We start from the raw sequence: 54,539 nt of genomic DNA, 5'->3' as shown, positions 1-54,539 counted from the left end.
CTGTTCATTTATAGGGTTTACTGATTATTCTTCAGCCAGTCTTTTTTTCCCTTCAAGCCCTTTTATACACAGCGTATTTTATAATTATTTTTACCGCCATCACTTAAATAATTATCACGATTTAGAAAATAATAACGTTTAGAATAAGCCGCGAGGGGTATTTATGCTACATCTGAGTTTTCGCATTACATACAGCGCACTTACTACTTATAAGAGGTGAAACAGAGCAATGAAAAAGAAAAAGAAGATGAATAGAGGAATCATTACAGCTATAAGTGCAATTGCCATTGCACAGGGCCTTAAAGTATTTACATATAAGAGGCTATCGGGAAAATGGGATATAAAACAAGTAGTGACCACAGGAGGAATGCCAAGCTCGCATTCAGCAGGCGTTGCAGCCCTTTCCTCTTATGTTGCAGCGAAAAATGGAACATCTTCTATTGAAACAGCGATTGCCGTAATCTTCGGAATCATCGTGATGTATGATGCACAGGGAATCAGACGCCACACCGGTGAAATTGCCAAGCTGATCAACGATATTGACGGCGAAATGGCGGTTATTTCAGAACACCTTCCAGGTCTCGGTCATATTAAACGAACAGAAGAATTAAAAGAAGTTCTTGGCCATCAGCCTTTAGAAGTAGTAGGCGGTGCCATTTTAGGGGTTTTACTTGGACTGGCAAGCGCTAAGCTTGAAGATGCTTAATTAAGAAGAAACACACCAATTGGACATATGGTGTGTTTTTTTTATTGAATGATATAGGAAAAACCAAGATTATTCATCAGCATATGCGATGTTGTAATCTCTCATCTTCTGAGTAAACAAATAGTAGTTAGCTGTGAAGTGATCATTTTTTACAAACATAATTTGCTTCCCGTCTTTAAATTTAATTTCAATACTGGATGGCTTACTTCTTTCTTTTGATAAATGAAAGACAACGTGGTCAACTTCTTCCCAAGTGTACTTTTGAATTTCAAAAGACATTAGGTTATGAAAAGCAATTCCTTCATCACTAAGTTCTTTATGGTGAAGGACACCAAATGTTAAGGGTGCGGTACTAAAAAATAAGATAAAAACACTGATGACAATGGACTTTTTATCAATATTTCTGAAGGCTAAAGTTAATGCAGCGATCCCCCACAATAAAAATCCCGCCCCGTATAACAAATACGTTTCATTAGAAAATTGAAAAAACCAAGTAAGGTTAGAAGCAAAAAGGACATCCGCTACTATAAAAGGAAATAAAATTGAAGCATAAGGGATAAGGATAATAATCAAAAAACCAATCACTCCATAAACGTGTTTCTTTTCATAATTTTTATAGTTCAATCGCATTGCCTCCTTTTCAATAGTACTTATACGAATGAAGTCAGAATTTAGTTTCGAAATATTAGGAAAATTTTATTGAAAATTAAAAAGACGTTAGATATCTATCGTATAATGGTTTCAACAAAAAAAGAGAGCAGTATCCTTAGCGATCGCTCCCTTCAGAAATCAACTCTTTAACTTTCTTCCTCACTTTTTATCACACCGCAAGCCTGCCTGTCACCGGCATCACCCGTTTTCATCGTTTCTTCATCAGGTCCCGATTTCCCTTCTGATTGATAACGGTCTGGAATATTTGCAGCATTATCAGGATTTGCATGTACAATAATCGCTTTTTCCTGTTCCAGTAACTGCTCCATGGTTACCCGGTCAAATGCGGCTGAAAATTCAGCTTTGCCATCCTCATTTACAAATAAGGAAGGCATATCCCCCGCATGTTCAGAGTGGCTGCTTTCATCAGGATTATAGTGACCTTCGGCTGTTGTAAATGGACCTCCTTCTGCATCAGGCTCACATACACCCTTTTCATGAATGTGAAAACCGTGATAACCAGGTTCAAGCCCCTCCATTTTCGCTTCAATCATCATGTGATTGTCATGCTCTGTAAACGTAACCGTTCCGACATTTTTATTTTCCTTATCTTTTATCTCAGCCATTGCGCCTGATTTCAATTCTTCATTTGCCGTTTCAGCCGCTTCTTCCATAGTTGTTTTTTCCGTATCGTCTGAAGTCCTGTCTGTACATCCGATTGTCATCCCTATCGCAAAAAGCGGCAGCATCCATTTCCACAATGTTTTTGTCATAATCTCACTCCTCCTTACTGTCTTTGTTCCACTTATTAGGAATGGTAAACTAGATAAAGCGAAGATGAGAGAATAGTCTGAAAACCTATTGATTTTATAGTTCTTCTTCCGTTTATCTGATATAGAACTCTTTACCCGAGCTCCCGCTTAGCTATTTTTTCTGAAAGCATGCTCTTAAACTGTTCAATTGCCATAGCTTCTGAACTTTTCCCGCCATGCACTCTTACATTCACTTCGTTTTTTTCAATCTCTTGATCTCCAATGACAAGCATGTAGGGAACCCTGCTTTTTTGTGCCATGCGGATTTTATAATTCAGTTTCTCGCTGCTTCTGTCTAAGTTTACTCGTAACCCGCATTTCTCAAGTTGATTTTTCAGCTTTTCGGCATAATGAAGATGAACTTCTGCCACCGGGACAATCACTGCTTGAATGGGTGCTAGCCATAATGGAAAGTTTCCGGCAAAATGCTCAATCAAAATTCCGAGAAATCTGTCAAGCGACCCCGATATGGCCCTGTGAATGACAACGGGTCTTTGCTTCTCATTCTTTTCATCCATATAGCTTAAATTGAATTTCTCAGGCATTTGAAAATCGAGCTGAACTGTTGCACACTGATGGCTTCTTTTCATGGCATCCTTAATGTGAAAATCTATTTTCGGACCGTAAAACGCTCCGTCACCTTCATTCACTTGATAAGCAACATGAAGATCTTCAAGCACTTGTTTCAGTGATTGTTCCGCCTTTTTCCAAAGGTGGTCTGAACCCATTGAGTTTAGTGGTCTTGTAGATAGTTCAACAGAATAATCAAAGCCGAAAGTACGATAAACTTTGTCAATCTGAAGAAGCACGCTTTTCATCTCATCTTCAATCTGATCTGGTCTGACAAACAAGTGCGCATCGTCCTGACAGAAAGTGCGGACTCTTAATAGCCCATTTAGAGCACCGCTGTATTCATGCCGGTGAACCTGGCCAAATTCTGCGAGTCTGATTGGAAGGTCCCTGTACGAATATAGCTGGTTTTTATAAATCATCATGTGTCCCGGACAATTCATAGGCTTTAATGCAAACTTCGCTTCATCCACATCAGAAAAATACATATTTTCATGATAGTGATCCCAGTGTCCAGACTGCCTCCACAGCTTTTCATTCATCATCAATGGAGTCTGCACCTCACGATAGCCCCCTTCCACTTGAATCTCACGGAGAAAATTCTGCAGCTCATTTCTCATCAGCTGTCCGTTTGGCAAAAAGAAAGGCATGCCGGGCGCTTCCTCTGAAAACATGAACAGCTCCATTTCTTTTCCAATCTTGCGGTGATCCCGCTTTTTTAGTTCTTCCATCTCTTTTACATGAAGAGCTAATTCTTTTTTACTGGCAAAAGCAATCCCTGAAATCCTCTGCATGACTAGATTATTCTTATCGCCCTTCCAGTAGGAGCCGGAAACAGCAGATAACTTAAAGGCTTTAATGAATTCCGCAGAAGGCAGCTGCGGCCCGCTGTATAAATCGATAAAATCTCCATGCTTATACAAGGAAATCGGGTTATTTTCCCTTTGTTCATGAAGTAGCTCAAGTTTCAATGCTTCTCCTTTTTCAGATAGAAGTGCAGCGGCTTTTTCATATGACAGTTCCAGACGTTCGATTTCCAGCTTTTCACCAAGTATGTTTTGCATTTCCTGTTCAATCATTGGGAGTTCCTCGGCGCGAATGCTGTGAGACAGTTGAAATTCATAGTAAAACCCGCTGTTTTGAAAAGAGCCTTTTCCCAAAATCGCTCCTTTGTACAACCTCTTAACCGCATGTGCAAGAACTTGTGCGCAAGTATGATTCAAGAAATCCTGTCGTTCATCAGATTCAATTGTAATAAGCTGCACTTCTTCGATCTCATCCACTATGTCATTCAAACTTGCTACCTTGCCATTTACCTTGCCACCTATCACTTTTTTACTTTCTTGATTGCCCCTGGCCAAATCCATCAATAATAATTTGTTCTTCATCTTATAACACTCCTCATTTCGATAGAATATAAAAAAACGCACTCATCCCTAAAATAGGGACGAGCGCGTTTACCCGTGGTTCCACCCAGCTTTCCATTCTCTTTTTATAAAAAAAGAATGGCTCCAGTGCTTTAACGCAGCGTCTGCGGCACGGCATTTCCTCCGTGCTGTTCCAAGGCGGTAAGTTCATTCTCCTGCATTAGGAAGTTCTCAGCTTTCCTTCCCTCTCTGTAAACCGGCTAAATGACCCGTGTCCTTATCTGTACTTTTTTATGAAATTAAAAAAACGCGCTCATCCCTAAAATAGGGACGAGCGCGTTTGCCCGTGGTTCCACCCAGCTTTCCATCCTTTTTTAAAAAAAAGAAATGGCTCCAGCGCTTTAACGCAGCGTCTGCGGCACGGCATTTCCTCCGTGCAGTATCAAGGCGGTAAGTTCATTTTCTGCGTTAGGAAGCTCCCAGCAATCCTTCCCTCTCTGAAAACCGTTTAAAATGACTCATGTCCTTTTCATCACTTTTCAAATAATTATTTTTGAGTTTACAATACATTCCAGTGAATTTCAACTATTCCTTTCAATTTATTCAGAAAAATCTTTTTTGTTCCTATTCACAACACCGCCTAGGAATTAATTGGAAAAAGAATGGTATTCATATAATCAGGAAAGTTTTTTTCCATCTCCGGCTAGTAAAAGAGGCATTCTGGCAAGTATTTCATCCTGATTGGCAAGTAAGTCAAATCTCCCTTTAAGATCATGTGCAAATACATAGCGAACGTATTTTTATCATACAAAAAACACCAATCCCATGATTGATGCCCTAAGATGCAAAATAAGTTTCGTTATTTTTATAGATTAAGTATCTCTGCAAGCCCCTTGTCTGCTCATAGGCACTTACTGCATGTTGTTTAGCAGAAGCTCTGTTTCCTTGTTTTTGAGAAATTTCAGCAAGCACGCTTTCTTTCATCCAGCCTTTTGGGAGCTGTTCTGCAAGTCTTTTCGCTGTATCATATTGTCTGGACTGTGCTGCGATTAAGGCTTCATAATAAGTTCGGTAAACAAGAGGTTTGATAGAAACGACATGTTTTTTAGCTTCTGAAACATCCTTTCGATAGAGTGCGAAAGATGTGTTCATTAAGGCCTGCCGGTGAGAGTTTTTGTATTTGGCATTAAATTTAGCCAGTGCTGCTTCCGCTTCATCGTCCAAGTTATTGGCAATGGCATAATAGAACTGATACATCGGGTTTTTCTGATGCTTCAGGATGAATTTTTCAGATTTATGAACATCCTTTGAAAAAAGAATCGGACTGATTTGGATATACATATACCAGCTCATTGAAAAGATCAGCAGCAATGCAATCAAATAGAACGGAGCTTGAATAAATCCGAGCAGAAAGCATAACAGAAAAACAAATGAGTAAAATATAACGTGCTGTTTCAAAAAATGGTGCCCCCTCTTTATGTACGCTATCCTTATGATACTTACAAAAGAGGCATGAATCAATGTGAAAATTCAGAGCCTATTCCAAAAACCTTGCCAGTTCCCGGTTGAATTTCTCCAGTTCATCATAAAACAGGCCGTGTCCGCTGTATTTAAAGGGAATTATCTCTGAATCTTTTATTCCCTCATGCATAAGCTTCGCAAAAATAAACGGACATACCTGGTCTTTCATTCCGTGGAAAATAGCAGTTGGTACAGAAATCTTTCCTAAATCAGAGCGGAGATCTTCATCCCGGAGAGATACAGCAGTCAAAGCTGTACCATGGCCCGAACCTTCCAATCCAAGATCCTGGAACCAATTTTTAAAGCTTTCAGTAATATATTTTGAGAAGAAAATCTGACCAAATCCCGATAGCATTTCCGGACGGTCCTTATAGGTTTGGTCTATCAATTTATTTACCTCTGATTTGGACATGCCGTACGGATAATCAGGGCGCTTAGTGAACGAAGGAGCTGCAGCTGCAAAAAGGGCAAGTTTCGTTACTTGGTGTCCTGCATGACGGGCCATATAGCGGATCGCAATTGCTCCGCCCATTGAAAATCCGGCGAGTGTAATTTCTTTAAGCTGAAGGGAATCGATCACGATCCGAACATCTTCTGCCAGTCTATCATAGGAATAGCCGGTCCACGGCCTGTCTGATTTGCCGAAGCCGCGAATGTCCATGGCGATGCACCTGAATCCAAGGCGGGGCAGCTGGTTGAACTGATACTCAAACATTTTATGATTAACGGGCCAGCCATGAATGAAAAAGATGACACGGCCATCTTTTGGGCCAATGTCCTCAACAAATAAATTGACATCTTCATCTGCTTTTAAATAATACCCCACGTTTCACTCCCCCTAAAAACCTAGTTGAAAGACTGCTTCCTAAGAGAAAAAGCCCTTTTGCTTATTTTTATTCAGGGCAATATGGCTTGGATAATTTTGCTCTGTCATGGAAATCCATTCAGACACTTCCTTAAGCATGCCCTGCACTTCATCACGGGATAAACCTTCGTCCGCTGCCCTGTACCAAATATCTTCCATAATCGAGCTTAAATTTCTGGGATAAGAAACATGATCATGGCGGAGAACATAGCTTAAGATTGGTTCAGCGTCCCGCCCTCCCTGCTCGCTTTGAGACATGTGCTTAATGAGCCATCCTTCTTCGTTTCGAAGCAAAGTATACCTGTCAAGATGCCCCCATTTCCGTGTAAAAACATCCAGATAAAAGGTCTCGCCTAGCGTTTGATCTACAGGCTCATCATTTGCATGCGTATCGTCCAAATAGTTCAAGAGCTCTTCTACAGGCCGAATATGGTGATAAAATTCCGGATGCTCAGGCTTCATTCCCCGAAGCCGGACCGTTTCCCGCTGGAGCTTCGGTTTCGGATCAAGAGTCATATGCAATTTATGGGCTGCCATCCCCATTTCCGCATACACTTTTTCAATTTTCTCGTATGATTGTTTTTGCCGTTCTTCTCTTGTTAAATTAAGAAAATGCACAATGACATCCAGTTTCTCTTCAATTTGCTTTCTTATGTTTTTCTGCTCTGGACTCAGTTCAACTTTCATCACAATACCTCCAATCAAATCGAAACCCTTACCAGACATCCCTGCTGAATTTCAAATCTATTTTTTCACTTTGATGCAAATAGGGTTCATACTTGGAATCTCCGATTTTTACTGATAGGAAAACAATTTTATTTTCCAGACTGTACAATTTTATATCTGCCGGCTGAAGCGTATAGTTAAAAGTAGAGCCATTTTCATCTGACAGCCCTATTTTCAGCACATCCAGCTGTATATCATGATCCTCAGGATTCTTTAAACGCAGTCTGATTTGGAGGCAAAGACTTTCTTTAGGATCAATCCGGATTCCCTCTAAATGGCAGGTAATCAGCTTCCTGTCTCTTTTTTCGTCATCAGCAAGCTGATTGACATTTCGAACGGCCTGCTCGCATATTTTCACCAAAAATGTTCCCGGAGGTTTCTCAAGCTTAAAAACCTCTCTCGCATTCTCAAGAAACTCATAAAGGCGGTCCAAGTCATTCAGCTTAAACGAAATCTGATTCGGATTTATGGCTCCCTTCATTTCCTTATAATCAAAAGAGGGCGTTAAGATGGCGGTGTATTTCTTATTCAAAATCCAGCAGGCGCCCATTTCGTTCAGGCATGCGGGACTTCTATAATAATGTTCAGACAGCACATAAATGACCCATGAATTGCCGCTTAGTTTTTTGTGAAGATATTCGTATATGTCCTCATCATTTGGAATGTGATAGCCAGGGTATGAACTGCAGACGATATTTGGCACCTTCATCATCGTCAGCAAATTAACCAATTCCCGCACGTATGCTTCATCACGGTGAGCATGACTGATAAATATTGTATCGATCAAGAGCAGGGTCTCCTCCCCTCCTAAAAAATCCTTTGTGCAGTCTCCCGAAATTATATTCACGCTAGTAGATAGATATGAGTGATTATAGGAGATTCCACAGAACAAAAGCGCAAGCGCCAAGGCCCGCTCCGACAGGCAGATAAGAATCCGCCAAAATGTCCGGGTCCCGCCTTTTTTGACGGATTTGTTCTGACCGAGGATCTAGGCGCTTGCGCTTACCGTAGATAACTTTATTTAAATATCCACAACCTATTACATTTTATAATTTCCTAAACCATGAAAATAGCGTTCTTCTATGAGAAGAACGCTAAGGGAGAGTTTTAATTGATTTAATAGATTCCTACAAAAACCGACTGATGGTTTGTTTTTTAGACATGGATCTGCAATTTATTTTTCAAGGAAATCTTTTAAAAAACCTTCGTATTGACCTTCTGCAGTAAGGAAGTCAGCGCCAAGCCAGGTTCCAATACCTGCAGCAGCAGACCAGATGACTAAACTGACGAGCATCCATCCACTAACAACCATCCGTTTTGATCCAAAGCTCATGCTTAAAAAAGCAGCTAAATGAGAGCCTACCAAAAGCGGGCCTATAATCGTCAATCCTGGAAGACCGGCGCGGTTCCAGATTTTTTTTGCCCGTTTTGACTTCTTTGAATTTTCGTCTTCAAGAGACACAGCTTCTTCATTCATCACATTCATACCTGAATGTTTTTTCATCTTTCTCCTTTGCAGCCAGCTTTTGACTTTATCAACGAGCACTATAAGTAAAATGACTGTAAACGCATTTCCTAAGAAGGCAACGACAGAAACTGCGAGTGGCGAAAGGCCTGCAAGTATCCCAATCGGAATCACTCCGTAAACTTCAAACAGCGGAATGGCTGCCATAATAAACACAGCCGCATAAGCAATTAATAATTCCATTGATTTCTCCTTTAATCTTTTTTATAAAAAGCAATCTCCTCTTAATACGATTCAACATGGAATAAGTTTCATCTATAAAATAAAATGAAAATTTTAACAAAATTTGAAACTATTCTCTTCTTCCCTCCGTCTCATGCATGTAAACCAAAATAAAGGGGAGAGAAAATATGAAAAAATGGAAAATGGTTTCAGCAGCGATCTTTACGGCATCCGCATTAATGATGACTGCGCCTCAGGCAAGCAGCGCTCAAGAACATATCCCTTATATCTTTACTCTGCCTGAGTCTGGAATTGTAAAAGAAGGCTCACGTGGTGAAAACGTTAAAATCATTCAGCGCTCCTTAAATAAAGCAGCCGAAGCAACGTTAACAGTCGATGGTGTTTTTGGCCCGAAAACAACGAAAGCCGTCTATTTTTATCAGACAGCTAAAAAAGAATTAAAAGCGGACGGAATTTACGGACCGAAAACACATGAGGTTCTCTCAATCGAAGTCAATACATTCGGCCTTCCGAATACCATACTTAAGCTTGGAAGCAGAGGCAGTGACGTTCTAAAACTTCAGCAAGGCTTAAATGACATTGGTTCAGGGCTTGTGGAGGATGGAGTTTATGGCCCTAAAACAGAAGGTGCCGTCCTTAAATTTCAGCAGCGTTTCCCTGATTTAGCAGACGACGGGATTTATGGCCCCAAAACAAGAAGCACGCTTGAAAAGGTTTTGAATGACTGATTAGAATGACTTGAAAAAGGACTTCATTTGAGGTCCTTTTTGTTTTAGGCTCTTTTCGTAAATATTGTTGTTATTAGACTAAACTAAAGGTTAAAAACCGTAAGTGGATTGCAGCGGATAAACTTGACTCCTGCGGGAAATAGAGCAAAATGGGAGACTCACAGGCAAAGCCTAGGAGGCTCCCGTGCCCCCCGCGGAAAGGAACGGACAACATTTATCATGAAAAACAACAATCTATGCGAAAACAGCTTTGTATAAAGATTGTTATTAATTAAATCAGCATACAAAAAAACAGCCCTGTAATAAGGGCTGCCCGGACAATTATATGGATTATGCTTTGCGAACGTTAGTTGCTTGAAGTCCACGTTGACCTTGCTCAGTTTCAAATGTAACTGATTGGCCTTCTTCTAATGTTTTGTAGCCTTCACCTTGAATAGCTGAGAAATGAACGAATACATCTTCTCCACCTTCAACTTCGATGAATCCAAAACCTTTTTCTGAGTTAAACCATTTTACTTTACCTTGTTCCATGTTATGTTGCCTCCTAGTGTGTAAACACACAATGTATTACTATTCTTGTTCATGTTCATTTCAATCAAGACGTAAGCTTTTTGAAACTTGTACTGCGAACAAAAATAATTCTTCTTCATCATAACAGTTCGACAAGTGAATAGCAATTTTATTTCAAATTTTTCCTATTAAAACACAAAATGGGGAATTAATTCCTATATTTATTCACTTCATTTTATAATTTTGCACTTCTATTATACCAAAGTGTATCCTGGACTTTTTAGACAAGGCTCGTTTCGTAAATATTGTTGCTATTAGACTAAATGTTAAAAAACTTGAGTGGATTGCAGAGGATAAACTTGACTCCTGCGGGAAATAGAGCAAAATGGGAGACCCCACAGGCAGGCGCCGAGGAGGCTCCCATGCTCCCCGCGGAAAGCAAGTTCCTCTCGCTGCAAGGAACGGACAACATTTATCATGAAAAACAACAATCTATGCGAAAACAGCCTTAGACAAAGAAAAAAGCCCCCAAATAGGAGGCTTTCTGCTTTTAACTAGCAAATGTAAGCTGAACCAACAATAATTAACAAAATAAACAAGACAACAATCAATACAAAGCTGCTTCCATACCCGCCACATTGAACAGGGTAAGAAGGATAAGAACATCCGCAGTCATAACCGTACATGAACAAACACCTCTTCATTTTTGATTTTCTTTACAGTCTTACTTTATGAGGTAGGTGGTTGTCTCGTATGTGCATTCGCCCATTTCCTGAAAAAAGAAAAAAAGATCTTTAAATCAAATTCTTAAAAATGTTCTCTTGCTCTAAAACTTTTACAAATCCCAGCTTTTCATAAAAAGCTCTGGATGATGCTTCATTGACGGTAATGAGGTATGCACAAGCCGCTCCGAGATGCTTGGCTTCTTTCAAGAGACATTTCATAAAAGATGAGCCGTATCCCTTGCGCTGATACTCATCTAAAATCGCAACCTCTTCAATTTTCGCAATGTTTGTGACAGGCGAGATGTAAAGCTCTGCGCTGCCGATAGGCACTCCATCTTCATAACAGACGTAAAGCCGTATTTCTTTCGAAAGATAAAATGGCTTTTTCCGCTTCATTTTGTTTTTTGCAAATGATGCGCTGATATGTCTTGCATCATAAAGCTCCATTGCACGGCACGCATCTTGAAGAGCATCACCCTCGCCAAGCTTTGTGATAATATTGCCGCACGTTTCCACTTGTTTTAGATCGTGGTAATAATACAAATCCAGATCACAAAAATAGTCTTCTGATGTTAAATAGGACAGCATTTTTTTATCTACCCTTGCATTAAAAGGCAGCTTAACATGAATGAAACTGCGATTTAGAGCTTGTCTTGAAGCTGTGAGCACTTCTCTTAAAAGAATGGGATGATAAGGAGTCGTCATTTTTGCAAAGTGATGGCTGTACATCCCTTTCAGAGCATCATCCCTGAAAGCTTTATAAAGCGCGGTATCTTTCACACGGCAAAATAATTGCAGATACTCTTCTTCTGCTGTATCCAGCTCTTTTGAAAAATTCATCATGCTAGCCATTCATCGGTTCGAAATACTCAATCCATTCACCGTCTGGACCTTTAAAGAAAAGATATTTCGCTCCATTTGGCAAAGTTGTAATTTCGTCATATATAAATTCGGCTCCTAGACCGCGAAGTCTTTCTTTTTCTGATTCAATATTGCTTACCTTAAAAGCAACGTGATGGACTTTTCCTTCTGCAGGAAGATTCGGATTGTACCCTTCAATTAATTCAACGATTATGGAATCATTTACTCCTAAAAAAGCAAGCTTCATTTTTCCATCTGTATGTAAAAATCGGTCCATCAGCTCAAGCCCTGCAACAGTTTGATAGAACTCAATCGATTTCTCTATATTTGCTACTTGTATCCCTACATGTTCAAATCCTTTAATTGCCACAGTGATCCTCTCCTCGTGAAGTCGTTTATAAGATTATATCAAATTCCTATGATTCTATCAGAAAAGGATGATTTTTCAGAGAAAAATTTAGGAGCACATTCGGCACACTCTAACTGTATACACTTTGTACAACTTTTGTTTACATTTAATACAAGGACTCATGTCCAACAATTTAAAAGAGGAGTTGGAAAATGAAAAAGATCTTTTCAATGATGGCAGCAATGGTTTTACTTTTGGCTTTGGGTACAGGAGTTTATGCAGCTGAAGATGATGCAATGGTCAGAATTGTACATGCTTCTCCAGATGCACCGGCAGTTGATGTTGTTGTTGACGGAAAAACAGTTGTTGAAGGCGCAGAGTTTAAGGCAGCAACAGATTACATGATGGTTCCTGCAGGCGATCATAAAGTCGAAATTTTTGCAGCAGGCACAGTTGCTGACGGAGAGCCTGTTATCTCAGCAGATTTAACAGTAGAAGCAGGCAAGGATTATACAGCTGCAGCCATTAACAAGCTTGATTCACTAGAATTAAAAGTATTAAACGATGACAACATGGTCACAGAAGGAAAAGCGAAAGTGCGTGTTGCACACTTATCACCTGATGCGCCTGCTGTTGATGTAGCAGTTAAAGGCGGAGACGTGCTATTCCCTGGAGCAGAATTTAAAGGTGTAACGGACTACATCGAAGTTGACCCTGGATTATATGACTTAGAGGTAAAAGGTGCCGGAACTGAAGATGTTGTCCTGGATCTTGCTGGAACAGAACTGAAACCTAATATGGCTTATACAGTTATCGCAGTTGGGTTTGCTGGCGGAGAGCCTGCTTTAGAAGCGCTTGTCCTTGCCGATCCTGCAATGATGCCTTCTGAAATGCCTAAAACCGGCATGGGCGGGACATCCGCTGCTGATACAACTAACTATCTTTCAATCGCAGCAGTATCTATTCTTGGACTAGGTGCTCTGATGGTATATGGCTACAAGAAAAAAGCAACCAGCCATTAAAATCGCTGCCCTGTTCTTGCTTTTGGCCGGATGTGCAACCGTTGAGGAAGTCATTCCAGTAAAGATAGAAAAACGAACTGAACAAGCGCCGGCGACAGCAAGCTTTCAGCCGGACATTACACAGTCTTCTGAAAAAGGAATCATTCCTGTACAAATCGCTGTCCCATCCTTAGACATTGAAGCAAACGTCGAATCTGTCGGTCTGACTGATGATGGGACGATGGAGCTCCCTTCCGATGACAAGCTTACAGCCTGGTATGAAAACGGAGCCCTTCCAGGTGAAAATGGAAACTCAGTCATCGCCGGCCACGTTGACAACAAAACCGGACCCGCTGTTTTTTTCCGCTTAAAAGACATCGAACCCGAAGAAGAAGTTATCGTTTACGGCAAAGATGGTGAAGAGTTAACATTTGTTGTACAGGATAAAAAAGCCTACCCGTATGATGATGCTCCACTGCCTTCTATCTTTGGATTCAGTCAGGAGAAGAAGCTGAATTTAATCACTTGTACGGGGACGTTTGACCGCACGAAAAAGACGCATCTTGAGCGGCTGGTAGTCAGCGCAAAACTTAAAGAAACATCTTAAAAGACAGCTTCAAGGCTGTCTTTTTTGTTTTCGCTAATTCACATCCCCAAAAAAATGAGGACAGTCCGCAGACTGTCCTCTTACATTGTTATTGAAATAGAACCAAATATTTTCCGTATCCTTCTTTTTCAAGGTCGTCTTTTGGCACAAATCGGAGCGCTGCAGAGTTAATGCAGTATCTGAGTCCGTTTGGCCCCGGTCCATCGTTAAACACGTGTCCGAGATGCGAATCAGCTGATTTGCTTCTGACTTCTGTCCGGATCATGAAATGTGAAAAATCTTTTTTCTCTACAACTTCATGTTCTGTAATTGGCTGAGTAAAGCTTGGCCATCCGCAGCCTGCATCGTATTTGTCTGTTGAGCTGAAAAGCGGTTTTCCGGAAACGATATCTACATAAATGCCGTCCTGCTCATGGTCGTAATACTCATTTTGAAATGGACGTTCCGTACCATTGTTTTGAGTGACTTCGTACTGAATGGGCGTTAATTTTTCTTTTAGGTTGTTTTTATCCCAATGATCTTTAATGAAAGCATCGCGGCCGGAGCCTTTGCGGTACTGATTATATCTCACAGGACTTTTTTGGTAATATTGCTGGTGATAGTCTTCCGCTTCGTAAAACGGTTTGGCAGGCAGGATTTCAGTCACAATCGGCTTTTTGAAGCGACCGCTTTCTTCAAGCTTTTTCTTGGATTCCTCCGCAAGCTGCTGCTGCTTTTCATTATGGAAGAAGATGGCTGTGCGGTAGGAATCTCCGCGATCGTAAAATTGACCGCCGGCATCTGTCGGATCTATCTGCTGCCAGAAAAGCTCAAGCAGCCTCTCGTATGGAAAAATATCCGGATTGAATGCAATTTGAACAGCCTCGTAGTGGCCGGTTGTCTCGCTGCATACTTCTTCATAGGTTGGATTTTCTTTATGTCCGCCAGTGTAGCCTGAAGTTACGCTTATGATGCCCGGAAGTTCATCAAACGGCTGGACCATGCACCAGAAGCAGCCTCCTGCAAACGCAGCAAGTTCTGTTTTTTTCTCAGTCATCTTATTTCCTCCTCTGTGAATCTATGTTCCAATTATATCATTTCCAGCTTTAATTCCCAGAATTCTGCTCTCTTCCTCAGTTGTTCTTGACAATCTATGATTGTTTCATTACATTTAATGAATATTTAAGTAGATGAACGATTCTGTTCTCTATTGGTGTGCCCAGGAGGTTTAATAGTGGAAAATCGTGAACAAATGATGTATGAAATGGAATCTTTAATGAGGAATATCGTTCGGCAGCTCAGAAATGAAATTAACCAGGTTCTTAGCAATGTCTTGTCGCGAAACGAATTTATTGTTCTTAAAAGCTTAAAAGATAACGGTCCGTTAAATTCAAGTGTTTTGGCAAAAGAGCTGGATGTTTCAGCAAGTCATATTACTACTGTAACGGATTCTTTGTTTGCCAAAGACCTTATTACAAGAAAAAGGTCCCCTAATGACCGCCGCATCACCGTAATCGAACTGACTGATCAAGGCCATCTTGTCTTAACAGAATTTGAAAGTAAGAAAACGGAATTTTTTTCAAAGCGTTTTCAGTGCTATACAGATGAAGAACTTTATCAGCTGATCCAGCTTTTCGGAAAGCTCGACCGGTCCAAATAAAGAAGCAAATACATAATCCTCCCTTGTTATGGAAAAAATACCCCTATAATGAGAGGAGGTTTCTCTATGACTGCACCTTATCTGTGTCCAAACTGCAAGACAAATCGAACCAGGTTTAATTTAATCGAACAGACGCCAAAGTCCGTCAAGCTTGATCCTCAAACCGGAAGCGTTGTTCAGGAATTTTCTCAAGAAGCACTCGATCCTTTTCATATAGCCTATAAAGGCCCGCATTACAAAGTGCAATGCGGCGCGTGCGGATTAATTGAAGATGAACTCACGTTTGTGAAACTTGCCCAATTGAATCAAAATTCTTAGATTTATTTGAAGAAAAAAATTCATATAATAAACCAGTAGAAAACGCTTAGTGATCCTAGGCGTTTTTTTATTTTATTAACTTTTTTCTTGGTAGCGACAAAGACAACTTCAATCATAGAGTTCGACTAAGTACTTAATCTGGCTGTTTTCTGGATTCTGGGGAATCAAAGTAGCTGTTTGATTCCTCAATTTTGTTTTCTTCCGGCTTTTGGGGAATCATAGTGGCTGTTTGATTCCTCAATTTTGTTTAATCAAAGTGGCTGTTTGATTCCTCAATTTTGCTTTCTCATGGTTTATGGGGAATCATAGTGGCTGTTTGATTCCTCAATTTTGCTTTCTCCCGGTTTTTGGGGAATCAAAGTAGCTGTTTGATTCCTCAATTTTGCTTTCTCCCGGTTTTTGGGGAATCAAAGTGGCTGTTTGATTCCTCAATTTTGCTTTCTTCCGGCTTTTGGGAATCAAAGTGGCTGTTTGATTCCTTAATTTTGCTTTCTCCCGGTTTTGTGGAATCATAGTAGGTGTTTGATTCCTCAATTTTGCTTTCTCCCGGTTTTTGGGGAATCAAATAGCGCACTTGAGTACCCATACTTGTTCCATCTGGTTTAGGTCTCTCTAAAATACTCAAAAAGTCCAGCAAGTACCCCAAACGTCATACAGCTAATCCATAAAACTTCACCACCCCAAAAAGCATTAAGTCTTTAAAAAAACACAAAAAACAGGTACTAATTTAAACATCAATTTAGCACCCGTTTTAATCGTTTATTGCTTGCCGTTTTTCCCGAGGAATTCAAAGATGATTTCCGTTAATTGTCCAGGTTCCTCAAGCATCCCCATATGTCCGCTGTTTTCAAGCACACGTTCAGTAATATGATTTCCTTTATGTAAAAAGGTTTTTTCCGCAGGGATAATTTGATCATCTCTGCCTGCTATAAGCAGAATGGGCAGTTCTTCTTTTTTAAGGACCTCTTGCAGATCAGCCCGGTTTTTCATTGCCTCTAATGCTCCAATTGCTCCGTACTCAGAGGTTTTAAAGCCGATTTGTTTTGCTGACTCCACTTCACCCTTTAATTTCTCTAAATTTCCGGGCGCAAATAGCTTTGGAATTAAATCTTCAATAAATCCTTCTATTCCTTCTTGCTCAATTCGCTTGATACCCTTTACGCGATTAGCTTTTCCGCCTTCATCATCAGGAAGTGCAGTTGAATGCAGAAGCGAGAATGAGTGGAGCATATCTGAGAACCTGTTTGCAAAAGCAAGGGTTACATATCATCCCAGTGAGTGGCCGATCATGGTCACTTTTTCAATTTCGAGAACTTGAATCAATTTTGCAAGATCATCTGCCATGTGTTCAATCCTGTAATCACCTTTGGCTGTGCTTGAATGTCCATGACCTCTTAAGTCTACAGCAATCACGCGATATTTTTTCGACAGTTCCGGAATGATTTTTTGAAAGTATTCGCGGCTCCCGCAAAAGCCGTGCAGCAAAACTATACAATGTCCGGCTCCCTCATCTGAATAAGAAAGTGTGACTTCTCCAACGTTTTGATCATAATGCTCCATTTTCAATTCCTCCAGATTTAGACCTCAAGAGTAACGTACCCTACTTGCTGTTTGTTAAAACATGGATTATTTCAAATGAAAAACTTGTGACATTCACCCATCCCCTCTCATATGTTAATGACGAATGAATAGATGGGAGTGCGCTAATATGAATGAGATGAATAAATATGCTGAAAAAGCCATGATGTACGATATGCTTGCGCAATTTTACAAGTACAGCGATCCTCAAAAGCATGTCATGTATTATCAGAAACATTTAAATGCGATGCAAAAATGGATCTACAGCATGCAATACCAGGCACCGCGTTTGCCGCAGACTCAATTGGAGCCCGGAATGTCAAGAGTCAGAGTGATTCATGCATCGCCTGACGCACCGGCTGTGGATATTTACGTTAACGGGAAACTGACCCTGCAAAATGTGAAATACAAGGAAATCAGCGACTATCTCCAATTGCCGGCTGGTCAATACCGGGTGGATATATATGCTGCCGGAACAACAAACCGCCCTGTTCTGTCTGACATGTATATGCTTCTTCCAGGGATCACATACACGATTGCAGCTGCAGGAAACCTCTCTTCCTTAAGACTGATTCCATTTGTTGACCGAACGTTCGTGCCTGCAGGAGAAGCCAGTGTGAAATTTGTCCACTTATCTCCTGATGCTCCTTCAGTTGACATTGCTGTTAAAAATGGCGACATCCTCTTTAAAGATGTTCCATTCCTCGAAGCGACCAAAAACATAAAAGTGACTCCGGGAAAAGTGGATTTGGAAGTTCGTGTGGCCGGAACAGATAATGTCGTCCTGACGGTTCCAAAAGTCCAATTTAAAGCAGATACATCCTATACGATTTTTGCTGTTGGATTTGCAAATGGCACTCCTCAGCTGGAAGTTTTGACAGCCATTGGATAAAGCAGCTAATTTTTAACAAATTGTAAAATTAATAAGCTAATGTAAAAAGCATGTTCGGTTTTCGTAAAAATGACATTTTCCCTCCAAAAATCGATTATGATGAGTTTGACCAGCAGACATGCAGGTTAAAAAATCTCATTCAGATAGGTTACAAGGGAGGAAAAAGAAAATGAAAAAAGATATGCTATTAAAAGTTGGGGCTTCTTTATTGGCAATTTCATTAATGACTGCTTGTAACGACACAGAAACGGATGCACCTGAAGAAGACAACATGGAAGAAACAGAAGGTACAGAAGAAGAAACTACTGAAGAGGGTACTGAAGAAGAAACAACAACAGAAGAAGCACCTGAAGAAGATGGCGCTGAAGAAGAAACTGAAGAAGGCCAATAATAAAATGGTATACAAAAAGGAGGCATCCCGCCTCCTCTTTGCAATATATCAACTGTTTTTCTGTCTTTTCTTTTCATCTTTTAAATGAAGAGAATAAACGGCTGCACTCAAAAATACCGCGCAATAAGAAACATTCATAAATACTTCATCCGTTTTTTCCTCTACATACGCAAAATAAGCAATTCCGCCAAAGTACATGGAAATCAACAAACCTGCCACACTAAATAGCATAAATACGTCTTTCATTCACATCACCTCTTCAGTTTTTCTTTTCTTCGATAATCTTGGCCTGTTCATTTTCATATGCCACTGTATAAGAAGCTCTATATTTCTGCTCAGCTTTTTTGCCGTTTTGTTTTACCTCAGTGATAATGTCTGCATTTACTAGAATCTTTTCACCTTTTTTTTCCGTTTTGAGATCCTTTATTTTAATAGATAATTGATCTTTATACTGATTTCTGAAGGCTTCATATGACATTTCAGACTGCCAGCTGCTCCCTATTAATGAATAGGCCGTTACATAGTCTTGGAAGTCAAGGCTTTCTATGTAGTAGCTGATTAAATAATCAGCTGTTTCTAACTTTTTATTTTCACTGATTTTCTCTGAATCGTCAAGACCCAGATTAGCAGGAAGAGATTTCATCGGATTTTGAGACCAGCTTTCTGCTAGAGGGAGGATATCTTCTATAGGTATGCTGAATCCGATCTCTCCTTCTTCCATTCTGGCAGAATTCATTCCGATGACTTGTCCATTTTTCCTATCTAAAAGTGGCCCCCCGCTGTTTCCGGGTGCAATAGGGGCAGAAATTTGATGGACTCCTGAATACTTGTAGGGCGGCAGGTCAAAATCACGATTTGTTCCACTGATAATCCCTGTAGTAACCGTATTCTGAAACCCAAGCGGACTTCCAAGCGCCAATATTTCCTGCCCAAGCTCTGCATCATGATCCTTCGATACTTGCAAAGGCTCCTGATTCTTTAATCCCTCTGCTCTCACTAATGCAACATCTGTCTCAGTGCTGATGCCAATCACTTTCCCGTCAAATCCTTTTGCATCCGTGGTTCTGACTTTAACATCTTTGACACCTGCGACGACATGCGCGTTTGTGATAATGTCTCCCTTATTGTTATAGAGAAACCCGGAGCCCACTGTTCCATCTTCAAGCTCTACCATGACAACCTTTTTTTGAGCTTCTCTGATGATTTCTTTTAAATCAAGTTCAGTCTCCTCCTGATTATCCTTATTTTCATGGAGTATTTCAGATTCAGCAAAAACATCTTCTGCTGCAGATTTCTGAATGTGCAAGAAGCCTAAAATCCCTGCTGTGATAATTAGAATAGACATTGTAATGCTGATCAGCCAGTTTTTTTTCATAATCCTGCCTTTCTTTGATACATTTCAATATTGTTTAAAAAACAATTAGCTTTGGTACCATGAAATATTTTCAATCGTAAATGTAACTTCTTCATTGACGCCATATGTAATGTGTTCAAATTCTGCTTCTTTTCCAGGCTTCAATTCATTAGGATAGACGTTTGTTTTGCCTCTTTCAATCTCTTGCCCCTCTTTTGTTGAAACGGTGAATTGTACGGTTATAGAGTGAATCGCAGATTTAGAGATGTTTTTTATTTTTCCAGCAGTTTTTGCATCTCCAAATTCATCAACTGTCACTTTCGTTTCTTGTACCTTTACTGTCTCTTCTTTTAGCCTTTTTTCTTCTTTAGCCGCTGTAACTGCTTTCTCAATTCTTTTTTGTTCAGCTTGTTCGAATGCCGTTTTCTCAGAAATAATTTTATCTTTTAGTGATAAAAGCTTTTCATTGTCCCCATCATACTGCAATACTTTATCCACTGTTACTATGGCTGAGTTGAATTGCTTTTGAGATAAATCTTCTTCTGCATTCGATGACCCGATCATGACCATTTTGGATTTGATTTGATTTTTCACAATGTCCGCTTCAGCTGCGTCAAGTACAGTAATTTCTTTGAGTTTTTCAGCCAGCTGTTCGATTGAATTCAGTTCATTTATTTGTTCTTTGATTTCTCCAACCGTTACATTCATATCTGCTTTGATGAGTTCAGACTGCAGCAGGCTGTATAGCGGGGATGAATGCCCGCTGATGATTCTCGTTAAAAGATCAATCTCTTTAGAGGCTTTCTCGTAGTTGCTATTTTGAATATGCTTTTTTATTTGTTCTAAATCCTGTTGATAACCTTGCATCTGCACGATCAGCTCTTTTTCCTGTTTCAGAACATCATAATCATTTCTTATTTCGATGCCCTGTTCAGCATAATGAAGGGCTTTCCTGTATTCCCCTGCTAAAGCTGCTTGCTCCGTCTTTTTTTGAAGCGTGACTACTTTTTCATTTTTCGCAGCTTCGAGTTCGTTTGCAGCAAATAATAGACCTGTTACCAAAGCTAAGCTTGCCGCTGGAAGTATGTATAATGAGCGTTTAGATAAACGATAGTGTTTCCGTTCTCTGTCATCCATAAATAATCTTTTTCCGCAATGCGGACAGTAGTTTGAGAATTTTTCAATCTCTTTTTCACCGCAATAATGACATTTCATGAGGGCTGCCTCCTTTGCCAGCAGGTCCTAAACCGCCTAATTTCGACTAAATCTTTTCCTAGTATACATGCTTCATTTTGATCCATCTACTCTGAATAAACCTGCTGAAATCACTGAATATATGACTTATTTCCTATCTTTTAAATGAACGCCATTGTGAAAAGGTTTGCTTGGAAAACGAAGTTCCCATGATCAATCATTTTTGAGGCCGGATATTTTGGGTACGGTGTCTTTTGAATCATTTTCAGGAAAAATAAAACACCATATTCACAGAAGAATATGGTGTTTTAAACGTGCTCAATTTTGAATATCCATCGGAACATAAAGTTTGAATTTAATATCATCATTTTTCAGATCAAATGATTCCGCTTTTGCGCGGAGGTTGTTTTTAAATTTAAGCTCCGTAATTTGAACATCAATGCTTTCATTCTTCGGATCAATGTACACATAATCCGGCAATGGATAAGTCTTTTTAATATAGCTCATGACGTATGGTACTGGTATTGGCAGGCGGCCAATAGATAATCGCTTCACCTTCAGCAGCATGTTGCCGTCTTCTTTCACTTTGGGATCAAAGGAAAGAGTAAGATCAACGTCTTTATTGAAGGCTTTTACGGTTCCGTATAAATTCACTTCTTCTTCAAGCTCAACCCGATAATTCAGCTCTTTTGCTTTTGCTTCTTTAACCAGGTAATAATTAATAAGCATATTGAGATCTTTTTTAGAGGAACTCACAGTAAAAGGAATTGTATCTGAGCGTGTCAGCTCCGCAGTCTCCGTTTTCGGCCGTTCAGCAGGCAAAAACGGCGATACGATAAGAAAGAGCAGAAAGATAAGGTTTAAGCTGAGTAAAACAATAAAGGCTATTTTCCATTTTCTCATTCAGTAATCATCCAATCTTTTTAAATCTAGTCTGAGAGACTTGAATATACCCTGTCTGCTATTAATGAATACCCTGTTTCACTCGGATGAAACTCATCAATATAAAGAAGTTTCCCAACCGATTTAGAAGAAAAAAGGTCTTCCGTCGGAACGAATATGGCGTTGCCGTCTTTCATAATAATACGATTTGAAGCCTGGTTCCATTCTTCCACAATCGTATCAATTTCACTGAGCTCAGGAAGCATAAATTTAAAAGGGTTATATAAGCCTGTATAAACGATGACTGCATCAGGATTTGCTGTTCGGACTGTATCCATGATTTTTTTAAACCGTTTTTCAAACAGAGGCTGTTCCTTGCGGTATGGTTCAAGTTCAAGATTCATAATATGATTGCGTGTAACCTTCATAATATCATTTCCGCCGATGGTCATCAAAATGATGTCGGCATCTCTCAATTTTTCAATGACTTTTTCTTTCCCCAGAACTTTTATTAAATCGGTCGTTTTATGACCTCTTACTCCAAAATTAGACACATCAACAGACGAAATGTTTTCTTCCCGCTGCAGCAGATCACTGACATCGCCGACATAGCCGCCGTTATTATCGGCATCGCCTACTCCAGCTGTTAATGAATCCCCTATAGCAACTACATTTAAATTACTGGGAACAAAGTTTTTGGGGATGGGTTCCTTCATCAGATACTCTCTATTATTAACCGGTTTTGAAGCCACATCAGCAGGTTTTCCTGATAAAGCATCACAGCCGGAGAACAGCATCAATAATCCCAAAAACAAAATAAACAGGCTTCGAATCATCATCATCCCCTTTCACCGTTGTTTTAGCCTATGATTATATCATGTAATTGCGTACAGTTACAGCGAAAAACGAGTGGTTTAATATTGCTGAACTTTTCATTCGCGAGACATAAAAAAATCCGCAAGCAGCGGATTTTTTTATCATTTTATTTTTTTTACATCTTCAATAATTTCATCATAAGCTACATTTTCTACTCCATCATAGTCTTTCATAACCTTGCCGTTCTGATCAATTAAATAAAACAGCGTGCCGTGAATGACTTGATCCTGTCCTTCAGGCTTCTGAACGATTGTTTTGAAGCTGCTTTTAGCAAAATTGTCGATTTCCTTCTGAGAATACCCAGTCAGAAAATCCCAATTTTCAAAAGATAAAGGGTATCTGCCTGCAAATTCCTTTAATTTTTCAGGCGTGTCAACCTCGGGATCTACACTGAAGGATACTAGACGCACATCTAATCCCTCATCTTTCAGCTGTTTCTGCAATTCTGTCATATGCGCTGTCATTGGCGGGCAAACCGTATCACAGCTTGTAAAAATAAAATTAGCTATCCATACTTCCCCTTTTAGGTCAGTTAAACCGACCGTTTTCCCATCCTGATTTATGTAGGAAAAATCATCAATTTCATAATTAAGCGCACCTTTAATTCCGCTTGATCCGCATCCTGTTAAAAGAGTAATAGCCAGTACAAATAATAGTATGTAGTGTTTTTTCATTGAAGGTGTCACCTTTCCTTTTAATCCAATATGAAAAGTTTAACAAAACATTAAAGGAATGGGAAGCATATGCTTGAAAGTGGTTTCACCGTTCAACAGATCGACACATTTATCCGCCCTTCATGACCTTTATAAAATCAGCCAGAAAAGCGTCATAATTAAATTTAACCGCAATTCGGTGAATGGGGTAATCAGCAAGTGTTTTATAAGGTCTGAAGTCTGCTATACTCTGCCCCCTCGCAAATTCAGATTCAAGGATAATTTTCACAGGTTTTTCTACAAATGTGATTTGATTTTCTCTCACTGCAGCCCAAAGAGTCAGCAGGTCATGGAGAGGTCCTCCCGCAATTTCCGGCGTATTTTTTTTATAAAAATTTGTATAAAAATCAATCATCGGTTTAAGAAGTTTTCCCACTTTATCGTTGTTTTCCTGATAAAACTGGTCTAAATCGCTAATCACCTCATCAGGTATGATCGCATAATTGGTGACGTTCAGCGGAAAAATGGTGACTCGTTTTGCGATGGTCATCACCAAATTTGCTGCAGCTGGATCGCCGTAAAAATTTGCTTCGGCAACCGGTGATACATTTCCCGGATAAAGAAAGGCCCCTCCCATGACAAAAATCCTTTTAACCTTCCCAAGCACTGTCGGAAATAAAACAAAAGCAGTGGCAAGAGATGTCAAGCGGCCAACATTTACAATGGTTACATCATAATTGTACTGAATGATAAGGCTGCGGATCAGCTCAAAATTTTCAAAATCACCTTGGGAAGCTTCAATCTCAGGAACAATCGGACCCAGCCCCTGTTCACCATGCACCTCAGGATAGTAAACAGGATTTTCACCAGTAAGCGGTCTTGCTGCCCCGCCGATAATTGGAATATTGCTTGTCTTCGTAAGCATTGTAAAGTATCGTGCGCTGTTTATGGCTGTCTGCTTGGATACATTTCCATAATCCGCAACAATGCCAATCACTTCTGTTTCATCATCATAATAGCTGTACATCAAAGCAACGATATCATCCACGCCGAAATCACCAAAGAACAGAACCTTTTTAGCAGCCATCCCCACACCCCTTTTTATATCTATATGTGATGGGAATTCATAAATTGTTCAATTGTTGAAGCGGTCAGATATGATAGAGTATGAGTATCTAACTAAAGCAGGTGAATTCCTTTGAAAATAAGCGTTCAATTCGTCATGACAGCATTTTTGGCAGGTTCTGTTTTACTTACAGGATGTCAGGAAACCGGCAGCAGTGAAGAAAAACACGAACACGGCGGCCACGCTTCCTTTAATAATAATGGGGATATTCAGGAAGAAACGAAATCAGCATCTGTCCTCCCCTCCTTTCTTAATGAACAGCCTGATGAAATCAAAACCCTGTATAAGGCAGCTGCCGAGCATGAAGAGCTATTAAGCTACATGCCATGCTACTGCGGGTGCGGTGAATCAGCCGGACACAAAGATAATGGAAATTGTTTTATTAAAGAACGCAAAGAAAACGGAGCCATCATCTGGGATGATCACGGTACAAAATGCGGTGTGTGCCTTGAAATTGCAGCAAAAGCTATAATTGAACATGAAAAAGGCATGTCAATGAAAGATGTCCGCGATATGATTGATGAGCAGTATAAAGAGGGTTACGCTGAACCAACAGAAACGAAGGTACCTGAGGTTTAAGCAAAAAAAAAACGGGGCTGTCCAGAAAGTCTGTTTTCGCATAATTATTGTTTTGGAATATTAATGTTGTCCGTTCCTTTCCGCTCCACTTATTGTTTGTAACATGGAGTCTAAAAATAACAAAGTTATGAAAAGACCCTATAGAAAAAAGCAGAAAGGAAATAACATTAGTTCTTCCTGCCTGCTTTATAAGATTCTTTTTAATAATATATACAGGATCCACGTTAAAAAGTTTCAATTTTCTGCAATTATTTCATAATAAGGTGATGGTACCGAAACTCCCCGGCTACTCTTTATTCCGTACATTCAAAATTAATTCCATGATTTCGGTTATATTTCCTTCGATTTCAAAAAAGACGCTTTAAAAAAAACACATGGATTTCTCCATGCGTTTTTCAATCCTATTCTGCAAAATACATAAATCCTATAGCACCTGGACCTGTATGTGTTGAAATTACAGGTGTTGTATAGCAAATATCAATCGGGTAGTCTGCATTCATTTCAAGCAGGGCATTTTTCAGATTTGTTGCAAGCGCCAGGGAATCTGCATGCGCAATGCCAACCGCTTTTACTGTTTTGTTTTTCACATCTTCTGCAAACTGCTTGGCCAGAAATTTCACAATTTGTGAGTGGCTGCGCACTTTTGTAACAGGTGTGTAGACACCATCCGCAAGTGACGCAATCGGTTTGATATTAAGAAGGGAGCCAATCATCGCTTTTCCTCTGCCAATTCTTCCGCCTTTAACAAGGTTATCAAGCGTATCAACCGTGACGAAAAGCTGGCTGTTTTTGCGGATGTGTTCAATCCTGTCGAGGATTTCCTGTTTGGAGGCACCCGCCTGGGCCATTTTTGCGGCTTCAATCACTTGAAAAGCAAGTGCTCTTGAGATAAACATGGAGTCGATGACCGTAACATCCGCATCAGTCATACCCGCTGCACTTTCGGCTGAACGAACGGTGCCGCTCATGCCCCCTGTCATATGTATAGAAATAATACTGCTGCCGTCTGCACCTAGTTCATCATACACTTCTGCAAACTTTCCAGCTGGCGGCTGCGAGCTTTTCGGAAGCTCGTCCGCATCTTTCATCTTTTTAATGAATTCTTCCGGTTCTATATCCACACGGTCAAGGTACGACTCATTGTCGATGACGATCGTCAGCGGAACTACTTTAATATCGTATTTTTCAATCATCTCATGACTAAGATCTCCTGTGGAGTCAGTCACAATTTTAACCTTTGTCAACGGTATCACTTCCCTATTAATCTAACTAACTATTTTGTATTATACCCTCAATTAAAGATGTTTCAATCTTATTTGCTTTCAATTCTTATAGAAAACCCATTTTTAGCTTTTAAATAAAATGGATATTTTATTCTCATTTAAACAAAGAAAAGACCGCCATTGTTTATGCGGTCTTCCTGCGTGCTATGCGTTATGTTTTAAAATGACTGGTTGATAAATGGCTTCATAATCTGGCCACTTTATTGATTTTTTTAAGTAATCCCTGAACGAATAGACACCATTTGGATGCTTCTGTGAGGTGATTTTTGATAAAAAGGTCTGCAGGCGGATTTGAACGAGAAATCGGTATTGATTATCTTCCTCCAATACTGGAATATCTGTGATTTTTACCTTATGTCCATTTAACAGCTTGAACTCTAGGCTCTTGAATAACAAGTTATCAATCCTCTTTTTCACCCGTTTCTTATATTATAACCCAACCATATGCAGAAGTCTGTCTAATTGTGTCACCCACGGCTAAAATTTTATCTTAAGTTAGATGAAAAGATGAAATAGACTGCTGTCTTTTTTTACTTCAGTAAATGGAAAACCTTTTCGCTGCATTCTATTCAGCAAGCCCGTGTAGTCCTCTTTGTTTTTGAGCTCAATTCCGACAAATGCAGGACCGCTGTCGCGATTATTCTTTTTCGTATATTCAAATCTGGAAATGTCATCGTTCGGGCCAAGCACTTCATCGAGAAATTCTCTTAGGGCGCCTGCACGCTGCGGAAAATTCACAATAAAATAGTGCTGCAGGCCTTCGTACATCAGCGAGCGCTCTTTCATTTCCTGCATACGGCCTATGTCATTATTTCCTCCGCTCACAATGCAGACAATATTTTTACCCTTGATTTCGTCTCTATAAAAATCAAGTGCTGCGATTGGAAGAGCACCTGCAGGCTCGGCAACAATTGCATTCTCATTGTACAGGCTTAAAATGGTGGTGCAAACTTTTCCCTCTGGTACAAGGATATGATCATCCACTGTCTGTCTGCAGATTGAAAAATTGTGATCTCCAATCCTCTTCACTGCTGCTCCGTCCACAAATTTATCAATATTGTCGAGCTCTACTACTTCGCCTGCTGTAATCGATTCCGCAAACGACGGGGCGCCCTCAGGTTCGACGCCAATGATCTTTGTGCCTGGGGAAACTTGTTTAAAATAAGTTCCGATGCCTGAAATCAGTCCGCCTCCCCCAATACTTGCAAACACGTAATCAAGCTCTGCATCGCAGTCATTCAAAATTTCAATCGCAATCGTTCCCTGCCCCGCGATAACCTCTAAATCATCAAATGGATGAATAAAGGCCCTTTCCTCGGATTCACTGCATTCTCTTGCCTTTTTGTATGAATCATCAAATGTATCGCCCGTTAGAATGATTTCTACATGTCCTCGTCCGAAAAGCTCTACCTGAGAAACTTTTTGCCTTGGGGTTGTGGATGGCATAAAGATTTTGCCGTGGATATTCAGTTGCTTGCAGGAATAGGCCACACCCTGCGCATGATTCCCGGCGCTGGCACAAACAATACCATTAACGGTTTCTTCTTTCGTCAGCTGTTTAATTTTGTTATAGGCGCCTCTCAACTTGAAAGAACGGACAATCTGAAGATCTTCCCTTTTCAAATAAACATTGCACTCATATTTTTCAGAAAGGCGTTCATCTTTTTGAAGAGGTGTGTGAATAACAACATCTTTCAACAAATGGTGCGCCTTTAAGATGTCTGCCACATGAAGGGCTGGTTCAAGATTCATCATTTGTTTCATCGGTAAAATCCTTTCTGCATCAATGATTTAATTGGAACATTATATCATGAATATTCGAAATTAAAAGTTTTTATTAAAAAATTCTCATAATTTCTTAACATTGGAGGTTATTCTTATGGAATTCGAACTAAAGTCTGCCGGCGGAGCGCTTCCGTGTCTTGTCGTAGCAGATGAAGACAACGGGCGTTTTATGATCAGAAAAGAGGATACAAGCGGTGAGGTTTTTAATTCAGCACATGAATTAACTCAGTGGATTAGAGAAAATTGGTCAGAGGAACAGTTTGAAAACCCCTCTCAGTTTCTGAGATTATTGGAGCAATTGAAAAGGGATTGATGCTTTCCTTATTAGTCTCTTTTTTTTCTTTTGCTGTTTCGCATAGATTGTTGTTTTATATGATAAATGTTGTCCGTTCCTTGCAGCGAGAGGAACTTGCTTTCCGCGGTCCGGCTGGGTGCCTCCTCGGCGTTGCCTGTGGGGTTTCCCATTTTGCGCTATTTCCCGCAGGAGTCAAGTTTATCCGCCACAATCCACTCAAGTTTTTTAACATTTAGTCTAATAGCAACACAGTTTAAGAAAAGAAACTTATTAAAAAAATAATCTTATTGGTTCCATTTAGTTGTGTTTGGGTGTTATAATAAACCCAATTAAACATTCAAGGAGCTGAAAATTATCGTAAAACATGTATCTTTTGAGGATATTATTGGTGAGCATCCACTTATTATTGAAAAAAAATTTCTAGCCAAAAAGCTCGCAAAAGCAAATTTGCCGATTATTATAGAAGGACCGACCGGAAGTGGTAAACAGTTGTTCGCAAACGCCATTCATCATGAGTCTGAAAGGTCAGAGAAGCCGTTTGCGGCTATTAACTGCAGTACATATTCAGAAGATGCCCTTGAATATGAGCTTTTCGGCAATGAGGATGATCATAAACAAGGACTATTTGAAGAAGCAGGTGGCGGAACTGTTTTTCTAAAAGAAATTTCAAGCCTGAGCATCAGACTTCAGGCGCAATTGCTTCGGGTTCTGCAGGATAAACAAGTGCAGAAAATTGGCTCATCCAAGTCCGTCACAGTGGACGTCCGAATCATTGCATCATCTGCTGTACAATTAACGTCTTTAATTGAAGAAGGCAGACTGCGGGAAGACTTCTACTATTATCTTAACGTATTAAAGCTGACATTGCCGTCTTTAAACGAACGCAGCAGCGACATTCCAATCCTGTCCGCTTCATTTATTAAACAGCGGAGCCAGGACATCCGCATGGATAAAAAGGTATTGGACATTCTCACAAACTACCAATGGCCTGGAAATGTGCTGGAACTTAAAAATACAATGGATTATTTACTTACAGTCTGTGATGGCCGTTCCATCCAGCTGCACGATCTTCCTAAAGAGCCGTTTATGATGGAGGAGCCTGCCAAACAGAAAAAAGACCCTAAAAATCAAAAGGATAAGCCGCTGACTCTTATGGATAAACAAGAGTATCATTTTATTCTGGAATCCATCCGATCAAGCAATGAAGACGGGGAGCCTGCAAGCAGGAGAATGATCTCTGACAGCAGCAAGAATTCACGTCATCCCCTAACCCCTCAGCAGGTAAGGCATAGACTCGATTTTCTCGAGAAGAATGATTATGTGACAAAAGGGCGGGGACGGGCCGGAACGAAAATAACCATTGAAGGCCTTGATTTTCTTCAGTCCTTAACCGAAAATCTGCAAACAATTCAAAAGGAGGCAGCGCAAAATGGAATACTCGATTAAAGAAGAAATTGCAAATGCGATAACACATGGGATCGGTGTCCTGCTCAGTATACCGGCATTGGTTTATCTGATTATTTTTGCCTCTAAATATGGTGACGCCTGGCATATTGTCAGCTTTTCAATCTTTGGCGCAACGATGATTCTTTTATATCTCTTTTCAACCTTGCTGCATGCCATTCCTCACCGCAAGGCAAAGGATGTTTTTGAAATTCTGGATCATTCCGCCATCTATTTGCTGATTGCAGGCACATATACACCATTTCTGCTTGTGCCTCTAAGGGGAACACTGGGTTTTACCCTGCTTGGTATAGTTTGGGGACTTGCAATCGCAGGAATCGTGCTGAAAATTTTTTTCGTTAAGAAATTTGTTATTTTATCAACTCTCGCCTATATCTTGATGGGCTGGCTGATTATTATCGCCATTAAACCGCTGTATGCCTTTTTAAGTCCTGAGGGATTTGCGCTTCTGCTCACTGGAGGACTGCTGTATACGATTGGAGCGGTTTTCTATGTATGGCGAAGAATCCCCTATCATCACGCCATCTGGCACGGCTTTGTATTAGCCGGCAGTGCAGCCATGTTTTTCTGTGTTCTGTTCTATGTACCAGATGTACCATTTATATAAGATAAACAAAAAAACTCTCAGAGGCTTAGCCTCCTGAGAGTTTTTTTACGATCGTAAGCCTTAATTCTTCAGCCGTTTTCTTTAAATCTTTCCCTGTATAATCTTCTGCCAAAAATGGCTTGCACACTGTTACTTTGACGTTTGAAGATTTAAACCTCCAGCCGCCGTGCTTTTCCATGATATTATAGGTCCCGTCGATAGCAACAGGAACGATTGGGACGCCTGCGCCCGCTGCCATGCGCAAGGCACCTGTTTTGAATTCGGCCAACTCTTCTCCTTTGCTTCTTGTGCCCTCCGGAAAAATAATCAGGGAATGTCCTGCTTTTAATTTTTCTGCGCCATCTTTTAAAGAAAGCACTGCCTGTCTTCTGTTTTTGCGGTCAACAAACACACAGTTCATCACTTCCATCCACTGTGGAAGAAACGGCATCTTTTTTACTTCCACTTTAGATAAAAAGCCTGCAGGCTTCTTCAGAGAACTCATCAGCACCGGAATATCGAAATTGCTCTGATGATTGCTGACAATAAGGACTGGCCCTGCCGGCATGTTTTCTTCCCCTTTTACACTAACAGTTGAGCCGGAGGAACGAACGAGTGACCTTGCCCAGTTTTTCGGTAGCTCATGGACGGCTTCATCTTTCTTTTGCACAGATAGCCTTGGGTCTATTTTCTTGACCCTTTTTAAAGTCGGCAAACTGTAAATTAAAAATCCAATTCCGTAAATAACGGTAAATAACATTCTCAACATGTGGTTCTTCCCCCAGCTGTGCGTAAGAAAAGCCTCTCGTCAAACGAGAGACCAGTGATTGCATCTTCTATTTTTCATAAACGATAAATTCATAGTCATACGGATTTTTTTCATCTTTTGGACCTTTTTCCCGATGAATGATTTTGTATTGATCTTCTTTAAACTCAGGAAAATAAGTATCTCCCTCAAACGTTTCATCTATTTTCGTCACATACAGTCTGTCCGCTGAATGCAGACACTCTTTAAAAATTTCAGCTCCGCCGATGATAAAGAGATTTTGATCTGCATAAGCTTCATTTACAAGCACTTCATCCAAAGAATGAATGACTTTGACTCCCTCTTGTGAATACTGCTTATTTCTTGTAAGGACGATATTCTCTCTGCCGGGCAGAGGTTTTCCGATTGATTCAAACGTTTTTCTTCCCATTAATATCGGATGCCCCATCGTAACCTTCTTGAAATAAGCAAGATCTGCCGGAATCCGCCAAGGAAGGTCATTGTTGCGCCCGATCAATTGGTTTTTATCCATTGCCACAATCATGGAAATCATACACTGACCGCTCCCTTTATATGAGGATGAGGATCATAGCCTTCCAAAGTGAAATCTTCATATGTGAAATCAAAAATGGATTTTACAGCAGGATTCAGTTTCATTTTTGGAAGCTTTCGCACATCGCGTGTTAACTGAAGGTCTACTTGCTCAAGATGATTTTTATAAATATGCACATCACCAAATGTATGAACAAACTCACCAGGCTCTAAATCCGTCACATGGGCTACCATCAGCGTTAACAGAGCATAGGATGCAATATTAAATGGAACACCAAGGAAAACGTCTGCAGAGCGCTGATAAAGCTGACAGGACAGCTTGCCGTCAGCTACGTAAAATTGAAAAAAACAATGACACGGCGGCAGTGCCATTTTATCGACATCTGCAGGATTCCATGCACTGACAATAAGTCTGCGTGAATCTGGATTGTTTTTAATCTGGTCAATCAGCTTTGCAATTTGGTCAACCGTCTCACCATCAGCCCCTGCCCATGAGCGCCACTGATGTCCATAAACAGGACCAAGCTCGCCATTTTCATCGGCCCATTCATTCCAAATGCGCACTCCATTTTCCTGAAGGTATTTTACGTTCGTATCTCCCCGCAAAAACCAGATTAGTTCATGTATGATTGACTTCAAGTGAAGCTTTTTCGTTGTCAAAAGAGGAAATCCTTCTTTTAAATCAAATCTCATTTGATATCCGAATGTGCTGATTGTTCCAGTTCCTGTCCGGTCTTCTTTCACGGATCCTGATTCGAGCACATGCTTGCATAAATCCAAATATTGCTTCATTTAAAGACACTTCCTTCGTTTAGATACTAGAGATAATTGTATAGGAAGTTTCACTCGTTTTCTACCGTTTTGTGAAGTTTGGAAATAAATCGATAGGATAGCGGAGCATTTTCACGCAGCTCACCTCTTGTTTTTTCATTCAAATAATACATCGCAAAAATCTCTGCAAAATATTCTTCAGGAAAACGTTCAAAATATGTTTTTCCCGGAAAAAGCAATCCTGCCTCCTGCTTCCATATATTCAAGTAAAAAGGATTGTTTCTTATGTTTGAAAATACATTCCGATCAGCGGCGTGTGCAAACTCATGAAGCTCAAGCGATACCGATCCATGTCCCATGCCATATTGACTGTGGCCGATTTTGACAAAGACTCTGTTATCTTCTGTCATTCCAGGAACCCTGTCCCAATCTGATTTCGCCAAATAGCCCCGGGGAGTCTGTCCTGATAAATGCTCAAGGCCCTCTTCATCAGTCAGCTTCCCTGTAAATAGTTTGATCGTCACGTTGTGCTGCCATGCTTTTTCCAAAATAACAGGATGAACTTGATTTATATGGTTCACCATATCTTCTGCAGCCTGCTCTGAAAAGGGCTGATCCGGTAAGTAAACCATTTTATTAAGCGCTGAGCCGGATGAGAGCGATACTTTAGAAGAAAGCGGATGATCTTCAAGAAGACTGCCTGACGGAACATCTGCAAAAACATATTGATAGATTGAAAACATCGCCGAGAGCGAAATAATGAGAACAAGCAGCTTGATTTTTGTCATATATGTATAACTCCTAGAAGGATTTTCTGACTGTTTCGAACAATATATATATGAAAATAGTAACATATTGATTTTTTGCCGAATAGACATTAGACCCTGTAACTTTTATGCCAACTTCACCATATGATGGAAATTATCATGGAAATTGGGTGAAAAACATGAGGATGTTAATTAACAGGAATATTCCTTATAGACAGCGGCAGCAGCTGACTCAAGAAGTAATTGAAGTTATGACGCTTAAAAGCTATATGGTTTTAGACGGACTGACATCAATCGGACTGATATCCATTTTTTATTTGTATTTTAGGGGGATCCTTTAGAAAAAGAAGACAAAAAAAAGCCGCAGGCTGCGGCTTTTTATGCTGACGGATTAAACGCCAGTGCTGTTGCTGTGACTAGTTTTTTTACGGTAATAATTAAGAGCAAATGTACCTGCGAACATCACTAGAATGATGATGAAGAATACGGAATGCTCGATATGAATGTGAGCGACACTTAATCCCATTTTCACTGCGATAAGTGCAATTAAGATGTAAGCAGTTGTTTCAAGTTCAGGAACTTTGTCAATCAATTTAAGGAAAACCCCTGCAACTCCGCGCATCATAAGAACACCTAGAACTCCTCCAAGAAGAAGAACCCATACCTGCTCACTAACGCCGAATGCTGCAAGAACGCTGTCTACAGAGAATGCAATATCCATTAATTCAACTGCAACAACTGTTCCCCAGAATGTACCGAAAAGACGGATAAGAAGGCCTTTTTTGTTAATACCTTCGTGCTCCTCTTCACCTTCAGCATTTTCTTTTGATTTATCCATGAAATATTTCACAGCAAGCCAAGCAAGATATGCTGCACCTAAAATCTTAACCCACCATAGTTTAATTAAGAATACACCGACACCGATTGCGATGAAACGGAAGATGTATGCTCCAAGTAATCCATAGAATAAAGCTTTTTTCCGCTGTTTTTCAGGTAAATGTTTTACCATTACAGCCAGTACAAGAGCATTATCTGCTGATAATAAGCCTTCGAGAATAACTAATGTACCAATAAGTCCCCATGAAACCGGATCTGTAAGAACTTGTCCCCACATTTCCCAATTGAAAAATTGTGCGTACGTGTCAAGCATTCCTTGCAAAATTGACATCTACCATTTCCTCCTAAATATTACGTTAACTTTTTCATTATACTGAATAAAAGATTGCTTGTTAAGTATTTTGATGTTTCGTCATTAAATATACATCTTTATTCGATTTCCTCCATATGCCTATACGTTTGGGCGGAGGAAAAGTTTCATATGAAAGCAAAAAAAAAACGCATGAAATGTCTTCATGCAATTGAATCTTTATACTGTTGCCTGTGTTTGTCTGCCATCTGCAATATCTCTGGCCCGATGTGCCATCCTGCTTGCTGCTGCAGCTGCAAGCGCTGCAACAAGATCATCAAGAAATGTATTCACACGATTTCCGCTGTGTTCATCCAGAGCTTTGATAATGCCGAATTTTTCTTTATCCAAATAACCGAAATTGGTCAAGCCGATAGAGCCGTATACATTAACGATGGAAAGCGGAATAATTTCATCAATGCCATAAAGAGGTTCATCTGTTTCAACAAGATGCTGAAGCGGCTGCGGCAGCAGTTTCTGTTCAGCAAGCTGATCAAGTGCCAGGCCTGTTAGAACGGCATGTACAATCTCCCGTTTATTTAGAACCTTCTCTACATTTTCCACACAATCTTCAAGCGTAATATTAGGGATGTACTTTCGCTGAAGTGTCATCACAATATCAGCGATATCCTCTAATGTAACACCCCTGTCATTCAGCATTTCTTTCGTTGTTTTCACCATTTCATCGATTGTGTATTTGCTCAATGGACATTGCACCCCTTTAATGTGTCATCCAATTCGGCGGCATATTCTGGTTCCAGTAGATGCTGCCAAGTTCGTGATGCTTTTGAAATGAATCATGGTGTGTGTGATAGTGAAAGTTAAACCAATATCCCTGCTTTGGCGGATGATCGCGGCGGACATGAAATCTAAGGACATCCTGTCCCGTTTGTTTATTGTATAAGTGAAAAATTTTCTCGCCTTTTCCGTCTGCAGGTTTTTTTGAAATTGCCAAATCCCTGATATCTTCATCAGAGTGCTCATCAACATATTGTTTAATCGCTTCTTCCATCTGCGGAAGAATGATCTGTCTGAATTCATCCTCTATGACGGTTCCGATTTTGTCTCCGAATTTTTGAAAGGATTGAACCTCGGCAGCTGCTACAAAAGTTGATAGGCTGTTCTCTTTGGGCTGTTGCCAGTAAGCGGTTTCATCGGTGAAGAAATGTTTGTCTGAGTTCGTTAATTTAGCGGTAGAATCTTCAGAGGAATGTTCCTCGACTGTGAGGGCAGCTGGAGGAGCAACCATTCCGAAGGTTGCAATTGTAAATAAGATGACAAGCGTTTTCCGCATCCATTTGTTCATCATGTTATGTCTTCCTCCCAGTCTTCCTATTATAATATTATTCTATCATGGATAAATTCTAAATTTATAGAAATTTTTCGCAAAAAAGAAAATCCATTGCCTCAAAAGGGTTTTAAAAAAAGATGAAAAAGTTTACACTAAAGGAGATGTTGGAAATAAAATACTTTCACACTACTGGAGTGAATCAAAATGGGTTTTGAATCAGTGTTTATTATTGCATCATTCGTGACTCTGGCATATTTTATTTTCGCAGAAATAACCGATTAAAAAAACTCATGGCGCCCGCCATGAGTTTTTTTACTGCTTATTGTTTTTGCTTTTTATTTGCTGAAGACTGCTTGCGGCCAGTTTCCCTGACTGTTGTTCCCTGACCTTCTACTTCCGGAGAACCAAGCTGTGATTTTGATGGGTCGCTTTTTCGTTTTGACATTAGATGAGCACCTCCTCATCCTATTTTTCACGAATCTGTTATTTCTATCACACCAAAATGGAATTTTGCTGATTTTCGTTTATAAACATGAAAGCCAAGTGCTTCAAATGAGGAACTTTTCCAATGATTTTTTAAAACGACTCTTTTTTTTGCTACACGTTTTGCTTCCTTCAAAATTTCTTTTGATAAAGGATCTTGCACACTCAGGGATCTTAAGTGCTCTATCCCATGTGATTCTTCTATTTGCTCCTCAAACATTGGATCAAAATAAACAACATCATATGAGTTTGTGTCTAAAGAACGCAAGTAGTCAGCATGATTCATTCCCACAACTTGTATTCTGCGCATGCTTTTATCAAATTCGGCAATTCCTGTTTCCCATTTGCTTAGTCCTTTTTCCACAAGATATGCCACAAGATGATTCGCTTCTGCAGCCGTAACTTTCCCTGTCTCACCCGCTGCATAGCTAGCTATAATGCTGTCTGATCCAAGTCCAAGTGTACAATCTAAAAACCGGTCACCTTTTCTTAAATCTGCAGCAAAAATCAAAGGATCGCTCTCCCCTTTTTTCAATCGTTTCAAACGGAACATAGCTGAATTTGGATGAAAGAAAAAAGGATCCGAGGTACCTGCCTCATGTAGTTCAAGCCGATTTTGCCCTACTACAAGCACATCAGAATGATATTCTTCCTTCATTTTATCAACAGAACGTTTCTTGCGGGCCTTATATTCAGCTTTTAAATCTAAAGAAATTTCTTCTGCCAGTTTAATCATGCCGGGATTTGTCCTGCCTGCTGTTGTTACAATCAAAGTCTTTCACTCCGTATCTTACTTCATTCATAAAGGCTGTTTTCGCATGGATTGTTGTTTTTGATTATATATGTTGTCCGTTCTTTTCCGCTACAGGCACTTAGGTTTATAACATTTAGTCTAAAAGCAACAAAGTTTACGAAAAAACCTTTATAAAAAAGGATGCCCTATCAGGCATCCTTTCCATTATTTATTAGCTTCAAATGCATGCAGCAGATTATCCATAATATGTTCGATTGAGCTGCCTTCAATTTCGTGGCGCGGAATAAAGTGAACGACACCTTTTCCTTTAAGCAATGCCATTGAAGGAGATGAAGGTTCATGGCCTTCAAAGTACTCTCTCATCGCAGCTGTAGCTTCTTTATCCTGTCCAGCGAAAACTGTAACAAGATTTGCCGGTGCATGCTCAGCCTGCATAACAGCCTGTGTGGCAGCCGGTCTTGCAAGTCCCGCTGCACATCCGCAGACAGAATTCACAACAACCAATGTTGTTCCTTCAGCAGATTCCATAAATTCTTTTACTTCATCTTCCGTGGTTAATTCGTTAAATCCGGCGTTTGTCAGTTCAGCACGCATTGGCTTCACCATTTGACGCATGTATTCCTCATATGCCATTGACATAGTCATTCCTCCTAAACATCCGCATGTAGTAAAAGAATACTACAGGAGGAATGACAATTCAACAACCGAGCCTCAGTGTGTTTTCTGCGGTTCTTTTACATCTTCAAATGCATCTGTGACTGCTCCTTGAGATGCACAGGAAACCGTTCTAGCATACTTCCCTAACACTCCGCGTTTGCGAAGCGGCGGAGCAGACCATGTAAGTCTTCTTTCTGCCAGTTCTTCGTCTGAAACGTGAAGACGAAGCTCGCGGTTATCACTGTCAACCGTAATTAAGTCGCCTGACTGCACAAGAGCAATCGGTCCGCCTACTTGAGCTTCAGGAGTGATGTGGCCTACTACAAGGCCATGAGTGCCTCCAGAGAAGCGTCCATCTGTCAGAAGGGCAACACTCTCTCCTAATCCTTTTCCTACAATGATAGAGGAAAGAGACAGCATCTCAGGCATTCCCGGACCGCCCTTTGGCCCTTCGTAGCGAATAATCAGGACGTCGCCTGCAACAACTTCATTTGTTAAAACAGCTTCTGTAGCTTCCTCTTCTGTATCGAACACTTTTGCAGGACCTGTCATCTTCGTTACTTTCAGGCCAGAAACCTTGGCAACGGCTCCGCTTGGAGATAAATTTCCTTTTAAAATAACAAGAGGTCCATCTTTTCTCAATGCCTTCTCAAGCGGATAAATGACTTTTTGACCTTCTCTCAGGCCTTCCTGCTCTCTAAGATTTTCTTCAATTGTTTTGCCTGTTACCGTTAAACAGTCTCCGTGCAGCAAGCCATGTTCAAGCAACAGCTTCATTACGGCAGGCACACCGCCGGCTTCGTGAAGATCCTGCATCACGTATTTTCCGCTTGGCTTAAGATCTGAGATGTGAGGTACGGTTCTTTGAATACGCTCAAAATCCTCAAGTGATAAATCTACATCAATGGAATGGGCAATTGCCATAAGATGAAGAATGGCATTTGTAGATCCCCCAAGAGCCATGACAACTGTGATGGCATTTTCAAATGCTTTTTTCGTCATAATATCTTTTGGATAAATGTCTTGTTCAAGCATGCGGTAAACAGCTTGGCCCGCTTCATAGCAATCAGTTTGCTTATATTCTGATTCAGCAGGGTTGGATGAACTTCCAGGGAGACTCATACCCATTGCTTCAATGGCTGATGCCATCGTATTTGCAGTATACATACCTCCGCATGATCCCGCACCAGGACACGCATGACATTCAATCTGGTGCAATCCATCACTGTCAATATCACCATTATTAAATTTGCCTACACCTTCAAATGCAGAAACAATATCAATATCTTTATCGTTTAATCTGCCAGGTTTAATTGTGCCGCCGTATACGAAAACAGCCGGCACCTCTGCACGCGCAATGGCGATCATGCAGCCCGGCATGTTTTTATCACAGCCGCCGATTGCAACAAATGCATCTAAATTCTCAGCTCCCACAACGGTTTCAATCGAGTCTGCAATGACTTCACGGCTTGGAAGAGAGTAGCGCATACCCTCAGTTCCCATTGAAATCCCGTCAGAAACGGTAATCGTGCCAAAAATCATTCCCGCTCCGCCAGCCGTATTAACACCTTTTTTAGACAGCTCTGCAAGCTTATCAATATGTATATTACAAGGAGTGACCTCACTCCATGTAGAGGCGATGCCGATCATCGGCTTCTGAAAGTCCTCATCCTGAAGTCCAACCGCACGAAGCATGGCGCGGTTAGGCATTCGTTTCATATCGTCGCTGATTACTTTACTTTTGATTCTAAGATCTTTTTTGCTCACTTTCATCACCCCGTTAAATTTGTATTGTTATATACTATAGTCCGAATTCTTTAGTATTTCAACAATATTCTCATAATTTACAAAAATATTATCTTAAAATGTTAAAATTCTGCATGATCCATTGCTTACCATTAATAAAAAAGCGACCTCTGTTTATCATTCACAGAGAATCGCTTCATTCATGAGCTTATTGTTCTGTTAAAATCAGCGGGCCGTCTTTTGTTATCGCAACAGTGTGTTCATACTGAGCGGACAGTTTGCCGTCAACAGTGCGTGCTGTCCAGCCGTTATCATCCATTTTAGAATACCAAGTGCCAGCGTTTAACATTGGCTCGATTGTTATGACCATGCCTTCTCTCAGCCTTAATCCCTTGCCTGGCTTGCCGTAATGAAGCACCGTCGGCTCCTCGTGCATAGTTTTTCCAATGCCATGGCCTGTAAAGTCCCTCACGACAGAAAAGAATTCTCCTTCTGCGTAAGACTGGATGGCATGACCAATATCACCGAGACGGTTGCCGATGACAGCTTGCTCAATCCCTTTGTACATGACTGTTTTAGTAACATCCATTAATTTTTGAGCTTCTTCTGACAGGGTGCCCGCAGAATGAGTCCAAGCTGAATCTGCCAATGCGCCATTTAAATTAACCACGAAATCAATTGTAACAATATCCCCGTTTTTTAACGGTTTTTTATTGGGAAATCCATGGCATATTTCATCATTTACAGAAGCGCAGGTTGCATATTCGTAGCCTTTGTATCCTTTTTGCTCCGCTGTTGCTCCATGTTTTTTCAGATAGTCATCTACGAAAGCATCAATTTCAAGTGTCGTGACACCTGGCTTAACTAGTTTCGCAACTTCTTGATGACATGCAGCCAGCAGCTTGCCTGCCTCATGCATCCGATTAATTTCTCGTTCGCTTTTTAAAATAATCATTTTATTATCTCCTCTTTTTGCTCCTAATCTTCCTGCTTTCTTGATGTCGCTTTTATGATAAGAAAATGAGGATTCGTCATTAAATATTCATAGTTCCCAGGATGATTTTTCTTGAAGCTTTCTGTTCCTCTTGGTTCAGTAAGTTCATCAATGACAAAAAAACGGCTGGTTTCGGTAACAATTTTCTCCATCGGTTTTCTATAAAAGCTCACCTCAAAAGATGTACCTGCTTTCTTCCAAGTATCATGGAGGAGCACTTCATCAAAGTAATTTTCACAATTAAATTGTTTAAAATCCATAAATGGATGATGCGTGGAAAAGAGCAGCTGTCCTTTAGGCTTTAGGACTCTGCTGAATTCTTTAAAAATAGGAAACCAGTCTTTACAATAATGCAGTGTGAGTGAACTGACTATCATATCAAAAGTATGATCTTCAAATGAAAGAGGCTGGTTTAAATCATGACAGATAATACGGGCTGCTCCTCCTGTTTTCCGTTTTGCAGCCTCCGCCATTTTAGGGCTGATGTCGATTGCTGTTACGTCAGCGCCTTTTTCAATCAACGTCTTTGAATACCATCCTTCCGAACAGCCGGCATCGAGGATTGCCAGGCCTTCTAGCTGATCTGGAAGCATTCTCACCATCGCAGGGCGTTCGTAATCTGTATTGTATGGACTGTCTTGATCTACTTGCCCTTCGTACATACTGGCTAATTTATCAAATGCATCCTTAGGGGAATGTGTCATTCGCTCACCCATCCTTTTTAGACTAATAAAAAGTTCTTTGATTACCCTTTTTTTATTTTGAACGGATTTGGGGACTCATACGGGCACTTTGATTCTCTCATTCCAGGATTTGAACTTTCTGAGTGCTTCATACAGACCAGCCCCATGTAATTTTCCAATCACAAAAAGACTAAATCACTTTAGATGATTTAGTCTTTGCTCCTTACTTTCTGCTTTCTGTCATTTGCTTCCAGACAGAGCCTTTTGCTTCTTCTCCGCCTTCTATTCGTTCAATCGCCATTTTGATTTGAAGGCTGACTTCAAATTCAGGGTCATTTTCAGCTTGTTTTAAGGCCTCCAGAGCACTTTCATCGCCAACCTCATAGAGGAACATGGCCGCTCTCCATCTGACAAGCTTGTTTTTATCCTTTAAGGCAAGCATCATTTCCTCCATGGCGCTTGGGTCGCCGATGTCTGAGAGGCAATCTCCCGCTGTTCTCCGGACCGTTACAGATTTATCTTTCAGAGCTTTGTACAGATACGGAAGAACAGAGGACTCTTCGATCATTCCTAAGTAGACAGCAGCAAGTCTGCGTATTGACGCTTTCTCGTCATTCAGCGCTTTGTCTAAGACCGGCAAATCACTTTCTTTTGGATTCATCTGCTCCAGATGGGCAAAGCGGACTGTCCAATCGGGATCTTCAAGCATCTCCGGGGTCACTTCATAAGATTTACGGGCAGGAACCGGTTCTGCTTTATCTTTTTGCAGAAGGGCTTCTGTCATTTTTGTTAATCGTTCATCGCTGTATGCAGCCTGAAGCTCTTCCACAACATCTTTCCCGATTTCATCAAAATCTCCATATCTGACGCCCTGTTCTTTCCACTTTCTTTCAAGAACGACGTTATCTGCATTTTGCTGTGCCTGCAGGACGGCTTTTTGGAATCTTTCGGGCAGTCCAAATCGTTTTTCAGTCTCCCCATCTGAAAGCTTCACCTGCATCGGGATTCCGCTGAACATTTGAACGTGCACATTCACTTCTCCAAAATGCTCGTTGATTTGAGGTTTATTTTCTGCACCCTCTTCAACACTTTCTCCGAAGGCAGCGCGGACTTTAGGGAGAATTTCCTTCCAGTCAAATTTCGCATTGCGTTCTACAGCAAGGAAATCAGCCACATGATAAACGCCTTTTACGCCTTCAACTTTCAGGATTTCCTGAATAACCTGCGGCGCACCTTCTGCCGTTTCTTTTTTATAATTATTGCTTTTTCCGCCTGGAAGCTCTTCGTCTAATATAACTTTCATCGTATTTGGACTTGGAGTCGGTTCAATCGATTTGATATTCAAAGCCATGTCACTCCTTGTTTAATCTCTGCACTCATTCTACCATAGCTGAAAGAGGTCATGCCATTTAGAGGACCCGGCTTACAGTCCTCTGTTTGGTCCTTCCCATTCAAGAAAAAATTGAGATAAGTAGTCGACCATGAATTGGTGACGCTGCTGCGCAAGCATTTTGCCTTCTTCGGTATTCATTAAATCCTTGAGCTTCAGCAGTTTTTCATAGAAATGATTGATCGATGTTGACTTAATTGTACGGTATTCTTCGTAAGTCATGCTGTCACGAGTTGGTATGGAAGGATCATAAATAAGGTTTCCTTTTGAACCGCCGTAAGAAAAAACTCTGGCTATGCCAATTGCACCCATCGCATCCAGTCTGTCTGCATCTTGTACAATCTGTGCTTCTATTGAAGAAACCGATCTTTTTTTTCCGCCTTTAAACGATATGGTCGAAATAATGGTCAGGACTTCCTGAATCGAATCAGAATCGAGTCCTTCTTCTCTTAAAAGATTGGCAACCTCATCGGTTTTCATCCTGATGTCATCGCTCATCTTATCGTCGATTAAATCGTGCAATAAAGCGGAAAGCTCGATAATGGTTAAATCACACGAGTATTTTTTCGCGAGATTAAGAGCTGTTCTGCGCACTCTGTCAATATGGAGCCAATCGTGTCCAGTGCCCTCTGTTTCAAGACGGACTTTAACAAATTTTTCTATGTTTTCTGTGATTTGTTTCATATTGACACTTCCTATTCTTCAAACCACGTCACGCCCACGACATCCTCTCCTGTATGTACTCCAATGGTTGTGCAGAGCGGAACAAGCTTTATATGAATGTCCGGAAATTCTTTTTGAAGGACTTCATACAGTTTTGAAGATTTGTCGAGTTTGGAGCTGAATAAAACAGCTATTTCATGAATGCCGTGATTTTGATTTCCATTTTTTATTAGATTGATAATATACTGAAACGCTTTTTTCTCTGATCTTACTTTCTCAGCCGTGGTAAGCTTGCCTGATTCTACGCGGATGATGGGCTGTATGTTTAATAGACTTCCGAGATAATATTGTGTCCCCGACATTCTGCCACTCTTATGAAGCCTTGTTAAATCGCCGATCAGGACATATGTGCGGTGATTTTCACGAAGTGTTACAAGCTTTGCGGCAATTTCATCCGGTGCAAGACCGGATTCATGCATTTTTATCGCTGCCTTAACTAATCTTGTTAAAGGCTCAGATAATGTCAAAGAATCAACCACAGTTACAGGAATATCAACTTCAGCAGCAGCCTGCACAGCAGAAGTATATGTACCGCTGAGCAAACTGGATAAGTGGATTGAAACTATTTCATCATAGTTCTCTGCAAGCTCCGTATAGAGCTCGACAAATGCACCTGGCGGCGGCTGTGAGGTGGTAATGGCATTTGATGAGTCTTTTAATAAGGCATAAAGATCATCTGCCTGTAGATTCACTCCGTCAAGATATTCTTCATCATTTATACAGATGACCATCGGCACCCAGTAGACGTCCGGATGATCTTTCATCTCCGCATCAATGCTTGCCGTGCTGTCTGTTACCCATGCAATTTTTCTCCTCATATATGACTACCCCTTTGTTTAGAATTCAAACTATCCCCGTTTATTTTTATTAAGCACAGACATTTAAGAATCCTCTTTTAAAACCATATTTAATTTTGGAAATAATCTCAGTGCATTCTTATAAAAAAAGTTCTCGTGATGCTCATCAGGAATAATGTCCTTATATAAATCTACAAAAGGCTTAACACCAATTAATGGCCAGTCCGTTCCAAACAAAAGCTTTTCATAGTGTTCGCAATAAGACAAAGCATGAAGAAGATGATCAAAGAACCTTGATTGTTTTTTATCTGAAATATCCTTGGCAGTGCCGACAATCAGTCCTGACAAGTCTGCAAACATATTGTCATTTTTATTGACAACTTCTGCCCCGTCCAGCACCCATGGGTCCCCTAAATGCGCCATCATAAATTGGATATCGCGGTTTTCGACTGCCACTTCGTCAAGTGTAAGCGGATGACTGTATTTTAAAAGACCGCGTTCAGAGTATGTATCGCCTGTGTGAAAAACAACAGGAAGTCTGTAGGCTTTTGCGAGTTCATATATAGGGCCATAAACCTTGTCATAGGCATAATAAGGATAATACCCCAAATAGATTTTAATTCCTGCAGTCTGCGGATTCTGAAGCGACTTTTCAAGCAATAACAGGTTTTGTTCATTCAATTTATTGGGGTTGATCCCCGGACAATAAAAAAACTCGTTTGGAACCGGTCCATCAAAGTCAATTCCCATCGGTGTTTCAGCTTCGGGATCAGGAAATGCCCCAGGTATAGTTTCTGTCACACCCATGGCTATTGCAGCAACAACGCCTTCTGCTTCATATTCTTTTTGCAGGCCGTCAATCGAGTAGTCAACAAATGATAATGTCTCAGCCGTTTGCTTAAAGCTTTGAATCTTAGAAATATGCATATGAGCATCAATGATTTTCATGAAGGATCCTCCTTGGAATGGATATAAGAAAAGAAGCCGATTACTCAGGCTTCTTCTTTTAAATGATGAGAAATGAATAAATAACAAGACAAGAAGAGCTCTTCAGTCAGCTTAAGCTTCTTTTAACAGCTGCTGAATTTTCTCTTCCAATTCTTTAGGGTCTGTATTTGGCGAAAACCTTTCAACTGCTTTACCGTTTCGATCTACTAGAAATTTCGTGAAGTTCCACTTCACAGCTTTTGAACCCAAGAGACCAGGCGCCTCGTTTGTTAAGTGTGTAAAAAGCGGATGGGCATCAGAGCCGTTTACATCAACCTTTGCAAACATCGGAAATGTTACTCCGTAATTTATTTCACAGAAGCTTTTGATTTCTTCTTCGTCTCCAGGCTCCTGGCTCATAAACTGGTTGCAAGGAAAACCCAAGATTTCAAGCCCTTCAGATTGATAGCGTTCATAAAGCTCCTGCAGTCCCTTATATTGCGGAGTGAAGCCGCATTTGCTTGCTGTGTTCACAATAACGAGAACCTTTCCTTTATAGGAACTCATAGATTGTTCCGCGCCATTTATGGTTTTCATTTTTATGTCATAAATACTCATCACTTTGCTCCTTCATCTATTTTTTCAAGGGTATCGATGGCATGATCAGCCATAGCGATTAAGTCATCGATCTGTTCTTCCCCGATAAGCCGGTTGAATTGCACTTCAAATGTATGATGATAGACCTCAAACGGGACTCCGTATGAAATCCTGTGAGTTACCTCTTGATGAACGCCCCAGTGATCTTCAATGATTGATTTAATATACGTCTCATCTTCAGGTGTCCGGGCATGGAAGAATAAAATCACTTCACACCCGGGAACTGCAGCGGACTTTAACAGTTCACCGGATAATTGTGACACATTCATCAATAGATGAAATTCAGCGGAAGCTGCTTTTTTTCCTTCTTTTAATTGAAACGTATTTTGGTAGCATCTTGACATGGCTGCAAGATCCACTAAATCTTTTCGGTCTATTACGGTAATGACTCCGCCAAGATCAGCATCGTAAATCGCCCCTTCCAGGACGACCTTTAAGTTATCAAAAGCAGTCGGATCAAACATCAAAACAGTCCTCTTGCCTTGCCGTTTTCATCTACACTCATTGAAAGCGCAGCCGGTTTTTTCGGCAGACCGGGCATTGTCATAATATCTCCTGTTAAACAAACCAGGAATCCCGCACCAATTGATGGCTTCAGTTCCCGGATTGTCAGTGTAAAATCCTTCGGCCTGCCAAGAAGCTCAGGCTGATCTGAAAGGGAGTATTGCGTTTTCGCCATGCATATGGGCAAATTAGACCATCCATACTGTTCAAATTCTTTTACTTGCTTCAGTGCCTTTGAAGAAAAATCAACGCCTTTAGCTCCATAAACAGATTTAGCAACTTTTTCAATTTTATCCTTAATGCTGTCATTTAAATCATATAAGTAATCGAAGTGATTATCCGTATGCCCGATTGTTTCAAGCACTTTTTCTGCAAGCTCTATTCCGCCTGCACCGCCTTTTTCCCAAACTTCCGTAAGAGCTGCAGGATGAGCATGCTCCTCGCACCACTTCATGAGAGCATCCGTTTCTTCCTCTGAGTCTGTCACAAAACGATTAACCGCTACAACATAAGGAAGTCCGAAGCTTTCAATCGATTCAATATGCTTCGCAAGATTTTCTGCACCTGCAAGCATTGCATCTTTATTTGAGATTCCAAGCTTGTCTTTCGGCACGCCTCCATGCATTTTTAAAGCTCTTACTGTTGCGACAATGACAACCGCTGCAGGTGAAAATTCTCCAGCCCGCGTTTTAATATGAAGGAATTTCTCTGCTCCGAGATCAGCTCCGAATCCTGCTTCCGTCACAACATAGTCACCGAGCTTTGCAGCCATTTTTGTGCCGAGAAGGCTATTGCAGCCGTGGGCAATGTTTGCAAATGGTCCACCATGTATAATCGCCGGAGTGTGTTCAAGCGTTTGAACAAGATTAGGTTTAAGGGCGTCTTTCAATAAGAGAGTCAAAGCTCCTTCGTATCCCATATCACCGACTGTTACTGGCTCTCGCTCATAAGAAAAGCCAACAACAATTTTAGAAAGTCTTTTATTTAAATCATCAAGGTCAGAGGCAAGACAAAGAATAGCCATGATTTCAGAGGCTACGGTTATGTCGAAATGATCTTCCCTTGGTGTTCCATTTGCCGGTCCGCCAAGGCCAATAACTACGTTTCTAAGGGCACGGTCATTTAAATCCAGAACCCTTTTCCAGGTGATTCTTCGCGGATCAAGCTTGCATTCGTTCCCTTGATGAATATGATTGTCAATTAGTGCTGCCAGTGCATTATTAGCTGTCGTGATTGCGTGTATGTCACCTGTAAAATGCAGGTTGATCTCTTCCATGGGAATAACTTGCGAGTACCCGCCTCCAGCAGCTCCGCCTTTAATGCCCATTGTTGGACCGAGTGACGGCTCCCTCATCGCAATGACGGCTTTTTTCTTCAGCAGATTAAGGGCCTGGCCAAGTCCAACGGTTACAGTCGATTTCCCTTCTCCTGCAGGAGTGGGATTAATAGCCGTCACCAAAATCACTTTTCCGTCAGGTTTTGTTTTCACCCGATTTAAAAATTCCAAAGATATTTTCGCTTTGTATTTTCCGTAATATTCAATTTCATCTTCTAGAATATCAAGACCGCCAAAAATCTCCTGAATCGGCTTGATTGGTGCTTCCTGAGCGATTTCGATGTCTGATTTATGTTTTATTTTTAACACACAGCGCCCTACTTTCTGCTTTTATATATAGATTTCACGCACAATTGTAACACAAAAGCAAATTGAATTATTATTCTAAACTTTCTATAATAGAGAAAACTCAGAATGATAAAGAAAGTTGAGGTTCTTTCATGCCTATTAATATTCCAGCCGACCTTCCCGCCAAAGAAATTCTTGAAAAAGAAAACATCTTTATCATGGATGATGCCAGAGCCTATCAGCAGGACATCAGACCTTTAAATATCGTGATTTTAAATATTATGCCCGAAAAACAAAAAACAGAGGTGCAATTATTGCGTCTTCTCGGAAACTCGCCGCTGCAGCTGAATATTACCTTTTTGCGCCCGGAAACGCATGTCTCAAAAACAGAAAAGCAGCAGCATCTTAAGCAGTTTTATACGACATTTAATAAAATCCGCCACAAAAAATTTGACGGAATGATCATTACAGGTGCACCGATTGAGCATCTCGAATTTGAAGAAGTGTCCTATTGGGAAGAGCTTAAAGAGATTTTTGCATGGACAAACCAGAATGTCACTTCCACTCTGCATATATGCTGGGGTGCACAAGCAGGACTTTACTATCATTACGGCGTAAATAAATATAGTCTGAAGGAAAAATGCTTCGGTGTTTTCAAGCATGATATTTGTAATAGTTCTGTAAAAATTGTCAGAGGCTTCGATGATCAATACTATGTGCCGCATTCCCGGCATACGGATATAAAGAGACAAGATATCGAAGCGGTTGAAGCACTTGAGATTATCAGTGAATCTGCTGAAGCCGGCGTCTGTCTAGTCTCATCAAAGGATGCGAAGCAAGTTTTTCTTACAGGTCATCCGGAATACGATTTGCTTACGCTGAGAGAGGAATATGAACGCGACTTGGCTAAAGGGATGAATACCGCCATCCCGCTTTCCTATTTTCCGGATAATGATCCGGCTAGAAAGCCTGTACAGAAATGGAAATCCCATGCCCACCTCTTATTTGCCAACTGGCTGAATTATTGCGTCTACCAGGAAACACCTTACGAATGGGAATGAACTTTTTAAAAAAGGTTACAACTATTGGATTATTTTGTTAAAATTAAGCAGAATTTAATTTAAATTTTATGTAATCTTTATATTTCTTAAATATTCATATGATACGCTGATCGTAGTTAATCATGTTTCTTTGTTTTCAGATTAAATTTGAGGTGAATGCATTGTTAAAAAAACCAAAAGTGCTGATCTTAACTGCAAAGTACGGGAATGGACATGTTCAAGTCTCAAAAACACTTGTAAAGCAATGCAAGGACTTGGGAATTGAGGAAGTGGTGGTGTCGGATTTATATGCAGAATCTAATCCTGTATTTACAGAGATCACTCAGTACCTCTATTTAAAAAGCTTTACAATCGGAAAGCAATTTTACCGCATGTTTTACTACGGTGTAGACAAAATTTACAACAAGAAGCTTCTTACTCTATATTTTAAGCTTGGCAACAAAAGACTGCACGAGCTGATCGAAAAAGAGCAGCCTGACATCATTATTAACACATTTCCGATCATTGTCGTGCCTGAATACCGCAGGCGCACGGGAAATATCATCCCGACTTTCAATGTTCTCACAGATTTTTGCCTTCATAAAATATGGGTTCATAAAAACATTGACAAATACTATGTCGCGAGCAAAAGAGTAAAAGAAAAAGTCATGAGCCTTGGCATTCATCCTGCAGCCGTTAAGGTGACAGGCATCCCAATCCGCTCTCAGTTTGAAGAAAATTTAAATGAAAATGCCATATATAGAAAATACAATTTAGATCCAGCCAAGAAAACACTGCTGGTTATGGCCGGTGCGCACGGAGTTTTGAAAAATGTCAAAGAGCTGTGCGAATCGTTCTTAGCAGACAAAAATCTGCAGACCGTTGTTGTCTGCGGAAACAACACTGCATTAAAAGAAAGTCTAGAGAGCATAACCGGAAAGAACAAGGAGAACTTAAAACTTCTTGGTTATGTCGAACGAGTAGATGAATTGTTCCGGATCGCTTCCTGCATGGTGACAAAACCAGGCGGAATCACCCTAAGCGAAGCAGCTGCAGTCGGTGTGCCGGTCATTCTATATAAACCTGTCCCTGGTCAGGAAAAGGAAAATGCGCTCTTTTTCCAGGAAAACGAAGCTGCACTTGTCGTAAATCGATCTGAAGAAGTATACGATGCTGTCAGCACCCTGCTTCGGGATGCCAAAAAGCTGCGCAGAATGAAGCGGAATATTAAACGGCTGCACCATCCGCATTCTTCTCTTACGATTATGGAAGATATCGTAAAAGAGGCTGCTGTCTTTAAAGAGAAAAAATATATTAAAGCTCAGTAAAAGAGCCTGCGGCTTTCAGGATGAAGGGGAATAGAATCCTGGAGGTCAATTGTATGGATACGAGCACACATATAACGATGGGATTTGGCCTTGCCGGTCTTGCTTTTATAGACCCTGCAGTCGCTGCTCGCCCGGAGCTTGCTTCAGCCGTTTTAATCGGAACTGTATTAGGGTCGAATGCTCCTGATTTTGATTACGGAATCAGGCTGTTTAAAGGAAATGACATGTATACAGAGCATCACCGCGGACTGTCACATTCTATCCCTGCATGGTTTATGTGGACGGGTTTGTTAACAGCTATTATCTATCTTTTTCATTTTAATTTCACAGCACTAGAGCTGATTCATTTATCAGGCTGGATTTTTCTAGCCGTAGTGCTGCATGTCATATTTGATATCTTTAACGCATACGGCACTCAAGCAGCGAGACCCTTTACGAAAAAATGGCTTTCATTGAATTTTATTCCGCTGTTTGACCCGCTAATCGTATTTTTGCATCTATTAGGGTTAGCTTTGTGGGGGTTGACAGGTGATCCCGGGCTGGTTTTCCTAATTGTTTATTTAATGATTGGACTCTATCTTTTAGAGCGATTTTTCAGTTCCAGAAGAGTATTGGCCATGGTCAAAATGGAAGTAGACGGAAATGACTCAGTCACAATTATTCCAACTATCCGCTGGTCTGTCTGGAATATCGTTTTAGAAACAGACTCCTTCTTTGATGTAGGAGAGCTGCGAAATAAGGAACTTAAATGGATTCATACTTTCGAAAAGGCAGATCAGGATGCCTATGTCTTAGATAAAGCAAAAAAGGATGAAAATGTTGGCCACTTTTTAAAAAATTCCAAGCACGTTCATTCTGTTGTTCTTTCAATCCCTTCTGGATATGAGATTCGATTTTTCGATTTGAGATTTCGCGCGAAAAACCATTACCCCTATATGGCCGTCTGCCAAATGACAAAAAACGGGCTGATTCTCTCATCATGTACGGGGTGGTTCCATCAGGCAGATCAGTTTAAAAGCAAGCTGATATCGCATGAGAACGCTGGCAAGAACCAATTGGAAGCCTAGTTTTAGGTTCTGAAAAAAATACAGATGAAAAACGGGTATAGATTGCGAAGCAATTTTTACCCGCTTTTGATGATTTAAGATTTTTGATAACAAAAGAATTGCTATAATTCCCTCTATTTCCAATCTGGACAATTAAATGGCACCATAGATACAAAAAAACAAAGGATGACCTAATGAACGCAGATTGCGTTAATAGTCATCCTTTGTTTATTGATCCTTGTTTAGTTCTTCTTCGAAATAAAAGGTTGATGGGTATTCCTTCAGAATGTAAGAGTAACGGTGCATATTTTTTATATATTTTGATTGCATGATAGTGACGCTTTCCCCTGTTTTCACAATTTGGACAGATTCACCGTTTTGAAACTTGCTGGCATTGCTCTTCATTCAGCACTTCCTTTCATCATATCCCTATTATACCATAGCTTCCATGATTTTTTAGGACAGGAGAAAAGAATGAACCAAAGCATTTCTCCCGTCAGCTTGTCGTTTCTCTGAAATACACCTCTTCAAACGGCTGAACGACTACAAAGCCATCTCCTGCAAACTTCATTTGAATAGATTCTCCGCTCCCGCGCCCAAGTATCGTTTTCAAAGAAATGTCGGTTACAAATTCTGGAGTTAAACTGCCGGACCATGCAACCGTTGCATTTGGATCTGTATATACTGGATCCCCCGGCTTCACAAGCAGAGTTAACGGCTCATAATGAGAGGTAATGGCAATAAGCCCTCTTCCTTCAAGCTTGACATTAAATAATCCTCCTGAGAGCATACCTGCGATTTTTCTCATCATTTTAATATCCCACGAAATAGATGGTTCAAATGCTAGCAAATCATTTCCATTCACATATAATTCTTCACCTTTAAGGTTCAAAATCGAAATCTTTTTCCCTTGATCTGCTAAATACAGCTTTCCATTCCCGGTTGCCTTCATTAATGACGTGCCTTCTCCAGTAAACGCTTTTTTGAACATCTTGCCGAATCCATGTTCAAGAATGCCTTCCCTTTCATATTTAATTTGCCCTCTGTAAGATACCATCGCCCCTGATTTCGCCCAAATCTGCCCATTCAGATTGATCTCAAGCAGCCTCTCTGTCTCAAGTTCAAATAAGCCCTGCCCTTTATCCTGCTGCTCAGTCTTTTCAACAAACTCTTCAATCGAATATCGGTTCATTTGATCTCTCCTTCTTTCTTTTGAAGCATAAACAGCCATAGAAATGAAAGAGACTGTTTTAATTCTGGCGACAGTACTTCAATCATTTCTTTTGTAACGCCTCGTTTATAAACGCCTTGACTTCCAGCCAATTCCCATCCATTTTCAAGCGCCATTTTTTCAAATTCCCAAGGCATCATTGTGTTGCATATGACAGGTTTTCCGTAAAGCCGGTTATAGCTGTTCGTCCGCGGGTGCGCCGTGGGACCTAAAATCGCAATGCATAAAAAGCCATCCGTTTTAACCACACGCTTTAATTCACTTAATGCCGCTAATGGATTCTCTGTCCACTCAATGCAATTGATCGTCAGCAGCGCATCCGCTGTTTCATCATTAAATGGAAGCTCCATCATATTCGCCTGAATAAATGAAAGCTTTCCTTCTTCTTCATGCTTCTTTGCGAGCTTAATCATCTCAGGAGACAGGTCGACTCCAGTAACCTTCAAGCCCTCTTTCATCAAAAGAAATGAACCGTATCCGTCTCCGCAACCAATGTCAATCACTTCTGCTTCCGGTTTCACATACTTCGTGAAAAAAGGCACAATGGAGCTCCTGCTTCCCGAATCCCACATCTCCTTGCTTGCTTTGTTCCAGAACGCAGCTCGCTCATCCCACTTCTTTTCAGCTTCTTTTTCCCAATTATATGTATTCTTCAATTCCAATCAGCTCCATCTTTAATCATCTTCTACTATTTCTAGGAAAAGCGGCGAAAATCCTTTTCTGAGGAATAATTGAGCAGCAAGAAAGAACACTAAAAAAGAAAGGGGTGCTGAAGATGGAAAAAGAATCTTTTGTGGCTGCACAAAAAAACGGAGACGGAGATCTCGTCTCATTTAAAACATCAGCAGGAAGAACCCTCTCCTACCCTGAAGCACTAATGGAAATCAACAAAGGTGCTATAGAAGGTGTTAATACCTTTAAAGGAAAAGACGGAGAGATGTATATTCGAAGCAACCCGGATCACAATAAAGCAAACAACCTTGATTCATTACCACCATTTTAGGAGGAAATCATCATGACAAAGAAATTTAACAAAGGCGGCAGCGAAAACGGCAATTCCCCTAGAAAAGGACATTTTCAGGAAGAATTCGGCCAAGAAATCATTTCTGGCGATAATAGCAAAGGAAACAAACGGAACAAAGATCAAAAATCGAAAACTTCAGAGAAGTAAATGCAGCCGGCTGCTTGAGCAGCTGGTTTATTCATTTGAGGGAGTCAGATAACTTTTTTTCTGCCCCATCCCCCGCAACAAAAAAACTGCAGACAGTGCCTGCAATTTTTAATCTTCTTTATCAAATTCTTCTTCATTTCTGCCTCTGTCAATTGTAATGGCAGCTGTTTCATTATTCATATAAAGAGGTACTTGCATCTTGTCGCCGTTATCATAAAAGGCTTCATTGATTTGCTCGTTTGCCCTCGATGTTTCTTCACTGCCAAGATATGAGGATTTATCGTTTTTTCGTGTCATGTGCCCGCCTCCATTCTGTATTATCATCCCCCTAAGGCAAAAAAAAAATCTCCCTTTTTAAGGAGATTTTCTGCAAGACTTATGCGCCTAATTGTTCTGCTATGATGACACGTTCTACAGCTTCAATCGCGTCTTTCGCATCGCTTCCTTCTGCTGAAACGACAATTGTTGTTCCTTTAGAGATGCCAAGAGACATGACGCCCATAATTGATTTCAGGTTTACTTTCCGGCCGTTCGCTTCTAAGTTTACATCAGCTGTGAATGAGTTGACTGCATTGACTAATGAAGTCGCCGGACGTGCGTGAATTCCAGATTCACTTGTAATTTCAAATGATTTTTGCATCATTGCTTACTTCCCCTCTCAAATTGTTACTAAACAATATTATAATCGTTTTCGTTTAAAAGAAAACTGTTTTTTTGGGAGTTACGCAAGCTTGATAATTTCCTCATGCAAAATGTAGCTGTGGAGATAGATGGTGCAAGTTTCTGTGCTCTTTTTTTCTATGATAATGGTATTCTGGAGCGGGTCTTTTATCAGTATGAGCCGTTCAC

At 40.5% G+C, this 54,539-nt stretch carries 70 protein-coding genes and 1 other annotated feature (1 of these 71 only partly in view); of the genes, 18 read left to right on the top strand and 52 right to left on the bottom strand.

Translation table 11 applies throughout. The features are described 5' to 3' along the window. Positions 1–229 precede the first annotated feature (229 nt). Positions 230–706, top strand: coding sequence for a divergent PAP2 family protein (locus tag GJU41_RS18000; protein WP_224771464.1), 477 nt, complete (start codon positions 230–232; stop codon positions 704–706). Positions 707–775: 69 nt separating this feature from the next. On the opposite strand, the gene GJU41_RS17995 is transcribed toward GJU41_RS18000, so the two are convergent. The 8 genes from GJU41_RS17995 to GJU41_RS17960 all read right to left on the bottom strand — a co-directional run bounded on the left by GJU41_RS17995 (position 776) and on the right by GJU41_RS17960 (position 8,926). Then, a complete protein-coding gene (locus GJU41_RS17995) occupies positions 776–1,330 on the bottom strand; it encodes a hypothetical protein (protein WP_154319208.1) in 555 nt (184 codons plus the stop codon). Positions 1,331–1,503: 173 nt separating this feature from the next. Continuing rightward, a complete protein-coding gene (locus GJU41_RS17990; protein WP_154319207.1) occupies positions 1,504–2,130 on the bottom strand; it encodes a superoxide dismutase family protein in 627 nt (208 codons plus the stop codon). A gap of 131 nt (positions 2,131–2,261) precedes the next feature. Then, complete coding sequence (thrS, locus tag GJU41_RS17985; protein ID WP_154319206.1) at positions 2,262–4,127, bottom strand: threonine--tRNA ligase; 1,866 nt, start codon at positions 4,125–4,127, stop codon at positions 2,262–2,264. Positions 4,128–4,429: 302 nt separating this feature from the next. Continuing rightward, positions 4,430–4,648, bottom strand: a binding site (T-box leader). A 295-nt stretch (positions 4,649–4,943) separates the two neighbouring features. Continuing rightward, on the bottom strand, positions 4,944–5,564 hold the full coding sequence (locus GJU41_RS17980; RefSeq protein ID WP_154319205.1) for a hypothetical protein: 621 nt from the start codon (positions 5,562–5,564) through the stop codon (positions 4,944–4,946). A gap of 79 nt (positions 5,565–5,643) precedes the next feature. Beyond that, on the bottom strand, positions 5,644–6,453 hold the full coding sequence (locus GJU41_RS17975; RefSeq protein ID WP_070877773.1) for an alpha/beta fold hydrolase: 810 nt from the start codon (positions 6,451–6,453) through the stop codon (positions 5,644–5,646). 39 nt (positions 6,454–6,492) lie between these two features. Continuing rightward, entirely contained in the window at positions 6,493–7,179 is a 687-nt protein-coding gene (locus tag GJU41_RS17970; RefSeq protein ID WP_070877772.1) for a hypothetical protein, read from the bottom strand. A gap of 28 nt (positions 7,180–7,207) precedes the next feature. Further along, complete coding sequence (locus GJU41_RS17965; protein WP_070877771.1) at positions 7,208–8,005, bottom strand: toll/interleukin-1 receptor domain-containing protein; 798 nt, start codon at positions 8,003–8,005, stop codon at positions 7,208–7,210. Between the two features lie 387 nt (positions 8,006–8,392). Beyond that, a complete protein-coding gene (locus tag GJU41_RS17960; protein ID WP_070877770.1) occupies positions 8,393–8,926 on the bottom strand; it encodes a small multi-drug export protein in 534 nt (177 codons plus the stop codon). A 167-nt stretch (positions 8,927–9,093) separates the two neighbouring features. Here GJU41_RS17960 and GJU41_RS17955 point away from each other — a divergent pair, with 167 nt between their 5' ends. Continuing rightward, positions 9,094–9,654, top strand: a complete 561-nt coding sequence (locus tag GJU41_RS17955; protein ID WP_070877769.1) for a peptidoglycan-binding domain-containing protein — start codon at positions 9,094–9,096, stop codon at positions 9,652–9,654. A 330-nt stretch (positions 9,655–9,984) separates the two neighbouring features. Here GJU41_RS17955 and GJU41_RS17950 read toward each other — a convergent pair whose 3' ends face one another. The 4 genes from GJU41_RS17950 to GJU41_RS17935 form a co-directional block, all read right to left on the bottom strand. Continuing rightward, entirely contained in the window at positions 9,985–10,185 is a 201-nt protein-coding gene (locus GJU41_RS17950) for a cold-shock protein (protein WP_070877768.1), read from the bottom strand. 533 nt (positions 10,186–10,718) lie between these two features. Continuing rightward, complete coding sequence (locus GJU41_RS17945) at positions 10,719–10,850, bottom strand: YjcZ family sporulation protein (protein ID WP_083328294.1); 132 nt, start codon at positions 10,848–10,850, stop codon at positions 10,719–10,721. Between the two features lie 108 nt (positions 10,851–10,958). After that, positions 10,959–11,732, bottom strand: a complete 774-nt coding sequence (locus GJU41_RS17940) for a GNAT family N-acetyltransferase (protein ID WP_170292828.1) — start codon at positions 11,730–11,732, stop codon at positions 10,959–10,961. Between the two features lies 1 nt (position 11,733). Further along, the gene (locus GJU41_RS17935; RefSeq protein WP_170292827.1) at positions 11,734–12,120 is read right to left on the bottom strand and encodes a VOC family protein; all 387 of its coding nucleotides are present in this window, start codon (positions 12,118–12,120) and stop codon (positions 11,734–11,736) included. A gap of 191 nt (positions 12,121–12,311) precedes the next feature. Between GJU41_RS17935 and GJU41_RS17930 the strand changes: the two genes are divergently transcribed. Beyond that, positions 12,312–13,121: a DUF4397 domain-containing protein gene (locus tag GJU41_RS17930; protein WP_154319202.1), complete on the top strand. Its 810-nt coding sequence runs from the start codon at positions 12,312–12,314 to the stop codon at positions 13,119–13,121. Then, positions 13,090–13,707, top strand: coding sequence for a class F sortase (locus tag GJU41_RS17925; RefSeq protein ID WP_154319201.1), 618 nt, complete (start codon positions 13,090–13,092; stop codon positions 13,705–13,707). The genes GJU41_RS17930 and GJU41_RS17925 overlap by 32 nt, the downstream gene beginning before the upstream one ends. A gap of 88 nt (positions 13,708–13,795) precedes the next feature. Here the strand turns inward: GJU41_RS17925 and msrA are convergent, their stop codons facing one another. Next, positions 13,796–14,743, bottom strand: coding sequence for a peptide-methionine (S)-S-oxide reductase MsrA (gene msrA, locus GJU41_RS17920; RefSeq protein ID WP_154319200.1), 948 nt, complete (start codon positions 14,741–14,743; stop codon positions 13,796–13,798). 177 nt (positions 14,744–14,920) lie between these two features. On the opposite strand from msrA, the gene GJU41_RS17915 reads away from it, so the two are divergent. Together GJU41_RS17915 and GJU41_RS17910 are read left to right on the top strand one after the other, a co-directional pair. Next, positions 14,921–15,346: a MarR family winged helix-turn-helix transcriptional regulator gene (locus GJU41_RS17915; RefSeq protein WP_170292826.1), complete on the top strand. Its 426-nt coding sequence runs from the start codon at positions 14,921–14,923 to the stop codon at positions 15,344–15,346. A 66-nt stretch (positions 15,347–15,412) separates the two neighbouring features. After that, a complete protein-coding gene (locus GJU41_RS17910) occupies positions 15,413–15,664 on the top strand; it encodes a DNA alkylation repair protein (RefSeq protein ID WP_070877911.1) in 252 nt (83 codons plus the stop codon). A 376-nt stretch (positions 15,665–16,040) separates the two neighbouring features. Here GJU41_RS17910 and GJU41_RS17905 read toward each other — a convergent pair whose 3' ends face one another. The 3 genes from GJU41_RS17905 to GJU41_RS25435 form a co-directional block, all read right to left on the bottom strand. Then, entirely contained in the window at positions 16,041–16,250 is a 210-nt protein-coding gene (locus tag GJU41_RS17905; protein ID WP_154319199.1) for a hypothetical protein, read from the bottom strand. A 173-nt stretch (positions 16,251–16,423) separates the two neighbouring features. Further along, positions 16,424–16,894: an alpha/beta fold hydrolase gene (locus GJU41_RS25440; RefSeq protein WP_318185830.1), complete on the bottom strand. Its 471-nt coding sequence runs from the start codon at positions 16,892–16,894 to the stop codon at positions 16,424–16,426. Positions 16,895–16,930: 36 nt separating this feature from the next. After that, complete coding sequence (locus GJU41_RS25435; RefSeq protein WP_318185831.1) at positions 16,931–17,224, bottom strand: alpha/beta fold hydrolase; 294 nt, start codon at positions 17,222–17,224, stop codon at positions 16,931–16,933. A 148-nt stretch (positions 17,225–17,372) separates the two neighbouring features. On the opposite strand from GJU41_RS25435, the gene GJU41_RS17895 reads away from it, so the two are divergent. Together GJU41_RS17895 and GJU41_RS17890 are read left to right on the top strand one after the other, a co-directional pair. Beyond that, complete coding sequence (locus GJU41_RS17895) at positions 17,373–18,134, top strand: DUF4397 domain-containing protein (protein ID WP_070877907.1); 762 nt, start codon at positions 17,373–17,375, stop codon at positions 18,132–18,134. A 169-nt stretch (positions 18,135–18,303) separates the two neighbouring features. Then, the gene (locus GJU41_RS17890) at positions 18,304–18,525 is read left to right on the top strand and encodes a hypothetical protein (protein ID WP_070877906.1); all 222 of its coding nucleotides are present in this window, start codon (positions 18,304–18,306) and stop codon (positions 18,523–18,525) included. A gap of 48 nt (positions 18,526–18,573) precedes the next feature. Here GJU41_RS17890 and ypmT read toward each other — a convergent pair whose 3' ends face one another. The 7 genes from ypmT to GJU41_RS17855 all read right to left on the bottom strand — a co-directional run bounded on the left by ypmT (position 18,574) and on the right by GJU41_RS17855 (position 24,571). After that, entirely contained in the window at positions 18,574–18,771 is a 198-nt protein-coding gene (ypmT, locus tag GJU41_RS17885) for a protein YpmT (protein ID WP_070877905.1), read from the bottom strand. 13 nt (positions 18,772–18,784) lie between these two features. Then, positions 18,785–19,900 carry a S1C family serine protease gene (locus GJU41_RS17880; RefSeq protein WP_154319198.1) on the bottom strand — a complete coding sequence of 372 codons (1,116 nt, stop codon included), beginning with the start codon at positions 19,898–19,900 and terminating at the stop codon, positions 18,785–18,787. Between the two features lie 45 nt (positions 19,901–19,945). Beyond that, complete coding sequence (locus GJU41_RS17875) at positions 19,946–21,094, bottom strand: FxLYD domain-containing protein (protein ID WP_154319197.1); 1,149 nt, start codon at positions 21,092–21,094, stop codon at positions 19,946–19,948. Between the two features lie 297 nt (positions 21,095–21,391). Further along, positions 21,392–21,976 (bottom strand): YpmS family protein, encoded by a 585-nt coding sequence (locus tag GJU41_RS17870; RefSeq protein ID WP_070877902.1) that lies wholly within the window; start codon positions 21,974–21,976, stop codon positions 21,392–21,394. A gap of 26 nt (positions 21,977–22,002) precedes the next feature. Beyond that, positions 22,003–22,797, bottom strand: a complete 795-nt coding sequence (locus GJU41_RS17865; RefSeq protein WP_154319196.1) for an SGNH/GDSL hydrolase family protein — start codon at positions 22,795–22,797, stop codon at positions 22,003–22,005. A gap of 135 nt (positions 22,798–22,932) precedes the next feature. Beyond that, on the bottom strand, positions 22,933–23,505 hold the full coding sequence (locus tag GJU41_RS17860) for an SCO family protein (protein ID WP_154319195.1): 573 nt from the start codon (positions 23,503–23,505) through the stop codon (positions 22,933–22,935). Between the two features lie 109 nt (positions 23,506–23,614). Continuing rightward, on the bottom strand, positions 23,615–24,571 hold the full coding sequence (locus GJU41_RS17855) for a nucleoside hydrolase (protein ID WP_154319194.1): 957 nt from the start codon (positions 24,569–24,571) through the stop codon (positions 23,615–23,617). Between the two features lie 135 nt (positions 24,572–24,706). Between GJU41_RS17855 and GJU41_RS17850 the strand changes: the two genes are divergently transcribed. Next, positions 24,707–25,189 (top strand): PCYCGC motif-containing (lipo)protein, encoded by a 483-nt coding sequence (locus GJU41_RS17850; protein ID WP_154319220.1) that lies wholly within the window; start codon positions 24,707–24,709, stop codon positions 25,187–25,189. A 401-nt stretch (positions 25,190–25,590) separates the two neighbouring features. On the opposite strand, the gene GJU41_RS17845 is transcribed toward GJU41_RS17850, so the two are convergent. The 3 genes from GJU41_RS17845 to ilvA form a co-directional block, all read right to left on the bottom strand. Further along, complete coding sequence (locus GJU41_RS17845) at positions 25,591–26,433, bottom strand: DegV family protein (RefSeq protein WP_154319193.1); 843 nt, start codon at positions 26,431–26,433, stop codon at positions 25,591–25,593. Between the two features lie 183 nt (positions 26,434–26,616). Then, complete coding sequence (locus tag GJU41_RS17840) at positions 26,617–26,868, bottom strand: DUF2535 family protein (protein WP_154319192.1); 252 nt, start codon at positions 26,866–26,868, stop codon at positions 26,617–26,619. Positions 26,869–26,967: 99 nt separating this feature from the next. Further along, positions 26,968–28,236 (bottom strand): threonine ammonia-lyase IlvA, encoded by a 1,269-nt coding sequence (gene ilvA / locus GJU41_RS17835; RefSeq protein WP_154319191.1) that lies wholly within the window; start codon positions 28,234–28,236, stop codon positions 26,968–26,970. 115 nt (positions 28,237–28,351) lie between these two features. Here ilvA and GJU41_RS17830 point away from each other — a divergent pair, with 115 nt between their 5' ends. From GJU41_RS17830 to trhA, 3 genes are all read left to right on the top strand, one after another. Further along, on the top strand, positions 28,352–28,570 hold the full coding sequence (locus GJU41_RS17830) for a hypothetical protein (protein WP_154319190.1): 219 nt from the start codon (positions 28,352–28,354) through the stop codon (positions 28,568–28,570). A gap of 327 nt (positions 28,571–28,897) precedes the next feature. Beyond that, positions 28,898–29,998 (top strand): sigma 54-interacting transcriptional regulator, encoded by a 1,101-nt coding sequence (locus tag GJU41_RS17825; protein ID WP_154319189.1) that lies wholly within the window; start codon positions 28,898–28,900, stop codon positions 29,996–29,998. Further along, the gene (trhA, locus tag GJU41_RS17820; protein ID WP_070877894.1) at positions 29,982–30,623 is read left to right on the top strand and encodes a PAQR family membrane homeostasis protein TrhA; all 642 of its coding nucleotides are present in this window, start codon (positions 29,982–29,984) and stop codon (positions 30,621–30,623) included. The genes GJU41_RS17825 and trhA overlap by 17 nt, the downstream gene beginning before the upstream one ends. Positions 30,624–30,648: 25 nt before the next feature. Here the strand turns inward: trhA and GJU41_RS17815 are convergent, their stop codons facing one another. From GJU41_RS17815 to GJU41_RS17800, 4 genes are all read right to left on the bottom strand, one after another. Further along, positions 30,649–31,371, bottom strand: coding sequence for a lysophospholipid acyltransferase family protein (locus GJU41_RS17815; protein ID WP_154319188.1), 723 nt, complete (start codon positions 31,369–31,371; stop codon positions 30,649–30,651). Between the two features lie 67 nt (positions 31,372–31,438). Then, a complete protein-coding gene (locus GJU41_RS17810) occupies positions 31,439–31,921 on the bottom strand; it encodes a dihydrofolate reductase (RefSeq protein ID WP_070877892.1) in 483 nt (160 codons plus the stop codon). Continuing rightward, positions 31,918–32,712 carry a thymidylate synthase gene (locus GJU41_RS17805; protein ID WP_070877891.1) on the bottom strand — a complete coding sequence of 265 codons (795 nt, stop codon included), beginning with the start codon at positions 32,710–32,712 and terminating at the stop codon, positions 31,918–31,920. Before GJU41_RS17805 ends, GJU41_RS17810 begins: the two co-directional genes overlap by 4 nt. Before the next feature lie 50 nt (positions 32,713–32,762). Continuing rightward, positions 32,763–33,479 (bottom strand): anthrax toxin lethal factor-related metalloendopeptidase, encoded by a 717-nt coding sequence (locus tag GJU41_RS17800; protein ID WP_154319187.1) that lies wholly within the window; start codon positions 33,477–33,479, stop codon positions 32,763–32,765. Positions 33,480–33,637: 158 nt separating this feature from the next. On the opposite strand from GJU41_RS17800, the gene GJU41_RS17795 reads away from it, so the two are divergent. Next, the gene (locus GJU41_RS17795; RefSeq protein ID WP_154319186.1) at positions 33,638–33,799 is read left to right on the top strand and encodes a hypothetical protein; all 162 of its coding nucleotides are present in this window, start codon (positions 33,638–33,640) and stop codon (positions 33,797–33,799) included. Between the two features lie 50 nt (positions 33,800–33,849). On the opposite strand, the gene GJU41_RS17790 is transcribed toward GJU41_RS17795, so the two are convergent. The 16 genes from GJU41_RS17790 to GJU41_RS17715 form a co-directional block, all read right to left on the bottom strand. Beyond that, positions 33,850–34,626 (bottom strand): TerC family protein, encoded by a 777-nt coding sequence (locus GJU41_RS17790; protein WP_070877889.1) that lies wholly within the window; start codon positions 34,624–34,626, stop codon positions 33,850–33,852. A 198-nt stretch (positions 34,627–34,824) separates the two neighbouring features. Further along, the gene (locus GJU41_RS17785) at positions 34,825–35,349 is read right to left on the bottom strand and encodes a phosphatidylglycerophosphatase A family protein (RefSeq protein ID WP_070877888.1); all 525 of its coding nucleotides are present in this window, start codon (positions 35,347–35,349) and stop codon (positions 34,825–34,827) included. A 16-nt stretch (positions 35,350–35,365) separates the two neighbouring features. Further along, entirely contained in the window at positions 35,366–35,950 is a 585-nt protein-coding gene (locus GJU41_RS17780) for a YpjP family protein (protein ID WP_154319219.1), read from the bottom strand. 304 nt (positions 35,951–36,254) lie between these two features. After that, positions 36,255–36,380 (bottom strand): YuzL family protein, encoded by a 126-nt coding sequence (locus GJU41_RS17775; protein ID WP_154319185.1) that lies wholly within the window; start codon positions 36,378–36,380, stop codon positions 36,255–36,257. Between the two features lie 27 nt (positions 36,381–36,407). Continuing rightward, entirely contained in the window at positions 36,408–37,190 is a 783-nt protein-coding gene (locus GJU41_RS17770) for a class I SAM-dependent methyltransferase (RefSeq protein ID WP_154319184.1), read from the bottom strand. Positions 37,191–37,376: 186 nt separating this feature from the next. Continuing rightward, entirely contained in the window at positions 37,377–37,811 is a 435-nt protein-coding gene (locus tag GJU41_RS17765; RefSeq protein ID WP_070877886.1) for a BrxA/BrxB family bacilliredoxin, read from the bottom strand. A 72-nt stretch (positions 37,812–37,883) separates the two neighbouring features. Continuing rightward, on the bottom strand, positions 37,884–39,596 hold the full coding sequence (gene ilvD, locus GJU41_RS17760) for a dihydroxy-acid dehydratase (protein ID WP_224771465.1): 1,713 nt from the start codon (positions 39,594–39,596) through the stop codon (positions 37,884–37,886). 187 nt (positions 39,597–39,783) lie between these two features. Continuing rightward, entirely contained in the window at positions 39,784–40,530 is a 747-nt protein-coding gene (gene map, locus GJU41_RS17755; RefSeq protein ID WP_154319182.1) for a type I methionyl aminopeptidase, read from the bottom strand. A gap of 23 nt (positions 40,531–40,553) precedes the next feature. After that, complete coding sequence (locus GJU41_RS17750; RefSeq protein ID WP_070877883.1) at positions 40,554–41,273, bottom strand: class I SAM-dependent methyltransferase; 720 nt, start codon at positions 41,271–41,273, stop codon at positions 40,554–40,556. 202 nt (positions 41,274–41,475) lie between these two features. Beyond that, the gene (locus GJU41_RS17745; protein ID WP_070877926.1) at positions 41,476–42,597 is read right to left on the bottom strand and encodes a conserved virulence factor C family protein; all 1,122 of its coding nucleotides are present in this window, start codon (positions 42,595–42,597) and stop codon (positions 41,476–41,478) included. Positions 42,598–42,675: 78 nt separating this feature from the next. After that, positions 42,676–43,326 (bottom strand): HD domain-containing protein, encoded by a 651-nt coding sequence (locus GJU41_RS17740; RefSeq protein ID WP_154319181.1) that lies wholly within the window; start codon positions 43,324–43,326, stop codon positions 42,676–42,678. A gap of 11 nt (positions 43,327–43,337) precedes the next feature. Continuing rightward, entirely contained in the window at positions 43,338–44,183 is an 846-nt protein-coding gene (locus tag GJU41_RS17735) for a DegV family protein (protein ID WP_070877881.1), read from the bottom strand. A 63-nt stretch (positions 44,184–44,246) separates the two neighbouring features. Then, entirely contained in the window at positions 44,247–45,110 is an 864-nt protein-coding gene (locus tag GJU41_RS17730) for an amidohydrolase family protein (protein ID WP_154319180.1), read from the bottom strand. A gap of 111 nt (positions 45,111–45,221) precedes the next feature. Next, the gene (locus GJU41_RS17725) at positions 45,222–45,707 is read right to left on the bottom strand and encodes a glutathione peroxidase (protein ID WP_070877879.1); all 486 of its coding nucleotides are present in this window, start codon (positions 45,705–45,707) and stop codon (positions 45,222–45,224) included. Continuing rightward, the gene (locus GJU41_RS17720; protein WP_070877878.1) at positions 45,707–46,210 is read right to left on the bottom strand and encodes a hypothetical protein; all 504 of its coding nucleotides are present in this window, start codon (positions 46,208–46,210) and stop codon (positions 45,707–45,709) included. The genes GJU41_RS17725 and GJU41_RS17720 overlap by 1 nt, the downstream gene beginning before the upstream one ends. Continuing rightward, positions 46,210–47,895 (bottom strand): formate--tetrahydrofolate ligase, encoded by a 1,686-nt coding sequence (locus GJU41_RS17715; RefSeq protein ID WP_070877877.1) that lies wholly within the window; start codon positions 47,893–47,895, stop codon positions 46,210–46,212. Before GJU41_RS17715 ends, GJU41_RS17720 begins: the two co-directional genes overlap by 1 nt. A gap of 131 nt (positions 47,896–48,026) precedes the next feature. Here GJU41_RS17715 and metA point away from each other — a divergent pair, with 131 nt between their 5' ends. The 3 genes from metA (at position 48,027) to GJU41_RS17700 (ending at position 51,309) form a co-directional block, all read left to right on the top strand. Continuing rightward, positions 48,027–48,935, top strand: coding sequence for a homoserine O-acetyltransferase MetA (gene metA, locus GJU41_RS17710; protein WP_070877876.1), 909 nt, complete (start codon positions 48,027–48,029; stop codon positions 48,933–48,935). 161 nt (positions 48,936–49,096) lie between these two features. Then, positions 49,097–50,242 (top strand): diglucosyl diacylglycerol synthase, encoded by a 1,146-nt coding sequence (locus GJU41_RS17705; protein WP_224771466.1) that lies wholly within the window; start codon positions 49,097–49,099, stop codon positions 50,240–50,242. A 53-nt stretch (positions 50,243–50,295) separates the two neighbouring features. Continuing rightward, complete coding sequence (locus tag GJU41_RS17700) at positions 50,296–51,309, top strand: metal-dependent hydrolase (protein ID WP_170292825.1); 1,014 nt, start codon at positions 50,296–50,298, stop codon at positions 51,307–51,309. A 207-nt stretch (positions 51,310–51,516) separates the two neighbouring features. Here the strand turns inward: GJU41_RS17700 and GJU41_RS24720 are convergent, their stop codons facing one another. The 3 genes from GJU41_RS24720 to GJU41_RS17690 all read right to left on the bottom strand — a co-directional run bounded on the left by GJU41_RS24720 (position 51,517) and on the right by GJU41_RS17690 (position 53,175). After that, entirely contained in the window at positions 51,517–51,693 is a 177-nt protein-coding gene (locus GJU41_RS24720; RefSeq protein ID WP_165970874.1) for a hypothetical protein, read from the bottom strand. Positions 51,694–51,784: 91 nt separating this feature from the next. Beyond that, positions 51,785–52,480: an AIM24 family protein gene (locus GJU41_RS17695; protein ID WP_070877873.1), complete on the bottom strand. Its 696-nt coding sequence runs from the start codon at positions 52,478–52,480 to the stop codon at positions 51,785–51,787. Next, the gene (locus GJU41_RS17690; protein WP_224771467.1) at positions 52,477–53,175 is read right to left on the bottom strand and encodes a class I SAM-dependent methyltransferase; all 699 of its coding nucleotides are present in this window, start codon (positions 53,173–53,175) and stop codon (positions 52,477–52,479) included. Before GJU41_RS17690 ends, GJU41_RS17695 begins: the two co-directional genes overlap by 4 nt. 119 nt (positions 53,176–53,294) lie before the next feature. Between GJU41_RS17690 and GJU41_RS17685 the strand changes: the two genes are divergently transcribed. Then, positions 53,295–53,522, top strand: a complete 228-nt coding sequence (locus GJU41_RS17685) for a DUF3892 domain-containing protein (protein WP_070877871.1) — start codon at positions 53,295–53,297, stop codon at positions 53,520–53,522. A 12-nt stretch (positions 53,523–53,534) separates the two neighbouring features. After that, positions 53,535–53,690: a hypothetical protein gene (locus GJU41_RS24715; protein ID WP_165970873.1), complete on the top strand. Its 156-nt coding sequence runs from the start codon at positions 53,535–53,537 to the stop codon at positions 53,688–53,690. A 108-nt stretch (positions 53,691–53,798) separates the two neighbouring features. Here the strand turns inward: GJU41_RS24715 and GJU41_RS17680 are convergent, their stop codons facing one another. From GJU41_RS17680 to GJU41_RS17670, 3 genes are all read right to left on the bottom strand, one after another. Next, positions 53,799–53,987 (bottom strand): hypothetical protein, encoded by a 189-nt coding sequence (locus tag GJU41_RS17680; protein WP_070877870.1) that lies wholly within the window; start codon positions 53,985–53,987, stop codon positions 53,799–53,801. A gap of 79 nt (positions 53,988–54,066) precedes the next feature. Continuing rightward, positions 54,067–54,333, bottom strand: a complete 267-nt coding sequence (locus GJU41_RS17675; protein WP_070877869.1) for a phosphocarrier protein HPr — start codon at positions 54,331–54,333, stop codon at positions 54,067–54,069. Between the two features lie 78 nt (positions 54,334–54,411). Next, on the bottom strand, positions 54,412–54,539 hold the 3' portion of the coding sequence (locus GJU41_RS17670; protein ID WP_070877868.1) for a hypothetical protein. 124 nt of this gene lie beyond the right edge of the window; 128 of the gene's 252 nt are visible here — the last part of the coding sequence; the start codon falls outside the window, past its right edge — the gene reads right to left on this strand; its stop codon occupies positions 54,412–54,414.

Origin of the sequence: Metabacillus idriensis (assembly GCF_009674765.1) — a bacterium.
GTDB classification, from domain to species: domain Bacteria; phylum Bacillota; class Bacilli; order Bacillales; family Bacillaceae; genus Bacillus_P; species Bacillus_P idriensis.
Note: the sequence above shows the minus strand (reverse complement) of the source record. Positions and strands in the feature narration are given on the sequence as shown.

Excerpts from the sequence above, each read along its gene's own strand:
- GJU41_RS18000 (WP_224771464.1), top strand. The coding sequence starts at position 230 with ATGAAAAAGAAAAAGAAGATGAATAGAGGAATCATTACAGCTATAAGT.
- GJU41_RS17990 (WP_154319207.1), bottom strand. The coding sequence starts at position 2,130 with ATGACAAAAACATTGTGGAAATGGATGCTGCCGCTTTTTGCGATAGGG.
- thrS (WP_154319206.1), bottom strand. The coding sequence starts at position 4,127 with ATGAAGAACAAATTATTATTGATGGATTTGGCCAGGGGCAATCAAGAA.
- GJU41_RS17970 (WP_070877772.1), bottom strand. The coding sequence starts at position 7,179 with ATGAAAGTTGAACTGAGTCCAGAGCAGAAAAACATAAGAAAGCAAATT.
- GJU41_RS17960 (WP_070877770.1), bottom strand. The coding sequence starts at position 8,926 with ATGGAATTATTAATTGCTTATGCGGCTGTGTTTATTATGGCAGCCATT.
- GJU41_RS17955 (WP_070877769.1), top strand. The coding sequence starts at position 9,094 with ATGAAAAAATGGAAAATGGTTTCAGCAGCGATCTTTACGGCATCCGCA.
- GJU41_RS17950 (WP_070877768.1), bottom strand. The coding sequence starts at position 10,185 with ATGGAACAAGGTAAAGTAAAATGGTTTAACTCAGAAAAAGGTTTTGGA.
- GJU41_RS17945 (WP_083328294.1), bottom strand. The coding sequence starts at position 10,850 with ATGTACGGTTATGACTGCGGATGTTCTTATCCTTCTTACCCTGTTCAA.
- GJU41_RS17940 (WP_170292828.1), bottom strand. The coding sequence starts at position 11,732 with ATGATGAATTTTTCAAAAGAGCTGGATACAGCAGAAGAAGAGTATCTG.
- GJU41_RS17930 (WP_154319202.1), top strand. The coding sequence starts at position 12,312 with ATGAAAAAGATCTTTTCAATGATGGCAGCAATGGTTTTACTTTTGGCT.
- GJU41_RS17925 (WP_154319201.1), top strand. The coding sequence starts at position 13,090 with ATGGCTACAAGAAAAAAGCAACCAGCCATTAAAATCGCTGCCCTGTTC.
- msrA (WP_154319200.1), bottom strand. The coding sequence starts at position 14,743 with ATGACTGAGAAAAAAACAGAACTTGCTGCGTTTGCAGGAGGCTGCTTC.
- GJU41_RS17910 (WP_070877911.1), top strand. The coding sequence starts at position 15,413 with ATGACTGCACCTTATCTGTGTCCAAACTGCAAGACAAATCGAACCAGG.
- GJU41_RS17905 (WP_154319199.1), bottom strand. The coding sequence starts at position 16,250 with ATGGGTACTCAAGTGCGCTATTTGATTCCCCAAAAACCGGGAGAAAGC.
- GJU41_RS25440 (WP_318185830.1), bottom strand. The coding sequence starts at position 16,894 with ATGCTCCACTCATTCTCGCTTCTGCATTCAACTGCACTTCCTGATGAT.
- GJU41_RS25435 (WP_318185831.1), bottom strand. The coding sequence starts at position 17,224 with ATGGAGCATTATGATCAAAACGTTGGAGAAGTCACACTTTCTTATTCA.
- GJU41_RS17895 (WP_070877907.1), top strand. The coding sequence starts at position 17,373 with ATGAATGAGATGAATAAATATGCTGAAAAAGCCATGATGTACGATATG.
- GJU41_RS17890 (WP_070877906.1), top strand. The coding sequence starts at position 18,304 with ATGAAAAAAGATATGCTATTAAAAGTTGGGGCTTCTTTATTGGCAATT.
- ypmT (WP_070877905.1), bottom strand. The coding sequence starts at position 18,771 with ATGAAAGACGTATTTATGCTATTTAGTGTGGCAGGTTTGTTGATTTCC.
- GJU41_RS17880 (WP_154319198.1), bottom strand. The coding sequence starts at position 19,900 with ATGAAAAAAAACTGGCTGATCAGCATTACAATGTCTATTCTAATTATC.
- GJU41_RS17875 (WP_154319197.1), bottom strand. The coding sequence starts at position 21,094 with ATGAAATGTCATTATTGCGGTGAAAAAGAGATTGAAAAATTCTCAAAC.
- GJU41_RS17870 (WP_070877902.1), bottom strand. The coding sequence starts at position 21,976 with ATGAGAAAATGGAAAATAGCCTTTATTGTTTTACTCAGCTTAAACCTT.
- GJU41_RS17865 (WP_154319196.1), bottom strand. The coding sequence starts at position 22,797 with ATGATGATGATTCGAAGCCTGTTTATTTTGTTTTTGGGATTATTGATG.
- GJU41_RS17860 (WP_154319195.1), bottom strand. The coding sequence starts at position 23,505 with ATGAAAAAACACTACATACTATTATTTGTACTGGCTATTACTCTTTTA.
- GJU41_RS17855 (WP_154319194.1), bottom strand. The coding sequence starts at position 24,571 with ATGGCTGCTAAAAAGGTTCTGTTCTTTGGTGATTTCGGCGTGGATGAT.
- GJU41_RS17850 (WP_154319220.1), top strand. The coding sequence starts at position 24,707 with ATGACAGCATTTTTGGCAGGTTCTGTTTTACTTACAGGATGTCAGGAA.
- ilvA (WP_154319191.1), bottom strand. The coding sequence starts at position 28,236 with ATGAAACAAATGATGAATCTTGAACCAGCCCTTCATGTGGCAGACATC.
- GJU41_RS17830 (WP_154319190.1), top strand. The coding sequence starts at position 28,352 with ATGGAATTCGAACTAAAGTCTGCCGGCGGAGCGCTTCCGTGTCTTGTC.
- trhA (WP_070877894.1), top strand. The coding sequence starts at position 29,982 with ATGGAATACTCGATTAAAGAAGAAATTGCAAATGCGATAACACATGGG.
- GJU41_RS17815 (WP_154319188.1), bottom strand. The coding sequence starts at position 31,371 with ATGTTGAGAATGTTATTTACCGTTATTTACGGAATTGGATTTTTAATT.
- GJU41_RS17810 (WP_070877892.1), bottom strand. The coding sequence starts at position 31,921 with ATGATTTCCATGATTGTGGCAATGGATAAAAACCAATTGATCGGGCGC.
- GJU41_RS17805 (WP_070877891.1), bottom strand. The coding sequence starts at position 32,712 with ATGAAGCAATATTTGGATTTATGCAAGCATGTGCTCGAATCAGGATCC.
- GJU41_RS17800 (WP_154319187.1), bottom strand. The coding sequence starts at position 33,479 with ATGACAAAAATCAAGCTGCTTGTTCTCATTATTTCGCTCTCGGCGATG.
- GJU41_RS17795 (WP_154319186.1), top strand. The coding sequence starts at position 33,638 with ATGAGGATGTTAATTAACAGGAATATTCCTTATAGACAGCGGCAGCAG.
- GJU41_RS17790 (WP_070877889.1), bottom strand. The coding sequence starts at position 34,626 with ATGTCAATTTTGCAAGGAATGCTTGACACGTACGCACAATTTTTCAAT.
- GJU41_RS17780 (WP_154319219.1), bottom strand. The coding sequence starts at position 35,950 with ATGAACAAATGGATGCGGAAAACGCTTGTCATCTTATTTACAATTGCA.
- GJU41_RS17775 (WP_154319185.1), bottom strand. The coding sequence starts at position 36,380 with ATGTCAAAACGAAAAAGCGACCCATCAAAATCACAGCTTGGTTCTCCG.
- GJU41_RS17765 (WP_070877886.1), bottom strand. The coding sequence starts at position 37,811 with ATGTCAATGGCATATGAGGAATACATGCGTCAAATGGTGAAGCCAATG.
- map (WP_154319182.1), bottom strand. The coding sequence starts at position 40,530 with ATGATTATTTTAAAAAGCGAACGAGAAATTAATCGGATGCATGAGGCA.
- GJU41_RS17750 (WP_070877883.1), bottom strand. The coding sequence starts at position 41,273 with ATGACACATTCCCCTAAGGATGCATTTGATAAATTAGCCAGTATGTAC.
- GJU41_RS17740 (WP_154319181.1), bottom strand. The coding sequence starts at position 43,326 with ATGAAACAAATCACAGAAAACATAGAAAAATTTGTTAAAGTCCGTCTT.
- GJU41_RS17735 (WP_070877881.1), bottom strand. The coding sequence starts at position 44,183 with ATGAGGAGAAAAATTGCATGGGTAACAGACAGCACGGCAAGCATTGAT.
- GJU41_RS17730 (WP_154319180.1), bottom strand. The coding sequence starts at position 45,110 with ATGAAAATCATTGATGCTCATATGCATATTTCTAAGATTCAAAGCTTT.
- GJU41_RS17725 (WP_070877879.1), bottom strand. The coding sequence starts at position 45,707 with ATGAGTATTTATGACATAAAAATGAAAACCATAAATGGCGCGGAACAA.
- GJU41_RS17720 (WP_070877878.1), bottom strand. The coding sequence starts at position 46,210 with ATGTTTGATCCGACTGCTTTTGATAACTTAAAGGTCGTCCTGGAAGGG.
- metA (WP_070877876.1), top strand. The coding sequence starts at position 48,027 with ATGCCTATTAATATTCCAGCCGACCTTCCCGCCAAAGAAATTCTTGAA.
- GJU41_RS17700 (WP_170292825.1), top strand. The coding sequence starts at position 50,296 with ATGGATACGAGCACACATATAACGATGGGATTTGGCCTTGCCGGTCTT.
- GJU41_RS24720 (WP_165970874.1), bottom strand. The coding sequence starts at position 51,693 with ATGAAGAGCAATGCCAGCAAGTTTCAAAACGGTGAATCTGTCCAAATT.
- GJU41_RS17695 (WP_070877873.1), bottom strand. The coding sequence starts at position 52,480 with ATGAACCGATATTCGATTGAAGAGTTTGTTGAAAAGACTGAGCAGCAG.
- GJU41_RS17685 (WP_070877871.1), top strand. The coding sequence starts at position 53,295 with ATGGAAAAAGAATCTTTTGTGGCTGCACAAAAAAACGGAGACGGAGAT.
- GJU41_RS24715 (WP_165970873.1), top strand. The coding sequence starts at position 53,535 with ATGACAAAGAAATTTAACAAAGGCGGCAGCGAAAACGGCAATTCCCCT.
- GJU41_RS17680 (WP_070877870.1), bottom strand. The coding sequence starts at position 53,987 with ATGACACGAAAAAACGATAAATCCTCATATCTTGGCAGTGAAGAAACA.
- GJU41_RS17675 (WP_070877869.1), bottom strand. The coding sequence starts at position 54,333 with ATGATGCAAAAATCATTTGAAATTACAAGTGAATCTGGAATTCACGCA.